Source organism: Myxococcus sp. MH1, from assembly GCF_059738865.1.
Window position 1 is genome coordinate 8,201,170 of sequence record NZ_AP026947.1, and the last position, 55,249, is coordinate 8,256,418.

General features: G+C 70.6%; 55 protein-coding genes (1 of these 55 cut by a window edge). 24 read left to right on the forward strand and 31 right to left on the reverse strand.

All coding sequences use genetic code 11. From position 1 onward, the window contains the following. Window positions 1-472: the 3' portion of a hypothetical protein gene (locus AC6JA9_RS32150; RefSeq protein ID WP_223748259.1), read on the forward strand. 179 nt of this gene lie to the left of the window's left edge; 472 of the gene's 651 nt are visible here — the last part of the coding sequence; its start codon lies beyond the left edge, outside the window; it ends in the stop codon at window positions 470-472. Between the two features lie 13 nt (window positions 473-485). Here the strand turns inward: AC6JA9_RS32150 and AC6JA9_RS32155 are convergent, their stop codons facing one another. Continuing rightward, a complete protein-coding gene (locus AC6JA9_RS32155) occupies window positions 486-1,097 on the reverse strand; it encodes a TetR/AcrR family transcriptional regulator (protein ID WP_223748258.1) in 612 nt (203 codons plus the stop codon). 118 nt (window positions 1,098-1,215) lie between these two features. Between AC6JA9_RS32155 and AC6JA9_RS32160 the strand changes: the two genes are divergently transcribed. The 4 genes from AC6JA9_RS32160 to AC6JA9_RS32175 all read left to right on the forward strand — a co-directional run bounded on the left by AC6JA9_RS32160 (window position 1,216) and on the right by AC6JA9_RS32175 (window position 5,069). After that, window positions 1,216-2,412, forward strand: a complete 1,197-nt coding sequence (locus AC6JA9_RS32160; RefSeq protein ID WP_426745369.1) for a macrolide family glycosyltransferase — start codon at window positions 1,216-1,218, stop codon at window positions 2,410-2,412. A gap of 74 nt (window positions 2,413-2,486) precedes the next feature. Then, a complete protein-coding gene (locus AC6JA9_RS32165; protein ID WP_223748256.1) occupies window positions 2,487-2,981 on the forward strand; it encodes a hypothetical protein in 495 nt (164 codons plus the stop codon). A 17-nt stretch (window positions 2,982-2,998) separates the two neighbouring features. Continuing rightward, window positions 2,999-4,279, forward strand: coding sequence for an Nramp family divalent metal transporter (locus AC6JA9_RS32170; RefSeq protein WP_497958329.1), 1,281 nt, complete (start codon window positions 2,999-3,001; stop codon window positions 4,277-4,279). Between the two features lie 193 nt (window positions 4,280-4,472). Continuing rightward, window positions 4,473-5,069, forward strand: coding sequence for a hypothetical protein (locus tag AC6JA9_RS32175; RefSeq protein ID WP_223748254.1), 597 nt, complete (start codon window positions 4,473-4,475; stop codon window positions 5,067-5,069). A gap of 180 nt (window positions 5,070-5,249) precedes the next feature. Here the strand turns inward: AC6JA9_RS32175 and AC6JA9_RS32180 are convergent, their stop codons facing one another. From AC6JA9_RS32180 to AC6JA9_RS32190, 3 genes are read right to left on the reverse strand one after another with little or no spacing between them, the layout of a single operon-like run. Further along, a complete protein-coding gene (locus tag AC6JA9_RS32180; protein ID WP_141325637.1) occupies window positions 5,250-6,434 on the reverse strand; it encodes an iron-containing alcohol dehydrogenase in 1,185 nt (394 codons plus the stop codon). A gap of 23 nt (window positions 6,435-6,457) precedes the next feature. Continuing rightward, a complete protein-coding gene (locus AC6JA9_RS32185) occupies window positions 6,458-7,924 on the reverse strand; it encodes a glutamine synthetase family protein (RefSeq protein WP_223748253.1) in 1,467 nt (488 codons plus the stop codon). A 31-nt stretch (window positions 7,925-7,955) separates the two neighbouring features. Then, window positions 7,956-9,446: an aldehyde dehydrogenase family protein gene (locus AC6JA9_RS32190; protein ID WP_223748252.1), complete on the reverse strand. Its 1,491-nt coding sequence runs from the start codon at window positions 9,444-9,446 to the stop codon at window positions 7,956-7,958. 106 nt (window positions 9,447-9,552) lie between these two features. Here AC6JA9_RS32190 and AC6JA9_RS32195 point away from each other — a divergent pair, with 106 nt between their 5' ends. The 5 genes from AC6JA9_RS32195 (at window position 9,553) to AC6JA9_RS32215 (ending at window position 13,546) form a co-directional block, all read left to right on the forward strand. Beyond that, window positions 9,553-10,290 carry a glutamine amidotransferase gene (locus AC6JA9_RS32195; protein WP_223782055.1) on the forward strand — a complete coding sequence of 246 codons (738 nt, stop codon included), beginning with the start codon at window positions 9,553-9,555 and terminating at the stop codon, window positions 10,288-10,290. A 20-nt stretch (window positions 10,291-10,310) separates the two neighbouring features. Continuing rightward, window positions 10,311-10,796, forward strand: a complete 486-nt coding sequence (locus AC6JA9_RS32200) for a hypothetical protein (protein ID WP_223748251.1) — start codon at window positions 10,311-10,313, stop codon at window positions 10,794-10,796. 105 nt (window positions 10,797-10,901) lie between these two features. Then, window positions 10,902-11,693, forward strand: coding sequence for a lipase family alpha/beta hydrolase (locus tag AC6JA9_RS32205; RefSeq protein ID WP_473567608.1), 792 nt, complete (start codon window positions 10,902-10,904; stop codon window positions 11,691-11,693). Between the two features lie 14 nt (window positions 11,694-11,707). Continuing rightward, window positions 11,708-12,163: a hypothetical protein gene (locus tag AC6JA9_RS32210; protein ID WP_223748249.1), complete on the forward strand. Its 456-nt coding sequence runs from the start codon at window positions 11,708-11,710 to the stop codon at window positions 12,161-12,163. A 138-nt stretch (window positions 12,164-12,301) separates the two neighbouring features. Further along, window positions 12,302-13,546: an AI-2E family transporter gene (locus tag AC6JA9_RS32215; protein WP_223748248.1), complete on the forward strand. Its 1,245-nt coding sequence runs from the start codon at window positions 12,302-12,304 to the stop codon at window positions 13,544-13,546. A 15-nt stretch (window positions 13,547-13,561) separates the two neighbouring features. On the opposite strand, the gene AC6JA9_RS32220 is transcribed toward AC6JA9_RS32215, so the two are convergent. Together AC6JA9_RS32220 and rho are read right to left on the reverse strand one after the other, a co-directional pair. Beyond that, window positions 13,562-13,873: a hypothetical protein gene (locus AC6JA9_RS32220; RefSeq protein WP_497958330.1), complete on the reverse strand. Its 312-nt coding sequence runs from the start codon at window positions 13,871-13,873 to the stop codon at window positions 13,562-13,564. A gap of 27 nt (window positions 13,874-13,900) precedes the next feature. After that, on the reverse strand, window positions 13,901-15,535 hold the full coding sequence (gene rho / locus AC6JA9_RS32225) for a transcription termination factor Rho (protein WP_223781821.1): 1,635 nt from the start codon (window positions 15,533-15,535) through the stop codon (window positions 13,901-13,903). Between the two features lie 595 nt (window positions 15,536-16,130). On the opposite strand from rho, the gene ligA reads away from it, so the two are divergent. From ligA to AC6JA9_RS32255, 6 genes are all read left to right on the forward strand, one after another. Further along, window positions 16,131-18,149, forward strand: a complete 2,019-nt coding sequence (gene ligA, locus AC6JA9_RS32230) for an NAD-dependent DNA ligase LigA (protein ID WP_497958331.1) — start codon at window positions 16,131-16,133, stop codon at window positions 18,147-18,149. A gap of 19 nt (window positions 18,150-18,168) precedes the next feature. Next, window positions 18,169-18,456 carry an acylphosphatase gene (locus tag AC6JA9_RS32235; RefSeq protein WP_223748245.1) on the forward strand — a complete coding sequence of 96 codons (288 nt, stop codon included), beginning with the start codon at window positions 18,169-18,171 and terminating at the stop codon, window positions 18,454-18,456. Continuing rightward, complete coding sequence (locus tag AC6JA9_RS32240) at window positions 18,453-18,896, forward strand: DUF3052 family protein (RefSeq protein WP_046715536.1); 444 nt, start codon at window positions 18,453-18,455, stop codon at window positions 18,894-18,896. The genes AC6JA9_RS32235 and AC6JA9_RS32240 overlap by 4 nt, the downstream gene beginning before the upstream one ends. A 553-nt stretch (window positions 18,897-19,449) precedes the next feature. Further along, window positions 19,450-22,293, forward strand: a complete 2,844-nt coding sequence (locus AC6JA9_RS32245) for an Rne/Rng family ribonuclease (protein WP_497958332.1) — start codon at window positions 19,450-19,452, stop codon at window positions 22,291-22,293. Window positions 22,294-22,905: 612 nt separating this feature from the next. Next, window positions 22,906-24,294: a YhjD/YihY/BrkB family envelope integrity protein gene (locus AC6JA9_RS32250; protein WP_370640359.1), complete on the forward strand. Its 1,389-nt coding sequence runs from the start codon at window positions 22,906-22,908 to the stop codon at window positions 24,292-24,294. 125 nt (window positions 24,295-24,419) lie between these two features. Beyond that, window positions 24,420-24,770, forward strand: a complete 351-nt coding sequence (locus AC6JA9_RS32255; protein ID WP_046715538.1) for an HU family DNA-binding protein — start codon at window positions 24,420-24,422, stop codon at window positions 24,768-24,770. A 7-nt stretch (window positions 24,771-24,777) separates the two neighbouring features. Here AC6JA9_RS32255 and AC6JA9_RS32260 read toward each other — a convergent pair whose 3' ends face one another. The 11 genes from AC6JA9_RS32260 to AC6JA9_RS32310 all read right to left on the reverse strand — a co-directional run bounded on the left by AC6JA9_RS32260 (window position 24,778) and on the right by AC6JA9_RS32310 (window position 33,701). Beyond that, window positions 24,778-26,853, reverse strand: a complete 2,076-nt coding sequence (locus AC6JA9_RS32260; protein ID WP_223781818.1) for a flagellar biosynthesis protein FlhA — start codon at window positions 26,851-26,853, stop codon at window positions 24,778-24,780. Continuing rightward, window positions 26,850-27,899 (reverse strand): EscU/YscU/HrcU family type III secretion system export apparatus switch protein, encoded by a 1,050-nt coding sequence (locus AC6JA9_RS32265; RefSeq protein ID WP_223748242.1) that lies wholly within the window; start codon window positions 27,897-27,899, stop codon window positions 26,850-26,852. Before AC6JA9_RS32265 ends, AC6JA9_RS32260 begins: the two co-directional genes overlap by 4 nt. Beyond that, entirely contained in the window at window positions 27,896-28,690 is a 795-nt protein-coding gene (locus tag AC6JA9_RS32270) for an EscT/YscT/HrcT family type III secretion system export apparatus protein (RefSeq protein ID WP_223748241.1), read from the reverse strand. The genes AC6JA9_RS32265 and AC6JA9_RS32270 overlap by 4 nt, the downstream gene beginning before the upstream one ends. After that, window positions 28,687-28,956 (reverse strand): flagellar biosynthetic protein FliQ, encoded by a 270-nt coding sequence (locus AC6JA9_RS32275; protein WP_223748240.1) that lies wholly within the window; start codon window positions 28,954-28,956, stop codon window positions 28,687-28,689. Before AC6JA9_RS32275 ends, AC6JA9_RS32270 begins: the two co-directional genes overlap by 4 nt. A gap of 4 nt (window positions 28,957-28,960) precedes the next feature. Continuing rightward, complete coding sequence (sctR, locus tag AC6JA9_RS32280; RefSeq protein WP_223748239.1) at window positions 28,961-29,686, reverse strand: type III secretion system export apparatus subunit SctR; 726 nt, start codon at window positions 29,684-29,686, stop codon at window positions 28,961-28,963. Then, window positions 29,683-30,096, reverse strand: a complete 414-nt coding sequence (locus tag AC6JA9_RS32285) for a flagellar biosynthetic protein FliO (RefSeq protein WP_223748238.1) — start codon at window positions 30,094-30,096, stop codon at window positions 29,683-29,685. Before AC6JA9_RS32285 ends, sctR begins: the two co-directional genes overlap by 4 nt. Window positions 30,097-30,104: 8 nt before the next feature. Further along, window positions 30,105-31,253 (reverse strand): type III secretion system cytoplasmic ring protein SctQ, encoded by a 1,149-nt coding sequence (sctQ, locus tag AC6JA9_RS32290; protein WP_223781814.1) that lies wholly within the window; start codon window positions 31,251-31,253, stop codon window positions 30,105-30,107. Window positions 31,254-31,394: 141 nt separating this feature from the next. Beyond that, window positions 31,395-31,880 (reverse strand): hypothetical protein, encoded by a 486-nt coding sequence (locus tag AC6JA9_RS32295; RefSeq protein ID WP_223748236.1) that lies wholly within the window; start codon window positions 31,878-31,880, stop codon window positions 31,395-31,397. Window positions 31,881-31,897: 17 nt separating this feature from the next. Further along, on the reverse strand, window positions 31,898-32,701 hold the full coding sequence (locus AC6JA9_RS32300; RefSeq protein WP_223748235.1) for a flagellar M-ring protein FliF: 804 nt from the start codon (window positions 32,699-32,701) through the stop codon (window positions 31,898-31,900). A gap of 7 nt (window positions 32,702-32,708) precedes the next feature. Beyond that, the gene (locus AC6JA9_RS32305; RefSeq protein WP_223781812.1) at window positions 32,709-33,191 is read right to left on the reverse strand and encodes an ATP-dependent helicase HrpB; all 483 of its coding nucleotides are present in this window, start codon (window positions 33,189-33,191) and stop codon (window positions 32,709-32,711) included. A 15-nt stretch (window positions 33,192-33,206) separates the two neighbouring features. After that, the gene (locus AC6JA9_RS32310; RefSeq protein WP_223781811.1) at window positions 33,207-33,701 is read right to left on the reverse strand and encodes a hypothetical protein; all 495 of its coding nucleotides are present in this window, start codon (window positions 33,699-33,701) and stop codon (window positions 33,207-33,209) included. 207 nt (window positions 33,702-33,908) lie between these two features. Here AC6JA9_RS32310 and AC6JA9_RS32315 point away from each other — a divergent pair, with 207 nt between their 5' ends. Then, the gene (locus AC6JA9_RS32315) at window positions 33,909-34,235 is read left to right on the forward strand and encodes a PilZ domain-containing protein (protein WP_223748232.1); all 327 of its coding nucleotides are present in this window, start codon (window positions 33,909-33,911) and stop codon (window positions 34,233-34,235) included. Window positions 34,236-34,238: 3 nt separating this feature from the next. On the opposite strand, the gene AC6JA9_RS32320 is transcribed toward AC6JA9_RS32315, so the two are convergent. Continuing rightward, window positions 34,239-34,646 (reverse strand): response regulator, encoded by a 408-nt coding sequence (locus AC6JA9_RS32320; protein WP_223748231.1) that lies wholly within the window; start codon window positions 34,644-34,646, stop codon window positions 34,239-34,241. A gap of 385 nt (window positions 34,647-35,031) precedes the next feature. Here AC6JA9_RS32320 and AC6JA9_RS32325 point away from each other — a divergent pair, with 385 nt between their 5' ends. Then, on the forward strand, window positions 35,032-36,501 hold the full coding sequence (locus AC6JA9_RS32325; RefSeq protein ID WP_483578519.1) for a DNA polymerase III subunit gamma/tau domain-containing protein: 1,470 nt from the start codon (window positions 35,032-35,034) through the stop codon (window positions 36,499-36,501). Between the two features lie 12 nt (window positions 36,502-36,513). Here AC6JA9_RS32325 and AC6JA9_RS32330 read toward each other — a convergent pair whose 3' ends face one another. The 9 genes from AC6JA9_RS32330 to AC6JA9_RS32370 form a co-directional block, all read right to left on the reverse strand. Further along, complete coding sequence (locus AC6JA9_RS32330; protein ID WP_046715551.1) at window positions 36,514-36,882, reverse strand: STAS domain-containing protein; 369 nt, start codon at window positions 36,880-36,882, stop codon at window positions 36,514-36,516. A gap of 96 nt (window positions 36,883-36,978) precedes the next feature. After that, window positions 36,979-37,689 carry an SH3 domain-containing protein gene (locus AC6JA9_RS32335; protein ID WP_223781809.1) on the reverse strand — a complete coding sequence of 237 codons (711 nt, stop codon included), beginning with the start codon at window positions 37,687-37,689 and terminating at the stop codon, window positions 36,979-36,981. Next, window positions 37,686-39,554 (reverse strand): BatD family protein, encoded by a 1,869-nt coding sequence (locus tag AC6JA9_RS32340; RefSeq protein ID WP_223748228.1) that lies wholly within the window; start codon window positions 39,552-39,554, stop codon window positions 37,686-37,688. Before AC6JA9_RS32340 ends, AC6JA9_RS32335 begins: the two co-directional genes overlap by 4 nt. Then, on the reverse strand, window positions 39,538-40,518 hold the full coding sequence (locus AC6JA9_RS32345) for a tetratricopeptide repeat protein (protein ID WP_223748227.1): 981 nt from the start codon (window positions 40,516-40,518) through the stop codon (window positions 39,538-39,540). The genes AC6JA9_RS32340 and AC6JA9_RS32345 overlap by 17 nt, the downstream gene beginning before the upstream one ends. Continuing rightward, on the reverse strand, window positions 40,515-41,576 hold the full coding sequence (locus tag AC6JA9_RS32350) for a VWA domain-containing protein (protein WP_497958333.1): 1,062 nt from the start codon (window positions 41,574-41,576) through the stop codon (window positions 40,515-40,517). The genes AC6JA9_RS32345 and AC6JA9_RS32350 overlap by 4 nt, the downstream gene beginning before the upstream one ends. Next, the gene (locus tag AC6JA9_RS32355) at window positions 41,573-42,583 is read right to left on the reverse strand and encodes a vWA domain-containing protein (protein ID WP_223748225.1); all 1,011 of its coding nucleotides are present in this window, start codon (window positions 42,581-42,583) and stop codon (window positions 41,573-41,575) included. Before AC6JA9_RS32355 ends, AC6JA9_RS32350 begins: the two co-directional genes overlap by 4 nt. Beyond that, complete coding sequence (locus AC6JA9_RS32360) at window positions 42,558-43,589, reverse strand: BatD family protein (RefSeq protein WP_497958334.1); 1,032 nt, start codon at window positions 43,587-43,589, stop codon at window positions 42,558-42,560. Before AC6JA9_RS32360 ends, AC6JA9_RS32355 begins: the two co-directional genes overlap by 26 nt. Further along, a complete protein-coding gene (locus AC6JA9_RS32365; RefSeq protein WP_497958335.1) occupies window positions 43,586-44,467 on the reverse strand; it encodes a DUF58 domain-containing protein in 882 nt (293 codons plus the stop codon). The genes AC6JA9_RS32360 and AC6JA9_RS32365 overlap by 4 nt, the downstream gene beginning before the upstream one ends. A gap of 18 nt (window positions 44,468-44,485) precedes the next feature. Further along, entirely contained in the window at window positions 44,486-45,475 is a 990-nt protein-coding gene (locus AC6JA9_RS32370) for an AAA family ATPase (RefSeq protein ID WP_248541956.1), read from the reverse strand. A gap of 183 nt (window positions 45,476-45,658) precedes the next feature. On the opposite strand from AC6JA9_RS32370, the gene AC6JA9_RS32375 reads away from it, so the two are divergent. Further along, window positions 45,659-46,567, forward strand: a complete 909-nt coding sequence (locus tag AC6JA9_RS32375) for an alpha/beta fold hydrolase (RefSeq protein WP_408889501.1) — start codon at window positions 45,659-45,661, stop codon at window positions 46,565-46,567. 140 nt (window positions 46,568-46,707) lie between these two features. On the opposite strand, the gene AC6JA9_RS32380 is transcribed toward AC6JA9_RS32375, so the two are convergent. Together AC6JA9_RS32380 and AC6JA9_RS32385 are read right to left on the reverse strand one after the other, a co-directional pair. Next, window positions 46,708-48,006 (reverse strand): M14 family metallopeptidase, encoded by a 1,299-nt coding sequence (locus AC6JA9_RS32380; RefSeq protein ID WP_223748221.1) that lies wholly within the window; start codon window positions 48,004-48,006, stop codon window positions 46,708-46,710. A 129-nt stretch (window positions 48,007-48,135) separates the two neighbouring features. Further along, entirely contained in the window at window positions 48,136-48,573 is a 438-nt protein-coding gene (locus AC6JA9_RS32385; protein ID WP_223748220.1) for a tetratricopeptide repeat protein, read from the reverse strand. Window positions 48,574-48,742: 169 nt separating this feature from the next. Here AC6JA9_RS32385 and AC6JA9_RS32390 point away from each other — a divergent pair, with 169 nt between their 5' ends. From AC6JA9_RS32390 to AC6JA9_RS32410, 5 genes are all read left to right on the forward strand, one after another. Next, the gene (locus AC6JA9_RS32390) at window positions 48,743-49,750 is read left to right on the forward strand and encodes a DUF2157 domain-containing protein (protein WP_483578523.1); all 1,008 of its coding nucleotides are present in this window, start codon (window positions 48,743-48,745) and stop codon (window positions 49,748-49,750) included. A gap of 1 nt (window position 49,751) precedes the next feature. Next, window positions 49,752-50,849 (forward strand): DUF4401 domain-containing protein, encoded by a 1,098-nt coding sequence (locus tag AC6JA9_RS32395; protein WP_483578524.1) that lies wholly within the window; start codon window positions 49,752-49,754, stop codon window positions 50,847-50,849. Then, the gene (locus AC6JA9_RS32400; protein WP_267699874.1) at window positions 50,849-51,565 is read left to right on the forward strand and encodes a GDYXXLXY domain-containing protein; all 717 of its coding nucleotides are present in this window, start codon (window positions 50,849-50,851) and stop codon (window positions 51,563-51,565) included. Before AC6JA9_RS32395 ends, AC6JA9_RS32400 begins: the two co-directional genes overlap by 1 nt. A gap of 482 nt (window positions 51,566-52,047) precedes the next feature. Beyond that, on the forward strand, window positions 52,048-52,302 hold the full coding sequence (locus AC6JA9_RS32405; RefSeq protein WP_483578525.1) for a hypothetical protein: 255 nt from the start codon (window positions 52,048-52,050) through the stop codon (window positions 52,300-52,302). Next, window positions 52,299-53,111 carry a biliverdin-producing heme oxygenase gene (locus tag AC6JA9_RS32410; RefSeq protein ID WP_483578526.1) on the forward strand — a complete coding sequence of 271 codons (813 nt, stop codon included), beginning with the start codon at window positions 52,299-52,301 and terminating at the stop codon, window positions 53,109-53,111. The genes AC6JA9_RS32405 and AC6JA9_RS32410 overlap by 4 nt, the downstream gene beginning before the upstream one ends. On the opposite strand, the gene AC6JA9_RS32415 is transcribed toward AC6JA9_RS32410, so the two are convergent. Both AC6JA9_RS32415 and AC6JA9_RS32420 read right to left on the reverse strand, forming a co-directional pair. Then, a complete protein-coding gene (locus tag AC6JA9_RS32415) occupies window positions 53,081-53,884 on the reverse strand; it encodes an SDR family NAD(P)-dependent oxidoreductase (RefSeq protein ID WP_141329268.1) in 804 nt (267 codons plus the stop codon). The genes AC6JA9_RS32410 and AC6JA9_RS32415 overlap by 31 nt on opposite strands. An 87-nt stretch (window positions 53,885-53,971) precedes the next feature. Further along, the gene (locus AC6JA9_RS32420; RefSeq protein ID WP_497958336.1) at window positions 53,972-55,132 is read right to left on the reverse strand and encodes a sigma-54-dependent transcriptional regulator; all 1,161 of its coding nucleotides are present in this window, start codon (window positions 55,130-55,132) and stop codon (window positions 53,972-53,974) included. Between the last annotated feature and the right edge of the window lie 117 nt (window positions 55,133-55,249).

Consider the following 55,249-nt stretch of genomic DNA (forward strand, 5'->3'; position numbering starts at 1 on the left):
CCACGGCAAGCACCATGGCAAACACCACAAGGGCGTCTCCGAGGCCAACTGCCCCATGGCCGTCCCCGGCGCGGTGGCCCGGGCCGAGGACGTGCCCGAGGGCGTGGCGCTGGTCCTCAGCACGCCGGAGCCCACGCAGGTGGCGGAGCTGCAGCAGCGCAGCCGCCGCATGCTGCACGAGCAGGCCGCCAGCACCCAGCGCGCGCAGGAGACCTCCGTCCTGGACGAGGTGCAGCGCGAGGACCTGGGCGACAGCGACACCGAGGAGCAGTACGGCCGCGATGACAGCGGCACGGGGGGCGCCGGCATGGCGGGCGCGCCGACGATGCCCTCCAGCGCGAGCGTCCAGGACACGCCGGATGGCGTGGTCATCGTCTACACGGCGATGGACCCGTCCCAGCAGCAGCAGCTCAGCAGCGAGGTCCACCAGACGGCGAACGAGATGAAGCCCGGCCAGTGCCCGGGCATGTGAGCCGCGCCTTCTGTCAGCCCCTGCCCCCCGGCGACTTCCGGGGGCGCAGCGCGGCCAGGGCGTAGTCCACCACCGTGTCCGCGTAGGACTCGGAGAGCGGCGCGGTGCGCAAGAGCCAACGGTGGAACAGCGGACCGAAGAACAGCTCCACGGCGACGTCCAGGTCCACGTCCCGGGCCACCTGCCCCGCCTTCTGCGCCGCGCGCAGCCGCTCCTTGGTGACCTCCAGGTTCGGCCGCAGCAGCGTGTCCACGAACTGCTTCGCCAGCGTCGGGTCCATCTGCGACTCCGCGGTGAGCGCGCGCGAGGGCACCTCGAAGCGCGGTGAGCCCAGCTCGGCGACGGTGGCCCGAATCACGCCCTTCAGGTCCGCCACCACGTCGCCCGTGTCCGGCAGCGGCGCGACGTCCCCGATGAGCGCGGCGAAGGCGTCCAGCACCAGCGCGCCCTTGGTCGGCCACCAGCGATAGATGGTCTGCTTGCCCACCCCCGCCCGCGCGGCGATGGCCTCGATGGTCAGCCGCGTGTAGCCCTGCTCCCCCACCAGCTCCACCACCGCCTTCAGGATGGCCTGGTGCGAGCGCTCACTGCGCCGCCCCGTGTCCGGCGTCTTCGCCTCACTCATGGGGCACACGCTAGCGGGGCGGTGGCGATACGCAACGTCTCGTCTTGACAACAAGCACCCCGGGCCTCATGGTGGCCAAACGAGACGGACCGTCTCGTCTCAATCCAGGAGCCCTTCCATGAAGCGACGCGCCCATATCGCGATGGTCAGCATCCCCGCGCACGGCCATGTGAACCCGAGCCTGGAGGTCTTGCGAGAGCTGGTGGCCCGGGGCCATCGCGTGAGCTACGCCAACGACGCCTCCTTCGCGGAGCCCATCGAACAGACGGGCGCGAAGCTGGTGCCCTATCCGTCGACGCTGCCGCGAGAAGGCGTCGCGGACCGGCAGTGGCCGGAGGACACGATTGGTCAGCTGGAGGTGTTCCTGAAGGACGCGCAGGAGCAGCTGCCCAGGCTGCGCGCGGCCTGGGAGCAGGACCGGCCGGACCTGTTCCTCTACGACATCGCGGGCTACACGGCGCGCATCCTCGCGGAGAACTGGGGGAAGCCCGCCCTCCAGCTCTCCCCCACGTTCGTCGCGTGGGAGGGCTACACCGAGGAGATGGCGCCGATGATGGAGGCGCTGCGCGCGGCCCCGGGTGGCGCGGACTACTACCGTCGCTTCTCCGAGTGGCTGAGGGACTGCGGCGTGGCGGAGACGGACTCCACGCTGTTCGTCGGTCTGCCGCCGCGCTCGCTCGTGCTCATCCCGCGCGCGATGCAGCCGAACGCGGACCGCGTGGACACGCGGCGGTTCACCTTCGTGGGACCGTGTCTGGACGAGCAGCGCGCCCACCAGGGGACGTGGAGCAGGCCCGCGCACGCGAAGAAGGTGCTGCTCATCTCGCTGGGGTCGACGTTCACGAACCAGCCGGCGTTCTATCGCCAATGCATGGCGGCGTTCGGAGATTTGCCTGACTGGCACGTGGTGCTGAACATCGGTCGACATGTCCAGCGCTCGGAGCTGGGGGAGGTCCCCGCCCACTTCGAGGTGCACGCGTGGTTGCCGCAGCTCTCGGTGTTGAAGCAGTCGGATGTCTTCTTCACCCACGCGGGCATGGGCAGCACGCAGGAGGGGCTGTGGTGCGGCAAGCCGATGCTGGCCGTGCCCCAGGCCACCGACCAGTTCGCCAACGCGGACCGCATCGTCGAGCTGGGCGTCGGCTTGCGGCTGGACACGGAGCAGGCCACCGCGGCGGCGCTGCGCGAGGCGTTCCAGCGACTCACCACGGAGCCCCGCTTCGCCGAGCGGGCCGCCGCGATTCAGCGCGAGCTTCGCGACGAGGGAGGGGCGAAGCGCGCCGCGGACCTCATCGAGCAGGCGCTCGGTGGGTGAGGCGCGACGTGCTCCACCGGGCGTCGCCGTGACTCCCGACACGCGCGACGACGAGTCGTGGCAGACTTGTGGGCATGGACGCGCGGGACATCCATCCGAAGTGGGTCGTGAACCTGGTGGATGAGCCGCGGGAGCTGTACCTGTGGCTCGGCTGGTCCTCGCTGGCGGAGCTGCTCGAAGCGATGACCGAGCTGTCGACGACCCCCAACACCTACTTCCGCTTCACCTTCTCGGAGAGCACCCTCGCGAGCCTGGGTGAGCTGCTCGCGCGCGTCGAGGACTGTCATGCGACGCCGGAGCCCTACCGGGCCCACCCTCGTCAGCTCAGCGTCGAGCGGCTCGCCAGCGCGGCGAACGAGGTCCACCAGCAGGCACAGCGTCTCCAGGACAAGCTGGCCGAGCCCGGTTTCGCTCACTCCCTCGCGCTCCAGAAGGTGTTGGCTCCACGAGCCTTCCTCGATGCGTGGGCGACGATTCTCCGCCAGCTCGGCTCGGGGGGAGACGGCCCGCGACCTCCTCTCCTGGGCTGCACGGGTGACGTGGACGTGTCGCTCGAATGGGGGTGGTAGCCTCCGGCGCCACCGCCATGGAAAGCAACGCACCGTCCTCCGCGCAGCCGCTCGCCAGTGACAAGCCCGGGCTGTTCGCGCGCTTCGGTCCTGGCATCCTCGTCGCCGCCACGGGTGTCGGCGCTGGAGACCTGCTCACCGCCAGCCTCGGAGGCTCCGCGGTGGGTGTGTCCATCTTGTGGGCCGCCGCCGTGGGCTCGGTGCTCAAGGGCTTCCTCAACGAGGGCGTGGCCCGCTGGCAGCTCGCCACCGGGACCACCGTGCTGGAGGGCTGGGCCCGCCTGGGCGCGGGCCTGCGCTTCGTCTTCTTCATCTACCTGCTCGGCTGGAGCTTCTTCACCGGTGGCGCCCTCATCTCCGCGTGCGGCGCGGCGGGCGACGCGCTGTGGCCCCTGGCCAGTGACCCGGAGACGTCGCGCCGGCTGTGGGGCGTGATTCATTCGTTGGTGGGCCTGGCGCTCGTGGGCCTGGGCGGCTTCCGGCTCTTCGAGAAGCTGATGGCCGCCTGCATCGCGTTGATGTTCGGCGCGGTGCTCTTCACCGCGCTCGCCTCGGAGCCGGACTGGGCCGCCGCCGCGCGCGGACTCGTCGTCCCCTCGCTGCCGGACCAGGGCGCGCCCTGGGTGCTGGGGCTGCTGGGCGGCGTGGGCGGCACGGTGACGATGCTCTCCTACGGCTACTGGATTCGGGAGAAGGGGCGCGAGGGCCCGCGCGGTCTGCGCACCTGTCAGACGGACCTGGCCGTGGGCTACGCGCTCACGGGGATGTTCGGCGCCGCCATGGTCATCATCGGCTCGACGCTCCAGTTGGAGGGCACGGGCCTGCGGGTCGCCACCGTGCTCGCGACGCGGCTGGAGGCCATCATCGGGCCGGTGGGCTACTGGGTGTTCCTGGCCGGCTTCTGGGGCGCCGTGTTCTCCAGCCTGCTGGGCGTCTGGGAGGGCGTCCCCTACCTCTTCGCGGACTTCCTGCGCATCCAGCGCAGAGAGGCCCGGGGCCTCGTGGATCTGCGGACGACGCGCGCGTGGAAGCTGTACCTGGTGGCGCTCTCGCTCGTGCCCCTGCCCATGCTCTGGGCGCCGCTGCAGCGCGCACAGCTCGCGTATGCCGTGGTGGGGGCGCTGTTCATGCCACTGCTCGCCGCCACCCTTTTGTGGATGAACAACCGGCGGGACTGGGTGGGCTCGCTGCGCAACGGCTGGCTCGTCAACGCCGCGCTCGTCGCCACGCTGGTGCTGTTCGTCATCGTAGGGTTTGACGAAGCGGTCGACGCGCTGCGCAAACTGAGGATCCGCTGAGAGCGGTGCGCGCGGCGGGACACTGGAATGAACGAGGGTTCGGGCTCCGGTGTCGAAGCGCACGGATGTGCACTTACGGTCTTTGTATCGCGCGGCCTCCAGGCGGGCGGGCGACAGCCCATCCCCCGAGCATGACGCTCGGAGTAGGCTTTCGAACGCGGATGGTGGATCTTCCACGCCCCGGGAGGGACACATGAAGCGCTGGAGCATGGTGCTGGCAGTGGCGGCGATGAGCGTGGGTTGCCAGAACGGCAAGAAAGAGGACCGCGGCACACGGGCGCAGGTCCGCAAGACGGGGCCCGCGACGATGGAGGTCATCCCCTCGGCCGGACAGCTTCCGTACTGCATGCTCTACACGGTGTCGGAGAAGGGCGTCATCCGTCAGCTCACGCTGACGCGGGAGAACCGCTCCATCCGCTGCGACGCGAACAAGCCCGTCGCCAACACCAGCTTCCGCGTCCCGACACAGGAGGGGAAGGTCAAGGTCTACATCTTCTTCTCCGACGAGCGCATCCCCGCGGGCCCCGTCGCGCAGCAGCTCTACGACCTGCGCGGACAGGACCGCATCAGCGCCATGGACCTGCGGCTGCCGGGACGCGTGTTCGTGGAGACGATGGACTTCGTCCCGGAGGAAGGCACCGCGGAGATCACCGGCGCGGTGGTGGGCACCCACGGCGAGGTGACGGACTCGGGCTCCGGCGCCGCGCCGGACCAGGACCTGGGCGCCACGGTGCTCGGCGACGGAGGCACCGCAGGCGCACAGCCGGCGGCCGCGGACGAAGGGACCTGAGCCCGGCACCGAGGAGGACGCGAGACCTCCTCGACGCGTGTCGCGCGTGTCACACCGCCTGAGCGCCACGCGAGCCGGACGCAGACCGGCTCGGCGCGTATCGCTCACGTCGAGCCACACGGGCGCCTGGGCACATCACCCGAGGAGGACGCGAGACCTCCTCGAGTCACCTCCCCTGAATCACCAGGCCTCGCGGGCCATGGCCAACAGGTCGGCCTCCGTCACCTTGCGCGGATTGCTCAGGTGCGAGGCGTCCAGGAAGCCCTTCTGCGCGATGAGCGGCAGGTCCTCCTCACGCACGCCCACGTCCCGCAGCCGCGCGGGGATGCCGATGGCCGCGTTGAGCTTGCGCACCTGCTCGATGGCGTTGCTCGCGAGCACCTCCTCGCGCGCGTTGGACGTATCGCCCATCGCCACCGCCACGCGGGCCAGCCTGGCCGTGCTCGCCGCGCGGTTGAACTCCATCACCACCGGCAGCACCACCGCGTTGGCCAGGCCATGGTGCACGCCGGAGATGGGCGTCAGCGCATGCGCCAGCGCGTGACACGCGCCCAGGCCCTTCTGGAAGGCCATGGCCCCCTGCATCGCGGCCACCATCATGTCCGTGCGCGCCGCCAGGTTCGTCCCCTCGCGCACCGCCGTCACCAGCGAGCGGCTCACGCGGTGGATGCCGTCGATGGCCACCGCGTCCGCCAGCGGATGGAAGCCCTGCGACAGGTACGCCTCCAGGCAGTGCGTGAAGGCGTCCATGCCCGTGGCCGCGGTGACCCCTGGAGGCAGCCCCAGCGTCAGCTCCGGGTCCACGATGGCGGCGCCCGGCAGCAGGTGCGGACTGAAGATGACCGTCTTGCGCCCCGTGTCCTCCAGCGTCACCACGCCCGAGCGCCCCACCTCCGAGCCCGTGCCCGCGGTGGTGGGAATGGCGATGAGCGGCGGCAGGTCGTCCTTCACGTACTGGTCGCCGCCCTTGGCGTCGTCGTAGCGGCTGAGCGGCGGCTCGTGCGTGGTGAGCAGCTGCACCAGCTTGCCCGCGTCCAGCGCGCTGCCTCCGCCCAGGGCGATGAGCCCGTCGCAGTCGTTCTTCCGGTAGACCTCCAGGCCCGCGAAGACGTCCTTCTCCGTGGGGTTGGGCTCCACCTTGTCGAAGACCGCGCACGGCAGGCCCGCCGTCTTGAGCACCTCCAGCACGCGGGAGACCAGGCCCGCCTTCACCACGCCCGCGTCCGTCACCAGCAGCGGGCGCTTCATCTTCAGCCGCTGCGCCTGGGCGGGCAGCCGCTGGAGGGCCCCCGCGCCGAGCACGATACGGGTGGGCCACGCCATCTCGGTGACACGGGGCTCGGTGGGGATGTCGAACGGCTTCATCTCGGGTTCCTCCCTCGGGCTCATCAGATGAGCTCCAGGTAGCGCTCCAGCTCCCAGTTGGTGACGGCGCGCTCGTACTGGCGCACCTCCCATTCGCGCGTGCGCACGAAGTGGTCCACGAAGCCCTCGCCCAGCAGCTCCCGGGCGCGCTCGCTCTGCTTCAGCAGCGTCACCGCGTCCTTGAGGTTGCGCGGCAGGGGCGCGGCCTCGTGGGACGCGTACGCGTTGGCGTTGCACGCGGGTGGCGGCTCGATTTCGTTCTCGATGCCCCACAGGCCCGCGGCCAGGCTCACCGCCATGCCGATGTACGCGTTCATGTCCGCGCCCAGCTGGCGGTACTCGATGCGCATCGCCTTGGCGCTCTCGCCGATGACGCGCACCGCGCAGGTGCGGTTCTCCAGGCCCCACGCCGCGGTGGTGGGCGCCCAGGTGTTCTCCACGCTGCGCTTGTAGCTGTTGATGGTGGGCCAGTAGAGCGCCGTCAGCTCCGGCATCAGGGCAATCTGCCCGCCGATGTAGTGCCGCATCAGCCGGCTCATCCCGTGCGGCGCGCCCTCTTCATGGAAGAGGTTGCGCTCACCCTTCGGGTCCCACAGCGACTGGTGCACGTGCCCCGAGCAGCCCGGCAGCTTCGCGTTCACCTTCGCCATGAAGCACGCGGACAGGCCCTGGCGCGCGCACAGCTCCTTCACCACCGTCTTGAAGAGCGCCGCCTTGTCCGCCGAGCGCTCCACGTCGTCATACCGGATGGCCGCCTCGAACACGCCGGGGCCCGTCTCCGTGTGGAAGCCCTCGATGTCCAGCCCGAAGCCGTTGCATCCGTCGATGAGCGAGTGCACCAGCGGCGCGTTGAGCGACGTGCGCAGCCACGAGTAGCCGAACATGCCCGGCGTCAGCGGCGTCAGCTCCTGGAAGCCCTTCTCCCGGAGCGTGTGCGGCTGCTCCTTGAAGATGAAGAACTCGTACTCGGCGCCGAAGCGCGGCAGGTAGCCCTGCTCCCGCGCGCGCGCCGCGACCTTCTGCAGCAGCTGCCGCGGGCTCGCCTCGAACGGGGTGCCGTCCGGGTTGACGAAGTCCAGCAGGAACGCCGCGGTGTCCGGCTCCCACGGAATCATCCGCCCCGTGGACAGGTCCACCGTGGCGTGCGCGTCCGGGTAGCCGGTGTGCCAGCCCGTCACCTGCGTGTTGTCGAGCAGCTCGTCGCTCAAGTCCCAGCCGAAGACGACGTCACAGAAGCCCAGCCCGCTCTTGGCGGCGCTGAGGAACTTGTCCACGGAGATGTACTTGCCGCGCCAGACGCCATCGATGTCGACGGCGCCGACCTTCACCTTCTTCGCGCCGCGCTCGTCCAGCCAGCGCCGCATCGAGTCCGCGCCACCCGAGTCCCGGGGCACGGCGGCGCCGCGCACCGGCCCCCCGCGCTCCTTCGCGCGAGCCCTGCGAGCCACGGCCGGGTGCGTGAGTACCTTCGCCTTGGAACGGGTCGGCATCGGGACCTTCCTTCGTGGGGTGAGGGAATGCTCAGGTGTCCGTGGGCAGCTTCGTCCACACCGCCTTCGTCTGGAGGTAGCCCTCCAGCGCGTGGTGCGACAAGTCACGGCCCCAGCCGGACTCCTTGTAGCCGCCGAACGGCGCGGCATCGTCGAACTCGTTGAAGCAGTTGATCCACACCACGCCGCTCTTCACCTTGCGAGCCAGCGCGTGTGCCTTCGCCACGTCGCGCGTCCACAGCGACGCGGCCAGCCCGTAGAGCGTGCCGTTGGCCAGCTCCAGCGCCTGCGCGTCGTCCTTGAAGCGCATGCACGCGAGCACCGGGCCGAAGATCTCCTCCTGGGCGATCTTCATGTCCGGCTTCACGTCGCCGAAGACGGTGGGCTTCATGAAGCAGCCCTTCGCCTTGGCGCTCTCCGTGTCGCGCTCGCCGCCCGCGAGCAGCCGCGCGCCCTGCTGACGCCCGCTCTCCACGTAGCCCAGGATGGTGTCGAGCTGCTTCTGGCTCACCTGCGCGCCCATCTCCGTGGACGGGTCCAGCGGGTCACCCACGCGCAGCTTCTTCGCGCGCTCGGCGAGCCGGCCCACGAACTCGTCGTAGACGCTGTCCTGCACCAGCACGCGGCTGCCCGCGTTGCACGTCTCACCCTTGTTGCCGAAGATGCCCCAGAAGCACGCCTCCACCGCGCGGTCCATGTCGGCGTCGGCGAAGACGACCTGGGGGCTCTTGCCGCCCAACTCCAGCGTCAGCTTCTTCAGGTTGCTGCCCGCCGACGCCTGCATCAGCCGGCGCGCGGTGCGCCCCGAGCCGGTGAAGGAAATCTTGTCCACGTCCGGGTGGCGCGCGAGCGCCTCGCCCGCGGGGTCTCCGTAGCCGGGCACCACGTTGAGCACGCCGGGCGGGAAGCCCGCCTCCAGCGCCAGCGCGCCCAGCTTCATCGCCGTGAGCGGCGTCATCTCGGAGGGCTTCACCACCACGGTGCAGCCGGCGGCGAGCGCGGGGCCCAGCTTCCAGCACAGGATGCACGTGGGATAGTTCCAGGGGACAATCAGGCCCGCCACGCCCACCGGCTCCTTGAGCACGTAGGTGTGGAAGGGCCCGTCCACCGGCAGCACCTCGCCATGCACCTTGTCCGCCCAGTCCGCGAAGTACGCGAGCGTGCCGGCGCCCGGCGCCACGTCCCCACGGATGGCGTCGCGGAACGTCTTGCCGTTGTTGAGCGACTCGACGAGCGCGAACTCCTCGCGCCGCTGCCAGAGCAGGTCGGAGAGCTTTCGGATGAGCTTGCCGCGCTCACGGGCGGACATCTTGCTCCACGGGCCGGACTCGAACGCGCGCCGGGCGGCCTTCACCGCGCGGTCCACGTCCGCCGCGGTGGCGCTCGGCACGTCGCACACCTTCTCACCCGTGGCGGGGTTCACCACCGGGAAGGTGCCCCCTTCGATGGGGTCCACACCCTGTCCGTCGATGAGCAGCTGCAGGACGGGAAGCCGTGGGGAGAGGGAGCGTGCATCAATCATGGGGATTCCTCGGGGCGCACGGGGGCGTTCCAGACGGATTGGCCAGGAGCGAACACAGGTGGCACGACAGGGTAGGAATGACGTCCAGACGCGGCAACCTGCGGCGGTGAAGAACGTCTTGTTGCTGAAAGCCGGCGAGGCGGCCGTGTCCGTGCGCCTCAGTGTGGGTGATTACGAGCAGTGGTTCCTGCGCACCATTGGACTGGAGGGTCATCGCTTCGACATCCTCCCCGTGCACCGCGACGCGCCGCTTCCCCGCGACGCGCGCGCGTATGACGCGGTGATGATGACGGGCTCACCGCTGTCGGTGACGAAGCTGGAGCCCTGGATGGAGCGCGCCGCGGACTTCATGCTGAGCGCCGCCGAGGCGGGCACGCCGGTGCTCGGCGTGTGCTTCGGTCACCAGCTGCTCGCGCATGCGTACGGCGGACAGGTGGCGCGCAATCCGCGCGGCCGGGAGACGGGCACCGTGCAGGTGCGCCTCACCGAGGAGGGACGCCGGGACGCGCTGTTCGACGGCGTGCCGGAGCTCTTCGCCACCCAGGCCACGCACGAGGACATCGTCACGTGCATGCCCGAGGGCGCGCGGGTGCTCGCGGGCAACGACAACACGGCCACGCAGGCGCTCGCCTTCCGCCCCAAGGTCCGGGGCGTGCAGTTCCACCCGGAGGCGAGCCCCGAGGCGCTGCGCGCCGTCATCGACGCCCGGCGCGACGGGCTGGAGAAGGAGGCGCTGGCGCGAGGGCGCGTGCCCGGCGAGGAGGTGCCGAGGCTGCTGGCGGGCCTTGCTCCCACTCCCTTCGGGCGCCGAATCCTGATGAACTTCCTGGAGCGCTTCACCTGACCCGCTTCCCGAGGCCTCCCTTGCCGCGCATCCTCCTGTCCTTCCTGCTCGCCCTCCTCGTCACCTCCTGCTCGGATGGGAACCCGTGCGACCAGGCGCCCCGCTGTGACGAGGGGGAGGCGCTCAACTGTGAGACGGCCTGCACCGTGGGCCCCTGCTCCACCGGCCCCGTCTTCCAGCAGTGCGACCGGGGCGCCACGTGCACCGTCGTCGCCGGAGACCGGAGCGACGCGCGCTTCTATCGCTCACGGGCCGTGTGCGCGCTGAGCCTGACGGCGTGTGACCCGGCGACGGCGCCCGAGCCGGTGTGCGAGGACGGGCGCTTCGTCACCGGCTGCGGCGCGCACCGCCGGGACATCCGGGTCTTCTGCTCGCAGTCGGCGCTGTACTTCGACCAGGTGCCCGCCTGCTGCATCACCGGCCCCGGGGATGGTGGCACGGACGCGGGGACGGGGGATGGTGGGATTCCCGACGCGGGCCCGGGAGGCGCGGACGCGGGACGTTGAGCAGATAGCGTTCGCGGTTCGCGAGCGCCCCGCACCGCCTGCATCGGGTGGTGGGAATCCACAGGTTGAGCCCGGACGGCGCCTCGCGCGTCGCTCGGGTGCGCCATGAAACGTTTCCTGCCGCGCTATCGCCGGTGGAGCCGCCGGCTCAAGAGCCTCATCGGCCAGCTCCACCTGGACGCGGACGCCAACCGCATCGTCCGGAGGACGGACTTCGCCCACTGCCCCAGGCCCGTGCTGCTGCTCTACGGCTTCTTCAGCACGCGCCGGGTGTTCGAGGTCCTCGAGCAGCGGCTGCGGCGCGAGGGCTACGCCGTGTGGTCCATCCACCTGGGCGGCGCGCTGGACCGCTTCAACACGCACGGCATCGACGCGCTGGCCGAGAAGGTGCGTGAGAAGGTGGAGCGCATGTACGCGCGCTACCCGCACATGGGGCCCTTGAGCATCATCGGCCACTCGAAGGGCGGCCTCATCGGCACGTACTACGTGAAGCGCCTGGGCGGAGACCAGCGGGTGCGAAACCTCGTGACGCTGGGCACGCCGCATCAGGGCTGCCCCCTGGCGTACCTGGGCTGCGCGACGCTCGGCTGGTTCAGCCGCAGCATGTGGCAGCTCACGCCCGTGTCCCCCTTCCTGCGCCAGCTCTCCACCGGCGCGTTCCCCCGGAACGTGCGGGTGTCGTCGCTCTACTCACGCACGGACGAGGTGACGCCGTGGACCTCCGCGCGTCTGAAGGTCGACGGGCAGCCCAATGTCTTCAACCACGAGCTGCCCGACGCGGGCCATGGGGAGCTGCTCACGCGCAAGTCCGTCTACCAGGTCATCCGGCGCGAGCTGGCCGCGGGGTATGGCGAGCACGCCCCGGCGCTGCGCGCGCTGCCGCCCTCCGCCTCTTGAGGTAGAGAGGGGACATGCCCTCGCGGTGGGACCATCTCTTCGACCTGAAGCCCGTCACCCTCCTGGAGCACCTGGTGGAGGAGGTGGCGAAGCTGCTCGCGCAGGACCTGCAGCGCTGGCCGCCGCCGGTGCAGGAGGTGGACCTGGACACCGGAGGCCACTTCGCGCCCCTGTTCACCGAGCCCCGTCCCCGCCCCTCCCCCTCCGTGTACACGGAGGCCCTGCGGCTGACGCGCTGGGAGCTGTCCCACGAGACGGACGCGTATGACGACTACATGCGCCACCAGCGCTACCTGGAGCGCGGCCTGGGCCCCGACGACAGGCTGGCCCTGCTGTTCCTGTCGCGCTGGCTGACGGAGCAGATGCACGGGCTGGGCGAGGCCACCGAGGGGCGGGTGAAGCGCAAGCACATGCACGAGTGCCTGGACCGGCTGGAGCGGAAGCTCCGCCTCCAGCAGCCCTCCGCCTGAGCAGCCCCGCCGGTTGGACCGGGGATGGGGGAAACTTTCCGTCACCCCGGCACCCGGGCGAGCCCCTGCTTGGGGCACGAACGAGAACGTGGGCGAGCGGGCCTTGTCAGCGCGCGGGCGGTGCCATAAGCCCGAGACATGTCGCCGCAGCCCGTGGACTCTCCGCCTCCGACGCCCATCGTCGACCGTCGCCATCGCCTGTGGGTGCTGGGGGCCCTGTGGCTCGTGGTGGCCCTGGTCCTGGTGACGTTCCGCTCGGTGGTGATGCCCTTCGCGGGCGCGGCGCTCATCGCCTATCTGGTGCAGCCGCTGGTGTCGCGAATCACGCGGGTGAAGGTGGCCGGGCGGCAGGTGCCGCACTGGGTGGCCATCCTGCTCATCTACGCGGGCTTCTTCGTCGGCGTGTACCTGTTCTTCGTCGCGCTGGTGCCCCAGCTGTACCGGGAGATGGCGCGCGTGAGCCGCGACCTCATGGCGCTGGCCAACACGCTGACGCCCGAGCAGGTGCAGGTGCTCGCGCAGCGCGCGGAGACGTGGCTGAGTGCCCAGGGCATCCCCGTGGCGCTGTCCAACCGCGCGCTGGAGGGCGCGGACGCGGCCGGCGCGGGGCAGTTCAGCCTGGCGTTGGATTTGGAGCAGCTCATGGGGGACGCGGTGAAGCGCGTGGCGTCCCTGGTGCAGGAGAACCTGGGCGACATCGTCAACGTGTCGCGCCGCATCGTCGCCAGCGTGGCCGCGGGCGTCTTCATGCTGTTCTTCATCCTGATGGTGGCGGCCTTCTTCTCCATCGACGGGCAGGCCATCCGCCGCTACTGCGGCACGCTGGTGCCTCCCGAGTACGCGCAGGACGCGCGGCAGCTCGCCGAGCGCCTGGACCGCTCGCTGTCCGGCGTGGTGCGCGGCCAGGTCACCATCTGCGTCGTCAACGGCGCGCTGACCTTCGTGGGGCTCCTGCTCTTCGGCGTGAAGTTCGCGTTCCTGCTGGCGACCATCGCCACGTTCTTCAGCCTCATCCCCATCTTCGGCACCATCCTGAGCTCGGTGCCCATCGTCCTCATCGCGCTGGCGGACGGCTTCCAGAAGGGCGTGGCCATCCTCTTGTGGATCATCGGCATCCACGCGGTGGAGGCGTACTTCCTCAACCCGAAAATCATGGGCCAGGCCGCGCGCATCCACCCGGTCATCGTGGCCTTCTCGCTCATCGCGGGCGAGCGGCTCTTCGGCCTCATCGGCGCGCTCTTCGCGGTGCCCATCACCGCCATCCTCGTGGCGTGCTTCGACTACGCGCGCCTCAAGGCGCAGCCCCAGGCTGTGGTGACGCTGCCGGGCGCCGAGCCGCAGCCGGCCGTCGCCACCCCGGGGCAGCAGACGCCCGCGGCCTGAGGGAGAGGCACGGCCTCACTGACAGGCGGCGGCGCAGCGGTCTCCGCGGCAGATGGGCATGCAGCGCCCGCAGTCGATGGAGCCCTCGGGGCAGCCGCTGGTGCAGCTCACGCCGCGGCAGTTGGGCCCCTCGTCCGCGTGCGTGACGGCCGTTCCCAGCCCGCAGCACGCGTCCGCGACGCAATCGTCGTCTGTGTAACAGGCGCGGCTGGACAGCACCGGCGGCGGGTCCAGCAGTGGCCCCAGGGGGTCCACATCGCATCCCACGGTTCCGAGTGTCACCCCCACGAGGAGGGGAAGCAGGCGGACGAGCATGGGACCCAACATGGGTCCTCCCCGGGCCAATGGCTACCTCTAGCGGTTCATCGAGCCGAGGAAGTCGGCGTTCGTCGCCGTCGGGCGCATGTGCTTGAGCACGAACTCCATCGCGTCGATGGGGGTGAACGGGTGCAGCACCTGGCGCAGCGCGGTGATGCGGACCAGGTCTCCGGGCCCCAGCAGCAGCTCCTCCTTGCGCGTGCCGGACTTGTTGATGTCCAGCGTGGGGAAGATGCGCTTCTCCATCAGCTTGCGGTCCAGGACGATTTCGGAGTTACCCGTGCCCTTGAACTCCTCGAAGATGACCTCGTCCATGCGGCTGCCGGTGTCGATGAGCGCGGTGCCGATGATGGTCAGCGAGCCGCCCTCCTCGATGTTGCGCGCGGCGCCGAAGAAGCGCTTGGGCTTGTGGAGCGCGTTGGCGTCCACGCCGCCGGAGAGAATCTTGCCGGACGCGGGCACCACCGTGTTGTAGGCGCGCGCGAGCCGCGTGATCGAATCCAGCAGGATGCAGACGTCGTACTTCTGCTCGACCAGGCGCTTGGCCTTGTCGATGACCATCTCCGCCACCTGCACGTGGCGCGTGGCGGGCTCGTCGAAGGTGGAGGAGACCACCTCGCCGCGCACGCTGCGCTCCATGTCCGTGACTTCCTCGGGGCGCTCGTCCACGAGCAGCACGATGAGGTAGACGTCCGGGTGGTTGCGGCTGATGGCGTGCGCGATGTTCTGCAGCAGCACCGTCTTGCCGGCCTTGGGGGGCGCCACGATGAGGCAACGCTGGCCCAGGCCGATGGGGCAGAACATGTCGATGATGCGCGTGGTCATCTCCGACGACTCGTGCTCGAGCTTGAGCTTGCGCGTCGGATACAGCGGCGTGAGGTTGTCGAACAGGATGCGCTCGCGCGCCGCGTCCGACATCGGGTCCGTGAAGTTGACCTTGTCCACCTTCTGGAGCGCGAAGAAGCGCTCGCCCTCGCGGGGCTGGCGGATGGGGCCCGTCACCGTGTCGCCGGGCCGCAGGTTGAAGCGGCGCACCTGCGACGGGGACACGTAGATGTCGTCCGGGCTGGGCTGGTAGTCGCTGTCCGCGCTGCGCAGGAAGCCGAAGCCGTCGCTGAGCAGCTCCATCACGCCCTCGGCGTGGACCTCGAAGCGCTTGTCCGCGATGCCACCCAGGAGCGCGAAGATGAGGTCCTGCTTCTTCAGCCCCTGGTAGTTCTCGATGCCCACGTCGTGGGCCATCCGGGACAGGTCCGTGATCTTCATCCGCTTCAGGTCATTGAGCTTGATGACCTGCATGGGAGCGCCGTCGCGGCTGACCTCCGTGATGGTCGGGGCCTCGGGGGCCTCCGGCGGGGGCGGCAGCGTGGCCGCGGGGGACTCGTCCTCACCGGAGATGCGCGCCTCCTGGAGGTCGTCGTCGCGGACCGGACGGGAGATCGGCGTCAGCACGGGGCGGGGCGGCTCGGCGCTCGCCTCGGCGGCGTCGCCCTCCGCCTCGGTGCCCGTGTCCTCGTCACGGCGAGGGGCGCGGCGCGAACGGGACGGCTTCTCGGCTTCCTCCCTGTCGGCGGTCTTCGCCGCCGCGCGCTTGCGACGGGGCTTGTCGTCGGCCTCGACTGGAACAGCGACGTCGGCGGCCTTCTCTCTCGAAGTACGGGCTTTGCGCATGGCTGGGAACGCTTGGGGAGGTGTGGGGTGCCCGAGGACTCGGACGCTCGATTGCCGGGGGAGATGTCCGCTCGGCCTCGGAAGCACCTTCTCCAGTGAGGAGCGACCCTTACCGGAATCCCTGGAGGGGACTGCGCGGGCGCGGGCCGATTGGTTTTGGGGAAGAGATGGCGCCGTCGAAATTCCTGCGCCAGTGAACCGCCGAGGGACGTTATTGACCCCCTCCAGGCCTGTCAAGGCATCTTGAGGGCCACCCTCCGGACTCTTCCTGATGAGCAACATGAGCCCGGCGGCGGACATTTCCCACCCGCCACGGGGCGTCGTGGCTCCCCACGCCAGGACCCGACGAGTCTCTTCGCTGGGGGTGGGCCCGCGCGGGCAGGACTGACGCCCCCCACCCCGCCCCGCACGACGGGCATCACGCGGGCGCGCCTCACCGCCGGCATGAGGCGGGGCCTACGTGGCGGGGCGTGTGGCCCCGTGCACGCGGGGGACATGGCGGGAGGCAGTCGACGCGATGTCGGGGTGTCGCTCTAGATTGCGCGCCATGGACACGCCCTCACGCGGGGGCGTTTTGGGGTAAGGACCGCCCACCGTGGACGACTTCCAGAAAGCCGAAGCCCGAGCCCGCGAGCTCCGTCGTGAGCTGGCCCACCACAACCACCGCTACTACGTGCTCGACTCGCCGGAGATCAGCGACATCCAGTACGACACGCTGATGCGCGAGCTGCAGGGGCTGGAGGAGCAGCACCCCACCCTGCAGACGCCGGACTCGCCCACCCAGCGCGTGGGCGGCCAGGCCGCGGACGAGTTCGGCCAGGTGGTCCACCGCGTCCCCATGCTGTCGCTCGCCAACCTCTTCGAGGACGAGGGGCTGGTGGAGTTCGACGAGCGCATCCGCAAGATGCTCGGCATCCCCGCCGTCCACTACGTCTGCGAGCCCAAGCTGGACGGGCTGGCGATCGCCCTGCGCTTCGAGAAGGGCCTCTTCGTGCAGGGCGCCACCCGCGGCGACGGCACCACGGGCGAGGACGTGACGGGCAACCTGCGCACCATCCGCAGCCTGCCCATGGAGCTCTTCCCCCAGGACGGGGTGAAGGTGCCCGAGGTGCTGGAGGTGCGCGGCGAGGTCTTCATCCGCAAGGCGGACTTCCAGAAGCTCAACGAGAAGCGCGAGGAGGAGGGCGAGCCGCTCTTCGCCAACCCGCGCAACGCGGCCGCCGGCAGCCTGCGCCAGCTGGACCCGAAGGAGACCGCGCAGCGTCCGCTCTCCGTCTACCTCTACGAGTGTGTCCCCACCGAGGGCGTGCCCGCCTTCAAGACGCACATCGAGAAGCTCGAGTACCTCAAGTCGCTGGGCCTGCCCATCAACCGCTACGTGCGCGCGGCGGGCATCGACGGGGTGCGCGCCGCCTATGACGCCTCACTGAAGGGCCGCCACGAGCTGCCCTTCGAGGTGGACGGCATGGTGGTGAAGGTGGACGACGAGGACCAGCGCAAGCGCCTGGGCCAGGTCTCCAAGAGCCCGCGCTGGGCGGTGGCGTACAAGTTCCCGCCCGAAGAGGAGTCCACGCTGGTGCAGGACATCGGCATCCAGGTGGGCCGCACCGGCGCCCTCACGCCCGTGGCGCACCTGAAGCCCGTGAAGGTGGGCGGCGTCACCGTGGCGCGCGCCACGCTGCACAACGAGGACGAGCTGCGGCGCAAGGACGTGCGCAAGGGCGACACCGTCTTCGTGCGCCGCGCGGGGGACGTGATTCCGGAGATCGTCTCCACCGTGCTCTCCAAGCGCCCCGAGGACTCCAGGCCCTTCGAGTTCCCCAAGCACTGCCCGGTGTGCGGCGCGGTGGCGGTGAAGGACGAGGACGGCGCCGTCATCCGGTGCACTGGCGCGTCCTGCCCCGCGCAGCTGGTGGAGAAGATCCGGCACTTCGCCAGCCGCATCGCCATGGACATCGAGGGCCTGGGCGACAAGCTGGCCGCGCAGCTGGTGGCCACCGGCACCGTGAAGACGTTCGCGGACCTGTACGCGCTCACCAAGCCCAAGCTGATGACGCTCGAGCGCATGGGCGACAAGAGCGCGGAGAACCTGCTGGCCTCCATCGAGCGCTCCAAGACGACCACCCAGCGCCGCTTCCTCTACGCGCTGGGCATCCGCCACGTGGGGGACGCCACCGCCAAGGCGCTCGCGGAGGCCTTCCCCCAGGTCAAGCAGCTCTTCGACGCGTCCCTGGAGGATGTCTCCCGCGTCAAGGACGTGGGCGCGGTCATGGCGCAGGTCATCCACACCTTCTTCCAGGAGCCCCAGAACCGCGAGGCCATCCTCGCGCTGCTCAACGCCGGGGTCGCACCCGCCCCGCCCCAGGTGGCCACGGGAGGCCCGTTCATTGGTAAGACGGTGGTGCTCACCGGCTCGATGACGGGTATGACGCGGGAGCAGGCGAAGGAGGAGGTCGAGCGGCGGGGTGGGAAGGTCGCCGGAAGTGTCTCGCGCAAGACCGATTTCGTGGTGGCCGGCGACGATGCGGGCAGCAAGCTGAAGAAGGCCCAGGAACTCGGGGTAAGAATCCTGGATGAGGAAGCGTTCCTCGGGCTGTTGCGAGCGGACGCCTAGAGGGTGAGGCATTCGGTTCATGAGCGGTTCCAGGCGGGTGTCCCTGCGCATCCAGGGCAAGGTGCAGGGCGTCTTCTTCCGGGAGAGCGCCCGCGTGGAGGCCTCGCGGCTGGGGCTGTCGGGCTGGGTGAGGAACCGCTCGGAGGGCTCGGTGGAGGCGGTGGCGGAGGGAGAGCCTGAGATGCTGGAGGAGTTCATCCGGTGGTGTCACCGAGGTCCCGAGCAGGCGCGCGTCACCGGCGTCGAGCGCACGGACGGCGAGGCCACCGGCGAGTACCGTCACTTCATCGTGGAGCGCACATCATGACGCCCTACGCGCTGGCATCCCTGCCGGCCATGCTGGGCATCCGGGCCGGGTCCAAGGTCTCCGTCATCAACCCGCCGCGCGGCTTCGTGCAGAAGCTCAATCCGCTGCCGGACGGGGTGGAGTTCCTCATCACCGCGCAGACGGGCCTGGATGTCATCCTCTTCTTCTCCCAGGACGCGACGGAGCTGGTGCAGCGGCTGCCCGCCCTGGCGCGCGCCATGGCCCTCACCGGGGGCATCTGGGTCTGCTGGCCCGGCGGCGAGGGCGTCAAGACGACCCTCTCCGAGGACTTCGTGCGCCAGGCGGCGCTCGACATCGGCCTGGTGGACAACAAAATCTGCACCATCGACGCCACCTGGACGGGCCTGAGGCTGGTGCGCAGGCCCCGCGGACGGCTGGACAAGCCCGAGGGCCGCAAGCAGGCCCCCGCCCAGGCCTGAGACCTGCCAGGGAGGCACCCGGCATCTGCCCGACAGTGGATGGATGCCGTTTCTCGGCTTTACACGTGTGCCGGGGGCGTGAAAAACTCCCCGTGTTTCTGGGCGCTTGTGTGACGCTCCGCATTGGCGAAGGTCACGCCCAGTCTTGAATTTTTGACGGGTTGCGTTCCCGGATACCTCCGGGCGCGTCGGCTGCGCCGGGGCTCCAAGTCGCCCCCCCAAGGTGACCCACTGCAGGGCACCGACCGGGTGTGGAAGGAAGGAGCGGGCGGCACGCGCGTGGTGGAGGACCTCGAACGCGGTTGAAGACAAGGCTCCGCCCGGCAGGGTGCCGGTGGCAAAGCGGAGCAATTGAACTCGGAGGAGCAGGCGGTGGTCCCCTTGGCCCTCGACAGCGTGACGTGTGCCGTTCCCGGACAGACCGGGGAGGACGTCCTGACTGGAGGGCCTCCGGAGGCCGCCTCTCCTTTCGCAGCGTGCACGCAGGCGCGGCGTCTTGCCGCCTCCCGTCCGGTGAGGTCCGCCCTACCGCGCGCGCGTCCAGGATTCGTCCATGAGCAGCATCCTCGTCATCAACGCCGCGGGTCGGGAGACCCGCGTGGCGCTCGTCGAGAACGGGCACATCGCGGAGTTCTATCTCGAGCGTAAGAAGGACAAGGGCGTCGTCGGCAACATCTACAAGGGTCGCGTGGTCCGGGTGCTGCCCGGCATGCAGGCGGCCTTCGTGGACATCGGCCTGGAGAAGGCCGCGTTCCTCTACGTCAGCGACGTCGTCTACGACCCGGACTTCGCCCGGGCGCAGTTCGAGCTGACCGAGGGCGAGCACGAGGACGCGCCCGACGTCCCCACCGAGTCCGAGGCCGAGGCCGCCGAGGCCGCCGCCCGGAACGGGGGTCCGCAGCACCACCACCCCGTGGAGCACGCGGCGGAGGCGGAGGTCGAGGAGCTGTCGGCCGAGGCTCCCGCGCACCTCGAGGGCCTGCCGAAGGACACCCGCCTGGAGCTGGCGGCGAACGCGCCGTCGGTGGAGGTGGCTTCCGGGACGGAGTCCGCCGTGGCCGAGGCCGCGCCGACGACGTCCGAGGCCGCGCCGTCCGCCAGCGAGCCTTCCGTGACGGTGGTGGCCAGCGAGGTGTCGGTGTCCGTGGAGGGCGCGACGGCCTCGGTGGAGACCGCGTCCGTGGCAGTGGCGGTGCAGGAGGTCCCCTCCCCCGCGTCGGAGTCGGCCGAGGCCGCGTCCCAGGCGCCGGTGTCCGAGGACGGTGTGGCGGCGGCGCAGCAGCAGCCCGAGCCGCCGCCGGCCGCGGCCACCGCGCTGAGCGAGCTGATTCCGCCGCCCGCCGGTGAGGAGGGCGCGCTGGCCGTGGCCCGTCCCGCCGAGGTCTCCGGTGAGCGCCGCACGCCGCGCGAGGCCCGGGAGGCGCGCGAGCCGCGCGGCCGGGAGAAGGAGAAGGACAAGGGCCGTCACAAGCAGGACGAGAAGCGCCGCGACAAGCGCGATGACGACGGCAACGGCAAGGAGAAGGTCAAGCAGCGCCGGACGGACAAGATCGAGGACTTGCTCAAGGTGGGCCAGGAGGTGGTGGTCCAGATTTCCAAGGACCCCATCGGAACCAAGGGCGCGCGGCTCACCTCGCACATCTCGATTCCGGGCCGTCAGCTGGTGTTCATGCCCACGGTGGACCACGTGGGCATCAGCCGCCGCATCTCCAACGAGAAGGAGCGCCGGCGGCTGCGAGAAATCGTGGACCGGCTGCGTCCGCCCGGCACGGGCTTCATCGTGCGCACGGTGGCGGAGAACGTTCCGCAGGAGAAGCTCGAGAGCGACATCCGGTTCCTCATCGAGGTGTGGAACCAGGTGGTGCGCAAGAACGAGAAGCGGGGCGGCCCCGGTCTGTTGCATCCGGACCTGGACCTCATCCTGCGCGCCACGCGCGACTTGTTCGCGCACGACGTGGAGAAGCTCGTCGTCGACGACCGCGAGGAGTACGAGCGCATCCTGGGCTTCGTGACGGCGCAGGACCCGGCGCTGCGCGACCGGGTGGCGCTGCACGAGGGCGACGACACCGTCTTCGACGCGTACGGCATCGAGCAGGAGCTGCAGCGGGCCACCCAGCGCAAGGTGTGGCTGAAGAGCGGCGGCTACCTCATCATCGACCAGGCCGAGGCGCTCACGGCCATCGACGTCAACTCGGGACGCTACGTCGGCAAGAAGAGCCTCGAGGAGACCATCACCAAGATCAACGTCGAGGCGGCCAAGGAGATTGTGTACCAGCTCCGGCTGCGCAACATCGGCGGCATCATCATCTGCGACTTCATCGACATGGAGAAGGCGCAGAACCGGGACAAGGTCTTCAAGGCGCTGCAGGAGGCACTGGGGCGCGACAAGGCGAAGACCAACGTGCTGCGCATCTCCGAGCTGGGCCTGGTGGAGATGACGCGCAAGCGCGTGCGCGAGTCCATCGGCCGGGTGCTGCACGAGGACTGCCCGTACTGCGACGGCAACGGCTTCGTGAAGACGGCGACGACGGTGGCGTACGAGATCTTCCGGGAGATTCGCCGGGAGGCGCCGGGCTACAAGGACTCCACGCTGGTCATCAACTGCAACGCGGAGGTCGCGCGCCTGCTCCAGGGCGAGGAGCGCAACGAGCTGCGGCACCTGATGGACCGCTACAACAAGTCCATCCAGGTCAAGGCGCAGCAGAACTACCACCGCGAGCAGTACGACATCTATGGTCGCTCGGCGACGGGCCCCGAGCACAAGGTGGCCTCGTCCCCTGGCTCGGGTGACGGCGAGCTGGCGATGCAGCAGCGCAAGCCGGACAGCGGCGGCTTCGGGCGGCAGGACCAGAACCGCCGGGGCGGTGGTGGCGGCAGGGATCGCGACAGGGACCGGGGCGGTGGTGGTGGCGGCGGAGACCGGCGCGATGACCGCCGTGACGGCCGTCGTCCGGACCGTGGCGGAGACCGTCCTCGCGGTGAGCGGGGTGGTGAGCGCGGTGACCGGGGCGAGCGCGGTGAGCGTGGTGACCGGGCCGGTGAGCGTGGTGGCGGTGAGCGCGGTGAGCGTGGTGGCGGCGAGCGTGGTGACCGGGGCGGTGAGCGCGGCGACCGGGGTGGTGAGCGCAACGAGCGCGGTGAGCGTGCCGACCGTGGCGGTGAGCGCGGCGAACGCGGTGAGCGTGGTGACCGCGGCCCACGGGGCGAGCGCGGCGAACGCGGTGACCGTCCTCGCGGCGAACAAGGCGGCGAGCGCGGTGACCGGGGCGGCGAGCGTGGCGAGCGCGGTGGCAACCAGGGCTCCGCGGGAGGCAACGGCGGCGAGAGCAGTGGTGGCTCGACGCCTCCGGCATCGGGCCAGGGTGGCTCGGAGCCGTCGGGCGGTAGCTCGACCTGATTCCGCGAGGTGAGGCGGGGCGGCGCTTAGGTGACCGCCCTTCTCACCCAGGCATCAGCCATCCCATGGAAGCCAAGTGGAGTGGGCTCCGTAGTGGCCCACTTCCTCACCCTCGGGATTGAAACGGCAGCACCCTCCTCTGGCATCACGGACTGGAACTGCCGCCCCTTCATGGGTGCGAAGTGGTCTGGGCCCGGTGCCAGGTCCGGACCGCTGGGAGTGGCCAGCCATCAGGCTCCGCGTCGCCCCAATCCTCGGCCAGGAGCCGGAAGAATCGCGCTTGTGGGAGCAGGCACCGTCGAATCACGCATGACGTCCCGTGACGGATGCGCGCGCCTCCCTCTTCTCAACGATGAGGCCTGCGTCCGGCCCTGGCTCGCACGAGGCCTCCTGGATGTCGGTCAATGTGCCGCGACAGGCGCCTATCCACGGGAGGTGGGCTGGCCCTGGAGGTACCGGTTTGGCTAGCCTTGCGACTCCATGTCGCGGAGCGTCGTCGGCTCCCGGTCTGCTTCCGCCTCGGATGACACCCACCTCCGCTCCACTCCAGCGCCCTCACCGCCCACCGAGCCACCGCGCGGTGCACCAGCGCATGGGCAGGAGCGCCTGAGGTTGGCCACGCCCTCGACTCCAGCGTCGTGGTGGCGGAGCACGCGCGAGCGTGCCCGTGACTGGGCGCTGCGCGTCTGGGAACCCGTGCAGGGAACCCAGGTGGGCCGCTTCGCGACCGACACGTTCCTCGCCGCGAGGACCGTGGCCCAGGGCTTTCGCGGAGAGAACCTCCGACTCCGCGCCGCCGCGCTCACCTACATCAGCATGTTCTCGCTGGTGCCGCTGTTGACGGTGGGCCTCGTCCTGCTCAACGCGTTCCACCAGGACCGCTTCGAGGAGCGGCTGCGCTTCGTCGTGAGGGAGATGCTCGCCCCCGGCGTCCAGGAGAAGTCCGCCGCGGTGCTCAACCAGCTCCTCGAGCAGAGCAACTCCGTGGCCATCGGCAGCGTCGGCTTCCTGGCCATCCTCCTGTCCGCGGGCTCCCTGCTGCGCCACATCGACGGCGCGGTGAACGAGCTGTGGGGCATCCGCCGCCAGCGCCCCTGGGGCACCCGGCTGCTCATCTACTCGGGCCTGCTCCTGTTGGGCCCCGTCTTCCTCGCGGCCTCGCTCACCGGGACGCGGGCCGTGCGCGGCGTTCTCCAGAGCCTGCCCTTCGCCAGCGTCCTCATCGCGCTCGGCACCACCCTCATCGCCGTGGTGGGCCTGACGCTGCTCTACTTCTGGACCCCCTACGCCCATGTCCGGGTCCGCTCCGCCCTGGCGGGGGGGCTCGTCGCGGGCCTGGGTTGGATCCTGGCCAAGTCGGTGTACGCCGAGTTCGCCGCGCGCAGCTTCCGCTACAACCTGCTCTACGCCTCGCTGAGCGCCCTGCCCCTCTTCCTCGCCTGGGTCTACGTCAGCTGGCTCGTGCTCCTCTTTGGAGCGCGGCTCGCCTACGCCGTCGAGCACACCGCCTTCCGCGACTCCCTCTTCGCCTTCGGCACCCACCCACGCGCCCATGAGCTGGTCGCCTCGCGCATCGCCCAGGAGACGACGCTGACGTGGGTGGACGGAGGTCCAGCTCCCACGCCCCGGGTGCTGGCGACCCGGCTTCGCGTCCCCGAATCGCTCGTCCACGAGGTGGTCGACCGCATGGTCACCGCCGGCCTCCTGGAGCGCCTGCGCCGGGGGGGCTTGAGGCCCGCCAGGGACCCCGCCTCCCTCACCCTGGCCGACACCACCCTCGCCGTGCACGGGGTGATGATCTCCGGCGGGGCGGACACCTGGGATGGCCCCAAGGCCACCGGCTTCGAGCAGGTGGAGCACTTCTTCCAGGAGGCGGACTGCCTCGGCGTCGAGCGCCTGCGACGCACGCGCTGGACGGACCTGGTGGCGCCCCTGCGGCCTGAAGTCGCCCAGGAGGCCCCCTCGGAGCCCCCCCGAATGGCAGCCAGCGGAAATCCGTAAAGTTTCTAGGTGGTTGGGAGTCCACCCTGCTTGCAGTGCCGGCGCGTTCTGTTATGTTTTCCTGATTCGACCACGGGCCAGAGTGCCCTGTTGCGAAGGGGTCACCGGGTTTGCGGGAGCGTCCGATGCTCAAGTCCGATCTGATCAACATCCTCGTGGCCAAGCGGGGCGTGACGCAGAAGCAGGCTGAGGCCACCATCGAGACGATTTTCGAGTCGATGAAGGATGCCCTCTGTCGCGGCGAGAACATCGAGATTCGCGGCCTCGGTGCCTTCCACGTGAAGAACTACCAGGGCTACCAGGGTCGCAACCCGAAGACGGGCCAGGTCATCCCGGTGAAGCCCAAGCGGGGCCTGCTCTTCCGCACGGGCAAGGAGCTGCGCGACAGGGTCAACCGCCCCGCCCCCCAGCAGGCCCAGGCGGACCTGGCGTCCCCCGAGAGCAAGGGCCCCGGCAGCACCGGCACCGGCCTCTGACCCACCCTCACATCCCATGGGACACCGGCGACAGCCGACCGATGGGACGAATCTGCAGGGCGCCATCCAGCTCGCCGTACGTGAGCACCGCCACGTCCGGGAACGCCCCCTCGCACAGCCTGCGCAGTGACCTGCGCACATCCGGCGCGGTGAGCAGCACGGCCTTCCCGCCCGTCGCGACCTGACGCACCCCCTCCAGGATTTCCGCCACCCGCTCCGGGTCCGGCGAGAGCCCCCTGGGCCCGGCGGCCCGGAGAATCTCCTCCACCTCGGGGTCCACCAGGTACGCATACAGCGGCCCCGTGGGCGCGAACTTGTGGCTGAGGTAGCGACGCAGGGCCTGTCGGCAGCGCTCGGCGAGCGCGGTGGCGTCCCCCTCGGTGGTGGGTGACACGAGCGCCTCCAGGATGGCCCTCAAGTCCCGGATGCTCACGCCCTCCTGGAGCAGCTTGCGCAGCACGTCCGTCAACAGCGGCAACGGCACCTTCTGGAGCGCCTCCTTCACCAGCATCGGCGCACGCGGCTCCAGCCCCTCCAGGAGGCCCTGGACATCCTGGAGCCCCAACAGCTCCGCCGCCCGGCTCCGCAGCACAACGCGCAGGTGCTCGGCGAGCAGCGCCTCGGGGCGCAGCACCTGGACCTGGGCGAGCTCCACCGGGCCGCGGCCCGACTCCGGAATCCGACTGATGCTCCTCCCCGTCGAGGGCTCCACCGCCGGCTCCGCCTTCACCTGGAGGAACGCGAGCTCGTCCGGAGGCGCCAGGGCATAGAGCACGCCCGGGGTCAGCTGCCCGCCGCCCGCGGGGACCTCGTCCACCAGGATTCGATACTCCCCCGGGGACAGATAGGCGGCCTGGGTCCTCACGCGGATGCCGGGGACACGGATGCCCAGCTCGAAGAAGAGCTCGTCCCGAACCGCGTTGAGCTGTTCATGCACGAACGCGCCCCCGGAGGACTGCGTCAGCACCGTCAGGTCCGGCGCGAGGTCCAGGGTGAGCGGGGACACACCCACGGGGAGCGCCGCGCTCATCGGCGGAGCCGCTTCCTTCCCGGAAGCCCCCGCCTTCTCGCCCGACGCCTCCGACTCGCTTGCCGCCGCCACCGGACGGGCCGCGCCGCGTGACAGGGCATACCCGAGTCCCGCCAGGGCCGCCGCCAGCACCAGGAACGTCAGGTGCGGCATGCCCGGCATCAGCGCGAGGACGCCACACAGTCCCGCGACGACCCAGAGCGTCCGGGCCTCGCCGAAGAACTGCGCGCCGATCTCCGCGCCCAGCGAGTCCTCCTCGCGCTCCGAGGCCACCCGCGTGACGACGAGCCCCGCCGCCACGGTGATGCAGAGCGAGGGTACCTGCGACACGAGCCCGTCACCGATGGCGATGAGCGCGAACGTCGCGGCCGCCTCGGAGAGCGACAGCCCTCCCTGCAACACGCCGATGAGCGAGCCACCGAGCAGGTTCACCGCGACGATGACGAGGCCCGCGATGACGTCGCCCTTCACGAACTTCATCGCGCCGTCCATCGCGCCGAACATCTGCGACTCGCGCTCCAAATCCCTCCGGCGCTTGCGGGCCTGAGCCTGGTCGATGGCCCCCGCGCGCAGGTCCGCGTCGATGGACATCTGCTTGCCTGGCATCGCGTCCAGGGTGAACCGGGCGGACACCTCCGCGACACGCTCCGCGCCCTTCGCCACCACCAGGAACTGCACCAGCGAGAGGATGGCGAACACCACGCCGCCGACCACGTAGTCCCCCTGCACCACGAACTCACCGAACGCCTGGATGACGTCGCCCGCGTGCCCCTCCGCGAGCGCCAGCCGCGTGGACGAGACATTGAGCGCCAGTCGGAACAGCGTGGTGAACAACAGCAACGTCGGGAAGGACGTCACCTTCAGCGCGTCCTTCGCTCGCAGCGCCGCCACCAGCAGCGCCACGCCCGCCGCAAGGTTCAGCGCCAGGCCCGCGTCCAGCAGCCACGCCGGCAGGGGGATGATGAGCGCGCCCAGCACGGCGGCCATCGCCACCGCGAGCACCAGGTCCGATGAGCTCTTCACCTTCGACAACCACGACGTCAGGGCCTTCATGAAGTCCGTCTCCGAGATGATTCGTCCGCGTCCCGCGCTTCCATCGCCGTGCGGAGGACGACCGCCGCCGCCTGGTACAGCTCCTCGGGGATGGGCTCCCCCAGGTCGTAGTGGATGAGGCTCCGCGCCAGCGGCACGTCCCGCACCACGGGGATGCCGAGCCGACGTGCCTCCTCGCGCAGCGCGAGCGCCTCCTCCTCACGCGCCTTCGCGACGAGGTAGGGCGCCTCGCACTCCTGGGTGTCGTAACGGAGCGCCACCGCGAGATGCGTGGGATTGACGACCACCGCGGTGGCCCGGGCCACGCCCCGAGCCGGTCCGCCCTGCGCGAGCTGCCGGTGCAACGCCTTGCGCTGTCCCTTGTGGCGCGGGTCTCCCTCGCTCTCCTTGTGCTCGCGCTTGAGCTCCTCCCGGCTCATCCGCAGCTCACGAAAGTGGCTCCGTCGGGCGAGCAGGTAGTCCCCCACTCCCAACACCACCAGCACCCAGGCCAGGGTGTGCACCAGCCCCTCGATGCGCCCCAGCAAGAGCGGCAGCCCCTCGCCGCCCGCGAGCCACGCGGTCCGCAGCACCTGCGGCCCCAGCTCCTCCACCTCGCTCCACACGAACATCGCGACCACGGCCACCACGACCAGCGCCTTGCCCAGCTCCAGCCACGGCTTCACGCTGAACAGCCGCTTCATCCCAGCCGCGGGGCTGACACGCTCCCACTGGGGCGCCACGTGCTCGGGATTCATCTCGAACCCCACGGTGGCCACGCTGACGCCCAGCGACGCGATGAGCGCGCCGCCGAGCACGGGCCCGCTCATGCCCATGAAAATCCAGAGCCCCTCCTCCCAGGCGCCCGCCCCCTGCTGCTCGAGGAACAACCGCGACGTCCAGTCCCGCAGCCGCGCCACCTGCGGCGCCGAGCCCGCCATGAAGCCGAGCACGCCTCCCAACGTCACCGCGCTGGAGGACAACAGTCGGCTGCGCGGAATCTGACCCTTGCGGCGAGCCTCGCGCAGACGCTTCGCGGAGGGCTGCTCCGTCTTCTCCCCACTCATCGGGCCAGCTCCCCCAACACCGAGAGCGCCCCGCCCGTGGAGACGACTTCCGCCAGCAATCGCTCACACAACACGCCTGTCCCCAACCACAACACCGCGCCGCCCCCCAGGATGCGCAGCGGCGCTCCCAGCTCCTGCAGGTTCAGCTGCGGCGCCGCGCGCGACGCCATGGCCAGGAAGCAATCCACCGTCAGCATCGCCGCCGCCATCGGCGCGCCCACCGCCAGGCCCGTGGCCAGCGCGCCTCCCGCGAGCACGACCACGTGCAGCGTCGCGGCCTCCGTCGGCACGAAGGCCCCCAACCCCACCACGCCGAACCCACGCACCCAGGCGCCGAACACGAGCGGCGCCACCGCGCCCGACATCACCAGCCCCACGAGCAGCTGATGCAGCCCTTCGCCCGTGGCGGACTCACGGCTCCCCGACACCGGCAGGCTCGCCTCCGCGGACGTGCCCCTCAACAGGTCGATGAACCGTCCCCCCATCCGCGCCGCGTCGAACGGCAGCGCGGAGACCATCCCCACCGACACGCCATAGGCCAGCTCCCGCAGCAACCAGCCCGCCAGCGTCCACGACGACGTCACAGGCGCCGGCAACTCCACGCCTCCCTCCACGAGGAGGAACAACGCCAGGGAGAGCACCAGCCCCAACCGCACCGTCGGCGGCGTGGCCTGTCCACCCAGCACGGGGCACAGGAAGGCCACGGGCACGAGCCGAGCGCAGCACAGCGCCACCACGGCGGCGTCCGGCCCGAGCGCCTCCAGCGACGAGCGAACCAGCTCCAGGTTCATACCGAGACCTCCGCGATGAGCGTCAGGAGCTGGTGGGTGAAGCGCGTGAGCTGGGCGGCGATCCACGGCCCCGCGAGCACCAGGGCGAACACCGCAGCGCACAGCTTGGGTACCACCGACAGGGTGCTCTCCTGCAGCTGCGTCGTCGCCTGGAACAGCCCCGACAGGAAGCCCACCAGCAGGCTGGCCCCGACGGGCGGCAGCGACGCGAGCACCATCAACAACAAGGCCTCACGGCCCAGCGACAGCAACACGTCCTGGGTCATCGCGTCACCGGTATCCGAGGATGAGGCCGCGCGCGAGCAGCGACCAACCATCCACCGCCACGAAGAGGAGGATCTTGAAGGGCAGGCTCACCTGGCTGGGCGACAGCGTCTGCATCCCCAGCGCGAGCAACACGTTGGCGATGACCATGTCGAGCACCAGGAACGGGAGGAAGACGAGGAAGCCAATCTGGAAGGCCTCCTTCAGCTCGGTGATGACGAAGGCTGGGATGATGACGAAGAGGTCCGTCTCCTGGACCGCCTCCGCCTCCTCCGGCGGCCGCAGCTCACGCGCCAGGTCCACGAAGCGGGCCCGCTCCTCTGCGCTGCCATGCTTCACCAGGAACTCGCGCAGGGGCTCGGCCACCCGAGCGGCCGAGTCGAGAATCCGCGCACCGGAGCCGGACTCGAGCTCCTGGTAGGCGAGCTGCCCCGCGTCGTACATCCGCTCCATCACCGAGGCCATGATGTGGCCCGTCAGCACCGCCGCCAGCCCCGTCAGCACCAACGTCGGCGGCGCCTGCTGCGTCCCCATGGCCGAGCGCGCCAGCGACAACACCACCGCGATTTTCGAGAAGCTCGTCAGCATCAGCACCGCGAACGGCAAGAGCGACATCAGCGCGAGCATCCCCATCATCGACAGCGGACTGCCCGCGTAGGACTGCTGACCGAGCATCCCTTCCGGGGACGCCGCGGCGACCAACGGCACGAGCCACCCCAGTCCGCCGCTCATGACCGCATCCCCCTGCGCATCCCACGTCCCGGACGAGGCCGACGGGCCGGCGCCAGGACGAACGGAGCCGCCTGTCGCCGCTCGGGCAGCGCATGCACGTGCGCGAACGCATCCCCGAAGGTCACCAGGAAGTCGCGCCCCTCCACCTCCACCAGCGCGAGACCACACCGCGGTGACAGCCCCGCCCGGGAGACGACCTTCAAGCGCTCGAGGCCCGCCGCGCTCGTCCCCCTCGCCCTCCGTCTCCACCACCATCCAAGCCCCCCCAGTGCGCCCACGAGGAGCACGCACCGGGCCACCGAGACCATGGACACCCCTCCCATCGGCCCCAGCAGGGCCAGCGCGAGCACCAGGAGCGTCGCCACCTGCAAGCGAGCGCGCGGGGAGAACGAGAACCGACGGGCATTCATGGGCGCGCTCACGGCAGCAGGGCCAGGATGCGGGCACCAACCTCGCCCTCGATGTCCACCAGCTCGGCGCGCGCCACCACCCGGTCGCCCACGCGCAACAACACCGGCGTGCTCGCGTTGATGTGCAGCGGCAGCACCACGCCCGACTTCAACGCCGCCAGCTCCGAGAGCGGCACGAGCACCCGCGTCAACTCCACCTCCACGTCCACGGGGAGCGGGGGCATTGCGTCGCTGCTGCGTTCATTCGAGGCCTGCATGTTCGACTCCGGGAAGGGCGCACGGACCTGCGCGCGCGTCAGACAGAAGCCCTCGGGATGGAACGTCCCCGCGAGCGAGAAGCCACGGCCCACCAGCCGTCCGTCTCCCAGGAGGCGCGCGTTCTCACGGCGCACACCCTCGAAGACCACCACGTCCCCCACCGCGAGCGCGTCCAGCGCCTGGTTCGTGAGCGGCATGCGCCCCACCAGACACCTCAGCTCGAGCGATGCGGCGAGCACCTCGGGCGCGACACTCGCGCCGCGCTCCACCGGGTACTCCAGGAACACGCTCTGGAGCAGCGGGGCCGGCAACAACAACCGGGCCCCCGCGCTCACCTGCCCCACCGTGACACGCAGCTCCACGCCCACCAGGGGCTGCCGGCCCCGCAGCCGGGCCGTGATGTCCTCGCCCCGCATCGTCAGCGCGACCAGGCGCGGCGCCAGCACCGGATACAGCTCCGACCGGGCACGCACCGCCGAGAGCCCCACCAGCACGAGGTACGCCAGCGTCGCGTCCTCCAGACGGGACAGCTCCGTCACCACACCCGCCCTGCCACCCGCGCCCGCGATACGCTCCAGCGCCGCGATGGCCAGCGCGGGCTCCAACTCCAGCACCGCCACGCCGCCCACCGCCGACAGCTCCAACAGGACGAAGACCGCCGGCCGCATCAGCCCACCGAGCGGAGAGACCACCGCGTCCAACAACCGGGCCTCGGCCGTCACGGAGCAACCCAGCTCACGGCCGAGCGCCTCGCAGACATCCCCCAAGGCCTGACGCCCCTGGTTCGCGACACGGGGACGCGCGGCGAGCACGAGGTGCGCCCGGCTCATCCTGCGTGCCCCCAGCCGGCGCAGTCTGCGCGGCTCGGGTGGAATCGACGGTTCGGTGTCCAGGTTCATCGAAGAAGGCTCTTGGGGGGAGTGAGACGACGCACCCCTCTCGTGCACGGCCCCCGCCAGGAGGCCGTGTCGTGAAGTCGCGGAGTTGGACGGTGTTGGAATCCGGGCTCGGGATGCCCGGTACGCAGAACAGGACGGACGTCAGCGCGTGGCTTCGCGGATGAGCCGCTCGGCCAGTGAAGTCAGCAGCGGCGGCGCCAGCGGGTCCACCGGCTCCACCACCCTCCCGGGGAACAGGGTGCGGTGATAGGGCGGCAGGCGCCGGAACACCTCCTTGCGAAGCGGCTCCGGCGCCTCCTCCATCAAGGCCTTCAACCTCGCGGCGGCGTCAGCCCGCTCACCAAACTCCAGCGCCACCTTCGCCTGCCGCCGCGCCGAGGGCATCGCCGCCAGGGTCCGCAGGTGCACCTTCGCGCGCCGCATCGCCCCCGTTCCCAGCCCCTCCAAGAGCTCCCCTGCCCGCTCCCGCCCGAGCACCCACGCCACCAGCGCGTACCGCTCCAGGGGAACCACCAGGAGCGGGCGGTGCACCGTGGCCTCCAGGTCCACGGGCGGCGGTGGCGGCGCCACGGGCACCTCCTCCTTCCGCGCCGGACGACGCACCCGCCCCACACGTGTCGCTTCCATGTCGAGTGTCCCTCCTCTCAGGCGACCTTGCGCGCCGCACCCGGCGACAACACGGGCCGCGCGGGCACGGGCGGAACCACGGGCGTCGCACTCAGCTCGCGGAAGTGCCGCATCCGCAGCGCCACCCAGACGAGGGCTCCCGACAGCCCCGTCACCAGCACGCCGAGCACCGCGAGCAGCACCCGCAGCCGCCATGGCGAGGACAGGCCCTGCGCCGCGGCCACCTCGCCCCTCGCGGGAACCTCGTCCACCAACAGCGACACCGACTCGGTGGACAGCCCCTCCACGCCTCCGGCCACGAGCGCCTTCAGGACCTCCGAGCCCTGCCGCACCCTCGCCGCCTGGCCGGGCATCACCCGCACCATCGCCGACGCCTTCGATGGCATGGGCGCGACACCCGGACGCGGCGGCGGGGGCACCACCAGATGGACTCTCGCCAGCAGCACCCCCTCCATGGACTGGAGCGTCTTCTCCAGGCCCCGCTCCAGCACGCGCACGCGGCACAGCCCCTCCTCCGTGGGCGTGCGCACCAGCCCGCTCCCACCGAAGACGTCGCAGCCCACCTCCGCCGCGGGCCTCGGCAACCCCAGCTCCGCGAGCACCCTCACCGCCTCCGTCGACTGGTCGCCCATGACTTCGATGGACCACGAGGGCTTCTTGCCCGCCTCCAGGACCTTGCGCGCCTCCACCCCTCGCTGGATGAGCACCGTCTGGAGCTCGTTCGCCTGCCGCTCATCCAGTCCGTGCTGGATGCGCTCTCGACACGCCGCCGTCCCCAGGAGCAACAGGACGGCGAGCCACCTTCGGGAAGTCGATGACATGGCGCGCTCAAACCTGCGTCTGGAGGACCTGCTTGACGCCGCCGGTCGCCTTCTCGACGACCTTGCCGGCGAGGTCGAGCTCCTGGCTCGCCCGATAGACCTGCGCCTGCAGTGACAGCAGCTCCGCCGACGAGAAGTCCCGGCCCGACTCCGCCAGCCCCAGGATGTGGTCCAGTCGCTTCTGCGCCTGCCCCACGCGCTCCACCACCTGCGCGGCCTGCTGCTCCCTCGCCGACTGGACCGAATCCACCCGCTCGCCCGCCTGCGCCCGCGCACACCCCGCCTGCGCCCGCGCCCCCGTGCCCTCGGCCCGGACCACGCCCGCGGAGGCCTCGCCCACCGGACGCGTCGCCCCCTCCACCGACACGGGAGGCCCTCCGCTCGGTCCAGGGTTCCGGGCCCCCTCCAACACCTGACCGAACCGCTCGCGCCCGGGCGCCACGGGCGACAGGCCCGGGCCCCCCACGGCGCCCACTTTGTCCACGCTCATGGCTGCCATGCCCTTTCAGCGGATGTTGTTGATGGCGGCCTTCGCCGAGTCGTGGCGGACCTTCATGATGTTGGAGACCGCGTTGTGCTCACGGCTCTCGCGCTGCATCTCGTTCTGCAGATGCAGATAGGCCGCATTGAACTTCTGGCCCTCCGCGCTGAGCTCCTTCTGCGCGTTCAACAGCTCCCACGCATCGGTGCTCCCCGACGACGTGCCTCCCGTTCCCAGCGAGGCGCTCGCCGTGGAAGCCGACGCCGTGGAGGCCGACGCCGTGGACGCGAAGTCGGACGTCTTCATGGGCGCCACCTGCGCCACCGCCAGCTTCGTGCTGGAGACCGCCGCGCTCAGGATGGCGCCGGTCGGAATCATCCCGCCCACCACGCCCGCCCCCTTGTTCACGACGGTGTGCGCCGCGTGCGCCAGCACCGTCCCGAAGTCGTTGCGCGGCGTCTGCCGAGGCAGGGTGTGGGTGGTGCTCAACAGGTACGGGCTGCGCTGACTCGGTTCCAAGCAAGACCTCCGGCGATGGGTGCCGGAAGCCCCTGTTCAGGGGCCATGCCAGGAGAAATCCCGAGCAATCCCGCCTGCCTCGGCGCCCACCGGACTCCACCCGCCGGGAAGAGCGTCCGGACGATGGGATGGGCGGACGGGACGGAAACTTGCCTCGCACGCCAGGTGCCTCAGAGTTGTCGCACCCTGTCGCACGCGGAGGAGCAGATGCAGACTTCCAATGGTGGCCCCCACATCGCCGAGCGCTTCCACCCGCGCGTCGAGGCGGACATCGCCGTGAAGGTGCTCCTGCCGGGACGCGCCGTCATGGCCCGGGCCCGCGATGTGTCGATGGCGGGCCTGTTCCTGCTGGCCCACCCGGGCGACTCGCAGCGTCAGCTCACCCTGGCCCTGCCGCTGCCGGGGGACCGCGAAATCGTCACCACCTGCACCATCCGCCGCCGCGAGGCGAACGGCGTGGCGCTGGAGTTCGGCGAGCTGGACTGGGACGACCTCATCGCCCTGGCGCGCTTCCTCCACCCACGCCTGCCCTGAAGCTCAGGCCGGCTCCGAGCGGGGCGGCGCCATGCGCAGCCGCTCCACCAGCGCCATCAGCTCCGCGCCTCGGAAGGGCTTGTGGATGTAGCCGTCCGCGCCCGCCAACGTGGCGCTCTCCATGTCCGACTTCTTCGCCTTCGCGGTGAGCATGTAGAGCGGCACCGCCGCCGTGACGGGGTCGCTCTTCAGGATGCGACACGCGGAGATGCCGTCGAGCTGCGGCAGGACGACGTCCATCAGGATGAGGTGGAAGGTGCGGCTGCGCGCCAGCTTCAGCCCCTCCAGCCCGTTGGCCGCGCACACCACATCCACCGTGCCGTCGCTCAACATCGAGCGCACCAGCTCCCGGATGACGGGTTCATCCTCCACGAGCAGGATGTGAAAGGGTGCCTGGGACATGCCAACCATGTTTCTCCGGCGCGACGCTGGACGACTCGAGGGCGATGACTCGCGGGCGCGCCACCCCCACTTCCGGTGCCACCTGCCGCGCGCGGTATAGCCCCGCCGACACCACGCGCACCAGGGTTGCCATTCATTTGTGTGGAGCACCACGCATCCGACATGTCTGCCAGGGATTCACGGGGAAATCCGCCCTTCGTCTCCGAGCCCCGGCCGGCCGACCGCTCCCCGGGCCAGCAGGCCCTCCGCGCCACCCGCGCCCCTCGGAATTCCACCCCACCAGGTCACCTCCTGCACGCCCCTCCCTCCAAGGCTTCGGTTCTCCGTTGTCCCGGAGCGCTATGATGGGCCTGAAATGGCTGCAAAACTAGAATGTCCTGAGTGCCGAGGCACGGTGGGGCGAGACGACTTCCAGTGTGAGCACTGTGGGTTGCTCCTGGACCCGGAGCAGGCCAGCGGGGAGTACGTCGTCACCGAGCCCACCATCGTCCGGGCCATGCTCTCTCCGCCCCAGCGCACCCGGACCATGGAGCTGCCCCGGCCGCCGCCGCAGAAGCCCGCGGCCCACCACCTGGCCACCGCGCGCTTCACCATCCCCATGGATGCGCAGACGGTGCCGCGCCTGCGTGCCGGGTTGGACATCGCGCTGCAGCCGCTGCATCCCTTCGAGGCGCATATCGCGTCGTTCGTCGATGGCGTCCTCGCGGTGCCGCAGCTCGCGCTCGCGGCGCGGCTGCCCGAAATCGAGGTGAAGGTCGTCCTCAAGGGCCTGCTGGAGCGCGGCGTCGTGGAGCTGCGGCGCGAGCCGGCCCCGCCGCCCAAGCGCAGCCTCACGGCCGAGATGCCCGTGCTCGACGGCTCCGAGTTCCTGGAGCCCGAGCCGCTCGGCGCGGACGAGGAGGCGGAGCCCTTCACCCTCCGGGACGTGCAGGTCCCCACCCTCTCGGGTGAGGCTCCCCTGCCGCCGATGGCCCTGGGTGACGAGGACGGCCTGACGCCCATGGCGCTCGGTGACGAGGAGCCCATCGAGGACCGTCCGACCCGACGCGACAGGCCCCTGGATACACCCTCGCATGACGCGCCCGCGAAGCCCTCGCGGGGCTTGCGTCCCGGAGCCGCGCCCCGTGGGGCCTCGAGCCCCGCTCCAGGGGAGCGCCCCCTGCCCGCGGGCCTGGCGCGACCGCCAGCCTCTCGGCCCGGCGCATTCATCGGAGCGACTCCCTCACGGCCAGGGCCCCTTGAAGGAGCGGCGCACGCGTCGCGGCCCGCCGCCCCGGCGAGCCCTGTCATCCCCTCGGATGAAGCCCCCACGCTGCGAAGCTCGCATCCACAGTTGGGTGGCGCCTCGCGCGTGGTGCACCCCGCCGCTTCCGCACAGCCCGCCCGGACGCCCCCGCCGCTCGTCACGCCCAGCGGGGCGACCACCCTGCCCGCCGTCCCCTTCCCCGGGAAGGTGGCCCCCACGCCCGTCGAGCACGCCACGCGTCCCCAGCGTCCCTCGATGCCGCTGGATGCGCCGCTCCCCGGCGCGGCCCCGAATTCGCCCGAGGACCTCCTCCAGCGCGCCGTGCGCCTGGAGCGCGCCGGACACGTGGAGCGTGCCATCGAGGTCCTCACCAAGGCCATCGACCGCGCCCCCGACGCCGCCGCGCTCCACAGCAAGCTGGCCCTCATCCTCATCCACCAGCGCAAGGACTACGCGCAGGCGGCGCGGCTGCTGGAGCGCGCCGTGGAGCTGGAGCCGGGCAACACCGTCTTCCAGCAGAACCTGCTGAAGGTGACGGCGCTCTCCGCGGCCAACGCCGGCGAGCGCAAGGACCGCAAGCCCGGCCTCCTCGCGCGGCTCACCGGCAGACGCGGCTGAACACCGCGCCGCTCAGGGTCCTCCGCCGTCCAACAACCGCTCGGCCTCCTCCAACGAGAAGGCCAGATACGCGTCGTAGCCCATCTCCCGGCTGGTCCGCTCGAAGTGCAGCGCCGCTTCCACCGAGCGCCCCACCACCCGCACCACCCGACGGAAGCCTCGCGCCTTCGCGGCCTCCATGATGCGCCGCAGGTGCACCGTCCCCTCGTAGTCCAACGACGTCACGCCCTTCAGGTCCGACAACAGGTCGAACCGCGGACGCATCCGGTCGATGGCACTCACCGCGGCATCGCCGACGCGCTGGGCCTCTTCCTTGTCGACGTCTCCCCAGATGCGCACCACCAGCCGGTTCTTGCCGACGTGGACCTCGACCTCGAACACTGGGCACCGACCTCCAAGGAAAACCCGATATCCTCTGAGTCAGTCTACTCCTGTAGGAGCACCGGCATCCAGGCTCCTTCCAGGAAGCCCTGTCGTTCAGATTTCCGCGACGCCCTCGCGCTCGGCCCAGCCCTCCAGGCCGTTGGGCAGCCGGATGCGCACGAAGCGCCCCGTCTCCTCGAGCAGGCGCACCTTCAGGCCCGCATGCACCTCGAAGATGGAGCGCGCACCGGGCTGCGGCAGCTCCCGGGCCACCAGGGTGGGAGCCAGCACCACCGCTTCATGCACCGTGTCATCCACGTGCGCGTGCGCGGCCAGCAGCACGCCCGAGGGAAGCGCCACGGCGAACAGCAGCGCCGCCAGGATGCCCACCACCGTGCGACGCCCCGGCGCGAGAAACCGCCACACCAGCACGAGCAGCAGCGCGCCCACCCACGTGCCCAGGAAGGTCCACGCCACCACGTTGCCGTCCGTGGCCGCCGTCACGCGCGGCAGGAACTCCTCCTCCGCCGTGGCGCCCACCACCTTGTCCACCTGTCGGGCGCGGGCCACGGCCAGGTTGGCCTCCAGGTCCGGCGCGCGGCCGCCCTGCTTGCGAGCCTGCTCCAGCGCGAGCACCGCCCGGCCCAGGTCCCCGCGCGCCAGGTGCGTGGTGCCCAGGTTGTAGAGGACGTCCGCCCCACCGTGGCCTCGGGACAGGAGCTTCTCGTAGCCCTCCTGCGCGGCGGCGTAGTCCTCGCGCGCGTAGGCCTCGTTGGCCTTGAGGAAGACGTCCTGCGCCTCTTCCGGCGAGTAGTAGCCGCTCACGCCCAGCCCTCCATGGCGGCGAGCGCCGCGTCCATCACCTTCTGCCGCGCCGCCGCGTCACCCCCGCCGCCGTAGCGGCCCAGGTCGCACGCCTCCAGCACGTACAGCACCTGCCCGCGTCGCTCGTCCGCCACGCCCGCCGCCTTCATGCGCTCGCCGATGACATCGCGGGTGAGGCCGATGACGGGCCCCCCCAGCCGCGCGCCCAGGAAGCCCTGCAGCGCCTTCTCCACCTCGGCGTAGAAGGCCCCGGCGTCCGCGCCCGACTGGAGCTTCTCCGCCTCCACCAGTCGCTTGCGCGCGGCCTTCGCCTGCTGACGGCTCTTGTCCGACTCGGTGCGCGTCGCCAGCCGGCCCCGCAGGCCGCCGACGAGCGCCACGCCCGCGAGCAGCCCCAGCGGCGCCAGCACCATCGGGATGAAGAAGCCGCGCTTCCACGGCGGCTCGGACGGCGCCACGAAGCGCGCCTGGTAGCGCACCGGCCTGAGGCCGCCCGCCGTCAGCACGTTCTTCTGCTCGTTGGCAGCGTCCGCCACGTGCGCGGAGGACGTGGGCGGCGGCGTGGGGCTGCCCGCCGCGGACTCCACCGTGAGGGTGATGGGCTCGGTGCGCGCGACCTCGTAGGAACGGGCGCGCACGTCGAAGAAGGGGAACTCCAACGCGGGCAGCGTGAAGGTGCCCGTGCGCTGCGGCATCACCAGGTACTCCACCACGCGGCGGCCCTGCACCTTGTTGCGCTGCGGCGCCACCTTGTCCGTCGTCGTGGGGTCATAGATTTTCAGCGCGGAGGGGCCGGTGAGCTTCGGCGGGGTGACGTTCTTCACGTTGCCCGTGCCCTCCAGGATGACCTTCACCGTGACGGGCTGGCCCAGCTCCACGCGCGTCGTCGACACGTCCGTGGACAGCCGCCACGCGCCCACGTTCGCGTTGGACATGCCCGGCGGCGCACCGGGCGGCAGCGGCGCCACCTTCACCTTGAGCCCATTGGACACGCGGTGCACGCGGTGGCCCGCGAAGAGGAAGCCCGTGGTGATGTCCGCCTCCGCCGGCGAGATGGCCAGCGAGCCGGCCTTCACCGGGAAGAGCGCGCGGCGGCGCAGCAGATAGGCGCGGTACGGCACGCCATCCACCACCTTCTGCTCGCCCGACAGCTGCGTGGGGCTCTCCACCTCCTCCGTCCAGAAGCCCTCCAGCTTGGGCATGGTGACGGCGTCCACGCTGGTGAGGTCCACGCGCGAGTAGATGTAGAGCGACAGCGTCACCTGCTCGCCCACGTAGACCTGGTCCCGGTCCAGGCTCGCGCGCAGGAACAGGTCCGAGTCGCCCCGCGGGATGCTCGGCGTGTCCTCCTCCTCGTCGTTGGCGAACGGGTCCGGCAGGCGCGAGGGGAAGTTCGCGAACGGGTCCGGCAGCCGCTGCGGATTGCGGCCCGACTGCGCGGGCGCGGGCCCCAGCTTCCCCGGCATCACGACGATCTGCACGGAGTCCGTGCGGTGCGTCTTGCCTCCCGCCGTCATCTCCGCGGGCGGAATCGTCAGCTTCCCCGTCCGGTTCGCCCGGAGCACCATCACGTACTTGGTGACCTCCTGGATGTTGGCGGGGCCACCACCGGACCAGGACACCGAGCGCTGGGTGCTGCGCGAGCTGTTGAGGACCTCGAAGTCGTCCGACTGCGGCAGCCGCACCTTCGCGTCCGGGGGCGCATCCGCCGTCACCACCGTGAGGCGGAAGGTGTCCTCGCTGCCGACCTCCTGCCGGTCCACCGTCTGGTAGAACTCGAGGCCCGCCGACCACGCCGGCCCCGAGACCAGCAGGGCCAGCACGGCCAACACCACCCCGGCGCCGAAGCTACCAGTCCTTCTCATTGGGCTTCCTCTGCTTCTTCTTCTGCTGGAAACGCCAGAGCTGGAGATTCTTCTCGTTCTGCTTCATCGCATCCAGCAAGCGCTCCGCTTCCTGCTGGTCCAGGTCCGACGGGCTCACGCCCGCATCCGCGCCCGACGACTCCGAGTCGCTCTCCGACTCGCTGCCGCCATCCGCACCGCCATCCCGCGGGTCGCCATCTCCGTCATCGCCGCCGCCATCCGCGCCGCCGTCGCTGCCGCCATCGCCCTTCTGCGGAGGCCCCTGGTCGCCGCCGTCGCCGCCATCCGCGCCGCCGTCACCCCCGCCGTCCGCGCCCCCATCGCCGCCGCCATCCGCGCCGCCGTCGCTGCCACCATCCTCCGTCCCACCGTCGGCGCCACCATCCGCGCCGCCGTCGGTGCCGCCGTCCACGGGCGCGCCGCCGTCCGCCTTGGTGCCGCCATCCTCGCCACCATCCGGGCGCCCGCCATCCGTCCCGGAGTCTCCCCCACCGTCCATTCCTCCATCCGCCGCGTTGTCCTGCGGCGGAGGAAGGTTGCGCAGCACCACCTCGTAGTTGTGCCGGGCCTGCACGTCCTGCGGGTCCAAGGTCAGCGCGCGTCGGTAGGACTTCAGCGCCTCCACCCTGTCCCCGGTCGTGGCCGCGAGGTTGCCCAGGTTGTACCAGGCCTTCTGTCGCAGGTCGGGCCGGTTGGACTCCGTCACCCCGCGGAACACCTCCTGCGCGTCCTTCACCCGGCCCAGCTTCGCCAGCGCGTCGCCCCGGTTGAAGTCCACGGTCGGGTCGTGCGGCCGCTCCTTCTTCGCCTCGTCGAAGGCCTTCAGCGCCTCCTCGTAGTTCCCCGCGAGGTACGCCTCACGCCCCTTCTGGACCATCGGGTGGTCGCGCTCCAGCGGCCCGGCGCCGAGCGCCGTCCACGGCAGCATGAGCAGCCACGCAAGCCCCAGCCACCGCGCGCTCATGGCGTCGACCTCCGGCGCGTGGACGGCAACAGCACCATCCCCAACACGAGCAGCACCAGGCCCGGCACCGCGAAGGTCTGGAAGCGCTCGTCGTAGCGGACCGTCACGCGGCTCTCCAGCTCGCTCTTCTGCATCTGGTCGATGCGCTCCACCACCTGCCCCATGGCCACGCCGCGCGGCTGGAAGAAGAACGCGCCGCCCGTGGCCTCCGCGATGGCCGTCAGCCCCGCGCGGTCCAGGCGCGTGATCACCGTCTCGCCCGCGCCGTCCTTCTTGTAGTCCACGAACTCGCCGCGCCGGTCATACACGGGGATGGGCTCGCCGGACTCGGAGCCCACGCCCACCGTCAGCACCTGCACGCCCGCTTCCTTCAGCGCGTCGCTGGCCTCGCCCACCTCGCCCACCAGGTCCTCGCCGTCCGACAACAGCACCACCACGCGCTCCTTCGAGCCGCGGTCCGCGTTGTCCAACACCTGCTTCGCCAGCCGGAGCGCCGAGCCCACGTTGGTGCCACCCTGGGGCATCACCTCCGGGTCCACCGCGCGCAGGAACAGCTTCACCGCCGAGTAGTCCGACGTGAGCGGCGACTGGATGAACGCATCGCCCGCGAAGACCACCAGGCCCACGCGGTCGCCCTTGAGTTCATCCAGCAGCGTCGTCAGCTCCAGCTTGGCGCGCTCCAGGCGGCTGGGCTGCACGTCGCGCGCGAGCATGGACTTGGACGCATCCAGCGCCACCACCACGTCGATGCCGCGCCGCTTGGTCAACTCGCTCTTCGTTCCACACTGCGGCTGCGCCAGCGCGAAGCCGAACAGCATGAGCCCCAGGCCGTACAGTCCGCCCTGCGTGGCCGGACGCCACACGGAGATGCCCGGCGTGAAGCGCTCGGCGTGCCGCTCATGCAGCACCGCGCGCACGCGCGAGCGGCGCCGCAGGGACAGCATGAGCGCGAGCAAGCCCAACAGGGCCCCCAGCAGCACCAGGCCGAGGAACACCGGCTGGGCCAGTCCCGCCTGATAGCCGAGCACGGTGAAGCGCCAGGGTTCCACGGGCGTCACGGGAAGACCCTCAGGAAGGTGGAGCGCAGCAGCAGCTCCAGCGCGAGCAGGCCGAAGGCGGCCAGCAGGAACGGGTGGAACTCCTCGCGGTAGGTGGCGGACGCGCCGCCCTCCATCAGCTTGGAGCGCTCCAGCGAATCGAGCACCTTCTGCAGGCCGCGCCGGAGGCCCTCCGGGTCCGTCGCGCGGTAGTACTCGCCGCCCGTGCGGTCCGCGATGTCCTGCATCAGCTCGGGGTTGATGGGAATCTCCGTCTCGCGCCACACGGTGTTGCCGAACAGGTCCGTGCCCTGCGGGAAGGGCACCTTGCCGCCCTTGCCCACGAGGATGGTGTAGATGGGCACGTGGAGCGCCTGCGCCATGTTCGCCGAGTCCATGGGCGACAGCTTCCCCGCGTTGTTGTCGCCGTCGGTAATCAGCACCACCACGCGGCTCTTCGCCTCCGAGTCGCGCAGGCGGTTGAGCGACGTGGCCAGCGCGTCACCAATCGCCGTGCCGTCCTCCAGAACGCGGGTGCGCAGTTGCTTGATGACCTCCTTCAGCACGCCGTAGTCCAGCGTGAGCGGCGCCTGCGTGTACGCCGCGCCCGCGAAGACCACCAGGCCGATGCGGTCGTTCACGCGGTTGGCGAGGAACTCGGTGAGCACCTCCTTGGCCACGTGCAGGCGGTTCTGCGGACGGAAGTCGCCGGCCTCCATCGACGTGGACAGGTCCAACGCCACCACGATGTCGATGCCCTCCACCGACAAGTCGCGCACGCGCGAGTCGCGCACCTGGGGCCGGGCGATGGCGAGCACCGCTGCCGTCACCGCCACCACGCGCAAGAGCGGCAACAACGGCAGCATGTACGTGCGCAGGCCCTTGCCGCTCCTGGCGAACACGTTCGCCGCGGAGAAGCGCAGGGGCGCGCGAGCGCGACGCTCCCGCCAGGCCTGCACCAGGAGGAGCGGGACGAGCAGCAGCCCCCAGAGCGCCTCGGGGTTATTGAACGCGGGGAGCGGCGGCATTGTCGGGAGCTTGAATCGGCTGGGGCGGAACGTAGGTCTTGTCGACGAGCTCGTAGCCGAACAGGAGCGCGTCACGGCAGCTCTCGGGCGAGGCGTCCGCCCGCGCGTACTTCACCATGTCCGACTCGGACACGAAGCGCATGAGCTTGTCCTCGGGGAGGTTCGGCGGGGCCAGGCGGCGCAGCGAGGACATCAGCTCGGAGCTGGTGCACTCCAGGGCCTCGAAGCCGTAGCGCTCGCCCAGGTAGCCACGGACGATTTCGGACAGGCGGAAGTAGTGGTCCTTCACGCGGCCGCGCGCGGGCAGGTTCTCCGCCTTGAGCGTGTCCAGCGCCTTGCGCGTGCGCACGTCCAAGGGCTGCGGGGGCGGCACGTACACGTGCTTGGGGCGGTTCTTCCACCAGCGCAAGAGCGCCCACGCCAACAGGCCCGCGGCGAGCGCGCCGAGCAGCGCCAGCACCAGGCGCCACGAGCGGATGGGCACCTCCTGCGGCGGCTGGATGTCGAACAGGTCCGCGCCCTGCCCCTCCGCCTCCGGAGGCAGCGTGGACGTCACTTCAATCTGCCGACCCGGCAGCGAGTACTGGCGCGGGCCCTCCGGCGTGGCCACGTCGAACGCGAGCGCGGGCACCTGCACCGTGCCCAGCGCGAAGGCCGACATGCGCACCGCGAACGTCGTGGTGGCCGAGTCCGCGCCGTCCTGCCGCTGGCGCGTCTGGTCGAGGAACTCGAAGTCCCCCGTCTCCTTGGGCACCGCCAGCTCGTAGCGGTGGTCCTTCGGATGGGTGAGCACCACGTGGTACGTGAACGGGTCGCCGATGCGCACCTGCTGCGGGTCCACGCGCACCGACACGTCCAAGGGCTGCGTCTGTTCGTGCGTGGGAGCCCCGGGCGGGCTCGCCGCGGCGGGCGCGGTCCCCTGCGGCGCCTGGGCCCCGGCCGACGACGCGAGCGTCAGCGCGCCCACGCACAGCCCCATCGCGAAGCGCGCCATCCACCGGCTCATGCCGCCATCCTCCGGGCCCGCGCGCGGAAGAACTGCGCGAGCGCCTTGCCGTGGTCGTCTCCGGCGCGCAGCTCCACGTGGTCCAGCTCCAGCTTCTTGAAGAGCTTGCGGCGCTCGTCGCGAGCGGCCTGCATGGCGCGCGCGTAACGGCCCCGCACGCGCGGGTCGCTCGTGTCCACGACGAAGCGGTCCCCCGTCTCCGGGTCCTCCATCTCCACCAACCCCAGGCGCGGGAAGGCCTCCTCCAGCGGGTCCTCCACCACCACGGGGACCAGGTCGTGCTTGCGCCCCACCAGCCGCAGCGGCTTCTCGTAGTCGCCCGCCTGGAAGTCGGAGACGAGGAAGGTGACGGCCTTCCGCTTCGCCACCTGCGTCAGGTACGTCAGCCCCGCGGACAGGTTCGTGCCCTTGCCCGCGGGCTGGAACGTGAGGATGTCGCTCACCAGCCGCAGCACGTGCGTGCGGCCCTTGCGCGGCGGCACCACCTTCTCCACCCGGTCCGAGAAGAGGATGAGCCCCACCCGGTCGTTGTTGGCGATGGCGCTGAAGGCGATCTGCGCGGCGACCTCGGCCGCGATTTCGGCCTTGGTGCGCTCCTTCGAGCCGAACTCCTTGGAGGCCGACACGTCGACCAGGAGCATCACCGTGAGCTCGCGCTCCTCGGTGAAGACCTTGACGTAGGCCTCGTTCATGCGCGCGGTGACGTTCCAGTCGATGATGCGAATCTCGTCGCCGGGCTGGTACTGCCGCACCTCGGAGAAGGCCATGCCCCGGCCCTTGAAGACCGAGTGGTACTGGCCCGCGAGCATGTCGGAGACCACCTTGCGGGTGCGGATCTCCAGCTTGCGGATGCGGCGGATGAGGTCCTTGGGCAGCACGGGGCGCTCGGCGGGAGGTCAGGGCACTTCGACGCGGTCGAACACCCGCTGGATGATCTTCTCCGGCGTGAGGTCCTCGGCCTCGGCCTCGTACGTCATCGCCACGCGGTGGCGGAGCACGTCGAAGGCGATGGCCTTCACGTCCTCGGGCGTGACGAAGGCGCGGTGGCGCAGGAACGCATGCGCGCGCGCGGCCTGGGCCAGGGAGATGGTGGCGCGCGGCGAGGCGCCGAACTGGATGTAGTCGGCCAGGTCCTTGAGGCCGTACTTGCCCGGCTCGCGCGTGGCGAAGACGACGTTGAGGATGTACTCCTTCACCTTCTCGTCCATGTAGATGTGGTGGACGAGCTCGCGGGCGCGCACCAGGTGCTCCACCGCGATGACCCGCTGGGCCCGGGGCGTGGAGCCTCCGGACATGCGGTCCATGATGATCTTCTCCTCATCCCGCGTCGGGTAGCCCACCTTCACCTTGAGCATGAAGCGGTCCACCTGCGCCTCGGGCAGCGGGTAGGTGCCCTCCTGCTCGATGGGGTTCTGCGTGGCCAGCACGAGGAACGGCTGGGGCAGCCCGAAGGTCTGGTCGCCGATGGTGACCTGGCGCTCGGCCATGGCCTCCAGCAGCGCGGACTGCACCTTGGCGGGGGCGCGGTTGATTTCGTCCGCGAGGACGATGTTCGCGAAGATGGGGCCCTTGCGGACGGTGAAGTTCGCGGCCTGCTGGTTGTAGATCATCGTGCCCACGACGTCCGCGGGCAGCAGGTCGGGGGTGAACTGGATGCGCATGAACGTGGCGCTGAGCGCGTCCGCCACCGTGCGCACGGTGAGCGTCTTGGCGAGGCCGGGCACGCCCTCCAGGAGCACGTGGCCGTTGCACAACAAGCCGATGAGGATGCGCTCCAGCATGTAGCGCTGGCCGACGATGACCTTGCCGGTTTCCTGGTTGAGGACCTCGACGAAGCTGCTTTCCTGCTGCACGCGTTCGGTGAGCGCGCGGATGTCCGTGTTCATGACGCCTCGGATGAGACTGGCGGCGGGCAGCCTAGGGTTGACCGGGTATCGGGCTCAACACCGCAGAAGCCCGGGCATTCCGGTAAGTTGGGTCCCCTTGTCCCCGAGGACCGTGTCCATGGCCCCATTGTCCCCCACTTCTCGTCCCGCCTCGCGAATTTCCAGGGGCCGTGGGGGGCGACCATGAAGCGCTCGGCCTGGGCCCAGGCGCCCTCGGCGGGGCCCGTGGAGGCGGGGCTGCTGGCCCAGTTGGCCCCGGCGGTGACGTCCACGGTGCACTGGCTGCCCGGAGGGGGGGCGCTGAGGGTGCTGGAGGGGGGCCAGGGCCCCACGGTGGTGCTCCTGCACGGGCGCGGCGGGGCGGCCTCCCTGTGGTTCGCGTACCTGACGGCGCTCTCGAGGGGGCACCGGGTGCTCGCGGTGGACCTGCCCGGCTTCGGGATGTCCTCGCCGACCGAGGGGCCCGTCCGCTCGGCGGAGGAGGGAGTGGGGTTCTTCACCGCGCCCGTGGAGGCGCTGCTCGAACAGCTCGCGCCCGGGCCCGTGTCCGTGGTGGGTCACTCGCTGGGGGGACTGGTGGGGGTGGAGCTGGCGCTGCGCTCGCGCGTGCCGGTGGAGCGGCTGGTGCTGGTGGACGCGATGGGGCTGGGGCCGGACATGGCGCGCAAGGCGCGGGCATTCTTCCGCGCGGGACCGGAGCGGCTGGCGCGCTCGCTGGGGCCTTGGGCCTGGGCGCGGATGATGCCGCCCGCGCCGACGCCGCTGGGGGAGCGGCTGGGCGCGCTCGACTACGAGCTGATGTCGGCGCCGGGTGGGCACGACGAGGCGGCGCGGGCCTTCGACAGCCTGGTGCCGCTGATGGGGCCGGTGTTCCACCGTCGGGAGCGGCTCGGTGAAGTCACGGCGCCGGTGCTCCTGGTCTGGGGTGAGCGCGAGGACGTGCTGCCCCTGTCGCTCGCCGAGGAGGCTTCCCGGCGCTTTCCGAACGCGAGGCTGGTGCGCGTGGACGCGGGCCACAGTCCCCATCAGGAGCGTCCCGAGCGCGTGCTCCCCGAGCTGAAGACGTTCCTCGCCGCGAGCGGAGCGCCGTAGCGCACCGCGCCCGCGTCGATGCCGCGGATGCCCGTGGACCTCCACGACGTGGTGGGGACGAGACGCGGAGGACGCCTACGAAGCGGGCGTCCTTCGGAGATGCGGACGCGCGCGAGTATCCTCGGAGCAACGTGTGCGGCTCACGGGTCGAAGCGGATGATGCGCTCGATGCGGTACGTGCCGGCGACATCCAGGGCCTTCACGAGCATCAGGTCGCCACGCTGTCCCAGGGACAGCGACTGACGCGCGGGCTGCGTGAGCCGGACCGTATCGCCCGGCTTCGCGCCCTTGCCGGACAGCGGCACCGCGAACAGACCCGCGCCATCCACGGTCTCGACGGCGCCGAGGACTCGCAAATCTCCCAGCTCTTCAATCTTCCCCACGTGCGCGAGCACCCGCTTCTTGCCCTTGGCGCGCACGGCCCGGTTGACGGCGATGCCCACGTCGCCGGTGAAGGACCTTCCATCCGCGCCGAACAGGCCGATGCCCCGGAGCAGCAGATGCACCATGCCGGAGCTCTCGTTCTGGGGGATGGACTCGTAGCGCGAGACATCCGCCGCCTCGGCCCGGCCGCTCGCGAGCGCATCGAGCGCCGTGGCCAGCGCGACGAAGTTGAGTCGCACCAGGGGCTCGTCCGGAGGCAGTGAGGTCCACGCCCCCGTCTCGATGAGCACCGAGGGGGTCCCCCATCGCGTCATGTTGTCGCCGAAGGCCCGCGACTCGAAGCTGTCGTCGTAGCGCCCCACCTGTCCGGGCGCGAGCGTCTCCACCGCGTCGCGAATCACCGCGCAGACCTTCTTCGCGAGCAGCCGCCCGGAGTTGTCGCTCCGCGCCTTGTCGAACGCGGCCGCGAGCACGGAGATGGACGCGGGCCGGCCCGTGTCCCCCACCCCATGTCGCCAGCCCTGGTTGTGCAGGTTGAAGCCGATGAACGGTTGGAGCTCGTCACGCAGCTTCTTGAGCGTCCGCGCCTCGGGCGTCTGGAGCGCGAGCGCATCGCGGTTGATGTCGATGCCCTGCGCGTTGCGGCGCTGGAAGCGCTCGGCGCCATCCGGGTTGAGCATGGGCACCGCGTGGAGCGTGAGCGTGGAGAGCAACCTCGCCACCCAGGGCTCGTCACGGTGGGTCCTCAGGTACTCGAGCAGGTCCAACAGCGCGGTGGTCGCCGTGGGCTCGTCCCCGTGCATCTGGGACCAGAGCAGGACGTGACGCGAGCCCGTGCCCAGCGCGACATGGTGGAGCGCGCGCCCCTCCACCGAGTGCCCCACGACCTCGAGCCGGAAGAAGTCGGGTGAGCGCGCCTTCAAGTCCTTCAGGTGTCGCTCCACATCGGCGTGACGGACGAGCGGCGCCACCGGGAGCGACGCGAGATGGACCTGGTCCCACCGCTCCGCGAGCGCGTGGGGTTCGGGGACGGTGACGACCGGAGAGGTGGACATGGGCGAGGCCACGGGCTGCGCGGTTCGAGCGAGGGCCGGTGCGGGCACCATCCCCCAACAACAGGCGACGACACGAAGGAGACGACTGCGTCCAACCTGGAACATGGCGCGCTCCTGGCCGCGGGGCCATCAGGACTTCTGGGCGGGACGCAGCAACGTCTCGAGGAAGCGCAGGTACTTCGGGTCCTCTTGCTCGAAGATCTCCTTGTCCGCGCCCATGAAGGCCCGTGCCAGCTCGTCACCGGCGCGCCGCAGGTCGCCCAGCTCGAACTCGCACTGCCCCAGCCGCAGGTGGATGAACGGGTTGCCCAGGCCATCGGGCGCGTGCACGGCGTCCTTGAGCGCGGCGCGGGCTCGCGAGAACTCCCCCATCTGGAAGAGCATGTCACCGATGGCCGTGCAGACCCACGTGGTCGCCTCGTACTCCATCCACGGCTCGGGGATGAGCTGGAACGCGGCCTTGAAGGACCGCAGCGCCGCGGCGGGGTCGCCCTTCTCGGCGAGTTCATCCCCCTCGGCGCAGAGCGCCTGGATGCGCTCGTGGACCTCGTCCGGAATCTCGGGCATGTGCACCTCACCACGGGCGGAAGACCGCCGTGCACGGCTGCGTATACCACCCTTCCCGGTGTGCAGCGCGCTGCACAACCCGTGGGCAGGCGGCCATCCCACCGCGTGTCCCCGCGCCTCGTGCCGAGGAGAGCCCCGGTCGGGTACGACTCTTGGATAGACTCCGAGCGTGCCGAAAGACCTGCTCGAACTCGATGCGACACCCGAGCGACTGCGCGCGCTCGCCGAGGCCCGCGTCATTCCTCCCGACGCCCTGGAGCGCGCGCTCGCGCTCTCCACGGCTACACCGACGTCCGACGCGTGGCGGCGCTTCGTCTCCACCGTGCTGCTCGGCCTGGGCGCGCTGCTGGTGCTCTCCGGCGTCATCTACTTCTTCGCCTACAACTGGGCGCAGATGCACCGCTTCGCCAAGCTGGGGCTCATCGGCGTCGGCATCCTCGGCACCGCGCTGCTCGCGCGCAGGCTCGGTGACACGCTCGCGGGACAGTGCAGCCTCTTCGCCTCGTCGGTCCTCGTCGGCGCGATGCTGGCCGTCTACGGGCAGGCGTATCAGACGGGCGCGGACGCGTTCGAGCTGTTCGTCGGCTGGGCCGCGCTCATCCTGCCCTGGGTGCTCGCGGCGCGCTTCCCGCCCCTGTGGCTGCTCTTCCTCGTGCTCGCGAACACCGGCATCGCGCTGTTCCAGGACCAGGTTTTCGGAGGGGGTGACGCAGCGAAGGGCTGGCTCGCCGTGGTGCTCGGGCTGCTCAATGGCCTGGCGTGGGCCACCCACGAGCACTTCGCCAACCAGGGTGTCTCCTGGCTGCGAGGCCGCTGGCTGCCCCGCGTCCTCGCGACGATGGCCGTGCTGCCCCTGCTCGCCGTCGGCACGTCGTTCATCATCATCCCCAGTGAGGTCCGCCTCAGCGGGCTCGCCGCCCTGGTGCTGCTGCTCGGGACCTTCGCCGCGGAGTACGCGCTCCACCGGCACCTGCGCGGCGAGCTGTTCCTGCTCACCCTGGGCGCGCTCTCGGCGATGACGCTCGTGACGACGGGCCTGGGCCGCGTGGTGTTCGAGGGCACGAAGGACGAGCTGGGACTCTTCATCCTCCCCATCCTCATCATCATCCAGGTCGCCATCGCCGTCAGCTGGCTGCGCGCCGAGGCCCGCGCCACGGGCGCCTCCGAGGAGTCCTGACATGTCCCTGCGCCCATCCATCCAACAGGTCCTCGAGGGTCTGAGACGAGAAGGCCAGGTCGACGAGCTCGCCGGGTCCCGCGCCCGCTCCACGCTCGAGGTGCACCAGCGCACCAGCACCGCCTCGCCCTGGTTCGTGAAGGCCTTCGCCGCCTTCGGCGCCTGGCTGGCCGCGCTCTTCCTGCTGAGCTTCTTCGCCTGCGTGGGACTCTGGGATGAAGAGGAGGTGTTCGCCGTCATAGGCATCGTCCTCGTCATCGCCGCCGTCGCGCTCCGGCGCACCATCCATGGCGTCTTCCTGGAGCAGCTCACGCTCGCGCTGACGCTCGCCGGCGTGGGCATGGCAGGGGCCGGGGTCGCTCAATTGGGCTCGGACAATGCCGGTGTCGGAGCCGGCCTCGTCCTCTGCCTGGTCCTGCTCTTCGTCTACCCGGACGCCACCCTGCGCTTCCTCGCCACGCTCGGCGCGGGCGCGGCGAGCCTCTATCTCCTGCTGGAGCTGGTGTCCGGGCAGGTCATGGACCTGGGACTGCTCGCGTGCACGGGACTCCTCCACTGGCTCTTCCTGCAACAGGCGAGGTTGCGGACCGGCAAGTACGGAGACCTCGTCGGCCCCGTCAGCTTCGCGCTCGCCTGCGGCCTGCCCGCCGCGATGCTCACGCGCCTCGCGTCGTTCCTCGTCGAGACACACGAGTGGTCCCAGACGCTGCCGATGCCCCTGCTCACGCTGGGCCTCACCGCCATCACCCTCTACACCGCGTGGCTCATCATGCGGGAGCACGACCTGGCCCCCTCCGGAGCCCCTGGCGCGGCCGTCTTCGCCGCGCTCACGCTCGTCGCCGTCCTCACGGTCCACACGCCCACGGTCATCTGCGCGGTGGGGCTCATGGCGCTCGGCTTCCATCGGCGCAGCAGCCTGATGGTGGGAATCGCCACCGCGTTCCTGCTCGCCTCGGGCGCCTGGTACTACTACGACCTGAGCGTCACCCTGCTCGCCAAGGCGCTCGCGCTCATGGGCAGCGGGCTCGTCCTGCTCGGGCTCCGGCTCTTCCTCTCGCGCCGCTTCCCCCAGGCGCCGTCCCCCGTGGAGGCACGCTGATGCGCTCGCCCCTGTTCTTCGTCGGACTGCTGCTCGCGCTCGCCGTGCCGCTGGGTCTCACGGTCCAGAAGGAGCGCGTGCTCTCCACCGGCACGGGCATCCTGTTGGAGCTCGCGCCCAGGGACCCTCGCTCGCTGATGCAGGGCGATTACATGGTGCTCGACTACGCGCTCACGCGGGAGCTCAACAACACGTACGAGAAGTTTCCCCAGGACGGGGTGCTCGTGCTGAAGCTCGACGGCGACGGCGTGGGGACCTTCGCGCGCATGGACTCGGCCGTCGTCCCCCTGGCTCCGGATGAGCACAGGCTGCGCTACCGCATCAGGAACGGCCGCTTCCGACTGGGTGCGGAGTCCTTCTTCTTCCAGGAGGGACACGCCAGGCGCTACGAGCGAGCGCGCTACGCGGAGCTGAAGACCGCCGACAATGGCAACAGCGTCCTCGCGGGCCTGCGTGACAAGGAGCGCCAGCCCCTGGACGCCAACTCCGCTGACGACGTCGACGCGACGACCCTCACCGACACTCCCGACGAGGGCGAGGCGAACCCCAACATCGATGCTCCCACGGACGTCGATGCGCCCACCACCATCGATGCCCCCACCACGGTCGATGCGCCTGCTCCCGTCGAAGCACCCACCATCGACAGCCCCAGCGCGGCCGACGCTTCTACCGACGTCGACACTCCCAACGAAAAGGAGCCCACCGTCATCGAGTAGCCCTTGCGAGGATGCCTTCCGACGACGCGGCGCCTACTGTCATCGAGCAGCCCTCGCAGGGCGGCTCCTGACGACGAGGTTCCTGCGCGTCATCCAGCACCCTCTCAGCGGTGACTCCCGATAGCGCGTATCCCACTGACATCCAGCCCCCCTCGCCCGGGGTGACACGGACGACGCAGCCCTACCGGCCTCAGGCTCCTCTCGCATCGAGGAGATTGAATCCGCCGACGTGGCTCCCTCCTCCTCCAGCCCCCTCGCCGGGGTGACACGGACGACGCAGCCCACCGGCCTCAGGCTCCTCTCGCATCGAGGCGCTTGAATCCGCCGACGCGGCTCCTTCCTCCAGCGACCCTCCCGGGGTTGGCGCCCGCTGCCCATCATCCAGCCCCCTCTCCCCTCGGGATTGACTCCCGGGAGGGTTTCGCGCATCATTTCGTTGATTTCGATAATCAAAATCAAAATCATCAAGAAGGAGACACGCGATGCTCGGTCAGGGATGCGGCAAGAGGGTGCTCGCGCGGGGGCCATGCGCCGAGGTGACGCGTTGCACCTGCGGTCACATCCACCTGGCGATGGGGCCGGTGACGATTCGTGTCGAGGAGGAAGTGCTGCGCGCCATCGGCATGACGCTGGCCGAGGCGGTGCACAACCTGGATGAGCCCGAGCGCTCGCACACCAACGAGGCGGAGAGCGCGCCGTCGATGCAGGCCCCGACGTTCGGCGGGTGGAAGCAGTGAGCGCCACCGGGACGTTGCGTCTGCCGCGCAACGAGCAGTCCGCGCGCGTGCGCCGGCTGAGCGAGAGCGAGGCGGAGGCCCTCCAACCGGTGTCCCCCACCTCCGCGCCCCTGTCCGTGCTGCTCACGGAAGGAACCGCCCGGGCGCACGAGCAGGCCGAGCGCTCCGTGTTCCTCCAGTCGCTCTTCGGCGGTTCGTGGGAAGGCATCTACGGCCAGTACGTCCGCGCCCAGCACTACGTCAGCTACCTGCGCCAGCTCCACCTGCTCTACGCCACGTACGAGAGCGTGCTGCCCCGCGCCGCGCGCACGTCACTGACGCCCGTGCTGCTGATGCCGGAGCTACGGCGCGCGGACGCGCTGGAGGCGGACCTGGCGTACTTCTGCGGCGAGACGCGCACGGAGACCTTCGCGTGCGTGGAGACGCGGCTGCACGCCGAGCGCCTGCGCGAGGTCGCCGAGGACGCGCCGCACCTGCTCGTGGCGCACGTCTATGCGCGGTGCGTGCTGGACCTGTTCACCGCGCCGGAGCGCTCGCGCCTCGTCGCGAGCGCCTTCGAGCTCGAGGACTCCCGCGGCACGCTGTTCCACGGCTCCGCCACGCCCGACGAGCTGACGGCGCTGCGCGTGCGGCTGCACTCGCGCATCGACGGCCTGGAGCTGGAGGAGGACGAGGCGCGCGAAATCATCCAGGAGGCGCGCATGGCCTTCCGACTCCAGGCGCTCGTGTGCGACGAGCTGGCCCGGGGAGCGACGGGAATCTCCCCGCCGTCGGGCGGCTACCGGGGCGGGTTCAGCGCCTCCCAGTAGTTGGGCAGCCCGCGCAGGTGGTTGCCGCCGTCCACGTCCAGGCTCTCGCCCGTCACCCAGCCGGAGTCCTCGGAGCACAGGAACTGCACCACCCGCGCCACCTCGTCCGCCAGCGCGTGCGCGCGGCCCAGGGGCGTTCGCGCCAACAGCTCGCGGTGCATCGTCGGCCCCTCGATGAAGGCCGCGGCCTGGGGCGTGTGGGTGGCGCCCGGCGCGACGACATTCACGCGGATGTTGTGACGCCCCAGCTCCAGCGCCGCCGCGCGTGAGAGCTGGGCGAGCGCCGCCTTGGACGCGCTGTAGTGCCCCAGCCCCTCCGACACCACCGTCTGACACAGCGACGAGACATTCACGACCGCGCCCGGTTGATTCCGGGCGATGAGCGCGCGGGCGAAGGTCTTCAAGCAGAGGAAGGGGCCCTTCAGGTTCACCGCGAACAGCCGGTCCAGCTCGTCCTCGGGCAGGTCCATCAGCAGCGACAGCGACACCGTGCCCGCGTTGTTCACCAGGATGCCGGGCAGCCCCAGCTCGCGCGTGGCGCGCTCGTGGGCGCGCTCGACGTCATCCACGCGACACACGTCTCCGGCGAAAGGGACGGCGCGCGCGCGACCCTCCGCCTCGCGGTTGAGACGCTCGGCCGCCTCCACCACCTTCGTCTCCGTGCGTCCGAAAACGAGCACGTGGGTGCCCTCGCGCATGAGCCGCGAGGCGACGGCCAGACCGATTCCCTGCGCACCACCCGTGACGATGGCGCATTGAGAGAGGAGCTTCACCGTTCTCACCCCCGAGTGTCGTGTCTCTCGGAAGCTAGCAATGGCTCCTCTGCGCGAGCATTGTACCGCGGGCCACTTGGCGTCGACTCAGGCCGCCTCGTCCTCGGAGAGCAGGTCCGCGAACGGCGAGGCGTCCTCACCCAGCGCCTTGTAGAGCGCCTCCACCTTCTCCAGCTCGCGCTTGAGCGCCTTGTGGTGGTTGCGGTTCTTCACCAGGCTCTCGCGGCCCAACAGCTTGAAGCCGTCATCGCGCCCCACCTGCCGGATGGCCATGCCCAGCACCAGTCCCCGGAACGCGTCCGCCAGGTCCAGATCCAGGGGCGCGTTGCGACGGCGCGCCTCCGCGACGAAGGCCTGCGCCGCCGCCTTCAGCGCGTCCGGCAGCGGCTTGCCGCCCGGCGCCTGCTCGTAGTCGAGCGCGCGCGCCACGTGCTTCTCGTGGAGCACCAGCTCGCCACCGGACACGGCGTGCTCCACCATGGCCAGCGTGTACGCACGGCGCACGATGTTGTCGAGCTGCCGCAGGTTGCCCGGCCACGCGCTGCCGACCAGCAGCCGCTCCGCGTCCGGCGTCACGCGCGCGCTGCCCTCGGGGGAGCGCTCGCGGTGGCGACGCTTCACCATGTACTGCGCCCAGAGCGGGATTTCGTCCTGGCGCTCCTGCAGCGCGGGCATGCGCACGGGCAGCACGTTGACGCGGTAGTAGAGGTCCTCGCGGAAGCGGCCCGCGCGCACCTCGGCGTGCAGGTCCGCGTTGGTGCCGATGATGAAGCGCACGTCCGCCTGACGCTCACCGGTGCCCTCGCCCAGCGGGCGGTAGCTGCGCGACTCCAAGAGGTGCAGCAGGCCCGCCTGCGCCTTGAGCGACAGCTTGTCGATTTCGTCGATGAACAGCGTGCCGCCGTCCGCGCGCGCCACGCTGCCGGGCGCGTCGCGCACCGCGCCCGTGAAGGCGCCCTTCTTCCAACCGAAGAGCTCCGCCATCTGGAGGTCCTCGGGCACCGTCACCAGGTCCAACGTCTCGAAGGGCTTGCCCCGACGGTTGGAGCGCTCGTGGCACCAGCGCGCCAGACGGGACTTGCCCGCGCCCGTCGCGCCGCTGATGAGGATGGTCTCGTCCTGCAGCGCGAACACCCGCAGGATGGGCAACAGCTCCGCCATGGAGCGCCCCACCACCGGCAGGTACTCGTCCACCTCCGGGGTCGCCACCGGACGCTGCGGCAGGCCGGCCAGGTACGGCGCCGCCACGTCCGCCAATAGTTGGAGCCGCTCGCCCGACTCGCGCCAGACGAACTCCTGCCCCATGGCGGCCAGGCAGTCCGCCTCCAGGGAGATCATCCCCTCGATGCTGCCGCCCGGCGTGCG

Coding starts and splice junctions, on each gene's coding strand:
- AC6JA9_RS32155 (WP_223748258.1), bottom strand. CDS start 1,097: ATGAGTGAGGCGAAGACGCCGGACACGGGGCGGCGCAGTGAGCGCTCG.
- AC6JA9_RS32160 (WP_426745369.1), top strand. CDS start 1,216: ATGAAGCGACGCGCCCATATCGCGATGGTCAGCATCCCCGCGCACGGC.
- AC6JA9_RS32165 (WP_223748256.1), top strand. CDS start 2,487: ATGGACGCGCGGGACATCCATCCGAAGTGGGTCGTGAACCTGGTGGAT.
- AC6JA9_RS32170 (WP_497958329.1), top strand. CDS start 2,999: ATGGAAAGCAACGCACCGTCCTCCGCGCAGCCGCTCGCCAGTGACAAG.
- AC6JA9_RS32175 (WP_223748254.1), top strand. CDS start 4,473: ATGAAGCGCTGGAGCATGGTGCTGGCAGTGGCGGCGATGAGCGTGGGT.
- AC6JA9_RS32180 (WP_141325637.1), bottom strand. CDS start 6,434: ATGAAGCCGTTCGACATCCCCACCGAGCCCCGTGTCACCGAGATGGCG.
- AC6JA9_RS32185 (WP_223748253.1), bottom strand. CDS start 7,924: ATGCCGACCCGTTCCAAGGCGAAGGTACTCACGCACCCGGCCGTGGCT.
- AC6JA9_RS32190 (WP_223748252.1), bottom strand. CDS start 9,446: ATGATTGATGCACGCTCCCTCTCCCCACGGCTTCCCGTCCTGCAGCTG.
- AC6JA9_RS32205 (WP_473567608.1), top strand. CDS start 10,902: ATGAAACGTTTCCTGCCGCGCTATCGCCGGTGGAGCCGCCGGCTCAAG.
- AC6JA9_RS32210 (WP_223748249.1), top strand. CDS start 11,708: ATGCCCTCGCGGTGGGACCATCTCTTCGACCTGAAGCCCGTCACCCTC.
- AC6JA9_RS32215 (WP_223748248.1), top strand. CDS start 12,302: ATGTCGCCGCAGCCCGTGGACTCTCCGCCTCCGACGCCCATCGTCGAC.
- AC6JA9_RS32220 (WP_497958330.1), bottom strand. CDS start 13,873: ATGTTGGGTCCCATGCTCGTCCGCCTGCTTCCCCTCCTCGTGGGGGTG.
- rho (WP_223781821.1), bottom strand. CDS start 15,535: ATGCGCAAAGCCCGTACTTCGAGAGAGAAGGCCGCCGACGTCGCTGTT.
- AC6JA9_RS32235 (WP_223748245.1), top strand. CDS start 18,169: ATGAGCGGTTCCAGGCGGGTGTCCCTGCGCATCCAGGGCAAGGTGCAG.
- AC6JA9_RS32240 (WP_046715536.1), top strand. CDS start 18,453: ATGACGCCCTACGCGCTGGCATCCCTGCCGGCCATGCTGGGCATCCGG.
- AC6JA9_RS32245 (WP_497958332.1), top strand. CDS start 19,450: ATGAGCAGCATCCTCGTCATCAACGCCGCGGGTCGGGAGACCCGCGTG.
- AC6JA9_RS32255 (WP_046715538.1), top strand. CDS start 24,420: ATGCTCAAGTCCGATCTGATCAACATCCTCGTGGCCAAGCGGGGCGTG.
- AC6JA9_RS32260 (WP_223781818.1), bottom strand. CDS start 26,853: ATGAAGGCCCTGACGTCGTGGTTGTCGAAGGTGAAGAGCTCATCGGAC.
- AC6JA9_RS32265 (WP_223748242.1), bottom strand. CDS start 27,899: ATGAGTGGGGAGAAGACGGAGCAGCCCTCCGCGAAGCGTCTGCGCGAG.
- AC6JA9_RS32270 (WP_223748241.1), bottom strand. CDS start 28,690: ATGAACCTGGAGCTGGTTCGCTCGTCGCTGGAGGCGCTCGGGCCGGAC.
- AC6JA9_RS32275 (WP_223748240.1), bottom strand. CDS start 28,956: ATGACCCAGGACGTGTTGCTGTCGCTGGGCCGTGAGGCCTTGTTGTTG.
- sctR (WP_223748239.1), bottom strand. CDS start 29,686: ATGAGCGGCGGACTGGGGTGGCTCGTGCCGTTGGTCGCCGCGGCGTCC.
- AC6JA9_RS32285 (WP_223748238.1), bottom strand. CDS start 30,096: ATGAATGCCCGTCGGTTCTCGTTCTCCCCGCGCGCTCGCTTGCAGGTG.
- sctQ (WP_223781814.1), bottom strand. CDS start 31,253: ATGAACCTGGACACCGAACCGTCGATTCCACCCGAGCCGCGCAGACTG.
- AC6JA9_RS32295 (WP_223748236.1), bottom strand. CDS start 31,880: ATGGAAGCGACACGTGTGGGGCGGGTGCGTCGTCCGGCGCGGAAGGAG.
- AC6JA9_RS32300 (WP_223748235.1), bottom strand. CDS start 32,701: ATGTCATCGACTTCCCGAAGGTGGCTCGCCGTCCTGTTGCTCCTGGGG.
- AC6JA9_RS32305 (WP_223781812.1), bottom strand. CDS start 33,191: ATGAGCGTGGACAAAGTGGGCGCCGTGGGGGGCCCGGGCCTGTCGCCC.
- AC6JA9_RS32315 (WP_223748232.1), top strand. CDS start 33,909: ATGCAGACTTCCAATGGTGGCCCCCACATCGCCGAGCGCTTCCACCCG.
- AC6JA9_RS32320 (WP_223748231.1), bottom strand. CDS start 34,646: ATGGTTGGCATGTCCCAGGCACCCTTTCACATCCTGCTCGTGGAGGAT.
- AC6JA9_RS32340 (WP_223748228.1), bottom strand. CDS start 39,554: ATGAGAAGGACTGGTAGCTTCGGCGCCGGGGTGGTGTTGGCCGTGCTG.
- AC6JA9_RS32345 (WP_223748227.1), bottom strand. CDS start 40,518: ATGAGCGCGCGGTGGCTGGGGCTTGCGTGGCTGCTCATGCTGCCGTGG.
- AC6JA9_RS32355 (WP_223748225.1), bottom strand. CDS start 42,583: ATGCCGCCGCTCCCCGCGTTCAATAACCCCGAGGCGCTCTGGGGGCTG.
- AC6JA9_RS32360 (WP_497958334.1), bottom strand. CDS start 43,589: ATGAGCCGGTGGATGGCGCGCTTCGCGATGGGGCTGTGCGTGGGCGCG.
- AC6JA9_RS32370 (WP_248541956.1), bottom strand. CDS start 45,475: ATGAACACGGACATCCGCGCGCTCACCGAACGCGTGCAGCAGGAAAGC.
- AC6JA9_RS32375 (WP_408889501.1), top strand. CDS start 45,659: ATGAAGCGCTCGGCCTGGGCCCAGGCGCCCTCGGCGGGGCCCGTGGAG.
- AC6JA9_RS32380 (WP_223748221.1), bottom strand. CDS start 48,006: ATGTCCACCTCTCCGGTCGTCACCGTCCCCGAACCCCACGCGCTCGCG.
- AC6JA9_RS32385 (WP_223748220.1), bottom strand. CDS start 48,573: ATGCCCGAGATTCCGGACGAGGTCCACGAGCGCATCCAGGCGCTCTGC.
- AC6JA9_RS32395 (WP_483578524.1), top strand. CDS start 49,752: ATGTCCCTGCGCCCATCCATCCAACAGGTCCTCGAGGGTCTGAGACGA.
- AC6JA9_RS32400 (WP_267699874.1), top strand. CDS start 50,849: ATGCGCTCGCCCCTGTTCTTCGTCGGACTGCTGCTCGCGCTCGCCGTG.
- AC6JA9_RS32405 (WP_483578525.1), top strand. CDS start 52,048: ATGCTCGGTCAGGGATGCGGCAAGAGGGTGCTCGCGCGGGGGCCATGC.